The 53778-nt window shown below is 61.0% G+C and carries 48 protein-coding genes and 1 tRNA gene; 26 read left to right on the top strand and 23 right to left on the bottom strand.

Annotation, left to right across the window (positions count from 1 at the left end; translation table 11 throughout):
• Positions 1-321: 321 nt before the first annotated feature.
• From PGW49_RS06920 to PGW49_RS06910, 3 genes are all read left to right on the top strand, one after another.
• Positions 322-951, top strand: a complete 630-nt coding sequence (locus PGW49_RS06920) for a class I SAM-dependent methyltransferase (protein ID WP_270226035.1) — start codon at positions 322-324, stop codon at positions 949-951.
• Positions 938-1543, top strand: a complete 606-nt coding sequence (locus tag PGW49_RS06915) for a class I SAM-dependent methyltransferase (RefSeq protein WP_270226034.1) — start codon at positions 938-940, stop codon at positions 1541-1543. Before PGW49_RS06920 ends, PGW49_RS06915 begins: the two co-directional genes overlap by 14 nt.
• A gap of 115 nt (positions 1544-1658) precedes the next feature.
• Positions 1659-2489, top strand: coding sequence for a class I SAM-dependent methyltransferase (locus PGW49_RS06910; RefSeq protein WP_270226033.1), 831 nt, complete (start codon positions 1659-1661; stop codon positions 2487-2489).
• A gap of 95 nt (positions 2490-2584) precedes the next feature.
• Here the strand turns inward: PGW49_RS06910 and PGW49_RS06905 are convergent, their stop codons facing one another.
• The 7 genes from PGW49_RS06905 to PGW49_RS06875 form a co-directional block, all read right to left on the bottom strand.
• A complete protein-coding gene (locus PGW49_RS06905) occupies positions 2585-3469 on the bottom strand; it encodes an ROK family protein (protein ID WP_270226032.1) in 885 nt (294 codons plus the stop codon).
• 79 nt (positions 3470-3548) lie between these two features.
• Entirely contained in the window at positions 3549-4673 is a 1125-nt protein-coding gene (locus PGW49_RS06900) for a glycoside hydrolase family 172 protein (RefSeq protein WP_172676343.1), read from the bottom strand.
• A 12-nt stretch (positions 4674-4685) separates the two neighbouring features.
• Positions 4686-5084, bottom strand: coding sequence for a PTS sugar transporter subunit IIA (locus PGW49_RS06895; RefSeq protein WP_055287011.1), 399 nt, complete (start codon positions 5082-5084; stop codon positions 4686-4688).
• Positions 5085-5110: 26 nt separating this feature from the next.
• Positions 5111-5944 (bottom strand): PTS system mannose/fructose/sorbose family transporter subunit IID, encoded by an 834-nt coding sequence (locus tag PGW49_RS06890; protein WP_270226031.1) that lies wholly within the window; start codon positions 5942-5944, stop codon positions 5111-5113.
• Positions 5945-5946: 2 nt separating this feature from the next.
• Positions 5947-6732 carry a PTS mannose/fructose/sorbose/N-acetylgalactosamine transporter subunit IIC gene (locus PGW49_RS06885; protein WP_055287014.1) on the bottom strand — a complete coding sequence of 262 codons (786 nt, stop codon included), beginning with the start codon at positions 6730-6732 and terminating at the stop codon, positions 5947-5949.
• A gap of 9 nt (positions 6733-6741) precedes the next feature.
• Positions 6742-7215 carry a PTS sugar transporter subunit IIB gene (locus PGW49_RS06880; RefSeq protein ID WP_055287016.1) on the bottom strand — a complete coding sequence of 158 codons (474 nt, stop codon included), beginning with the start codon at positions 7213-7215 and terminating at the stop codon, positions 6742-6744.
• Positions 7216-7338: 123 nt separating this feature from the next.
• Entirely contained in the window at positions 7339-10080 is a 2742-nt protein-coding gene (locus tag PGW49_RS06875) for a PRD domain-containing protein (RefSeq protein WP_270226029.1), read from the bottom strand.
• Positions 10081-10139: 59 nt separating this feature from the next.
• Between PGW49_RS06875 and PGW49_RS06870 the strand changes: the two genes are divergently transcribed.
• Positions 10140-10565 (top strand): YciI family protein, encoded by a 426-nt coding sequence (locus tag PGW49_RS06870; RefSeq protein WP_270226028.1) that lies wholly within the window; start codon positions 10140-10142, stop codon positions 10563-10565.
• A gap of 388 nt (positions 10566-10953) precedes the next feature.
• Here PGW49_RS06870 and PGW49_RS06865 read toward each other — a convergent pair whose 3' ends face one another.
• The gene (locus PGW49_RS06865) at positions 10954-11538 is read right to left on the bottom strand and encodes a helix-turn-helix domain-containing protein (protein WP_270226027.1); all 585 of its coding nucleotides are present in this window, start codon (positions 11536-11538) and stop codon (positions 10954-10956) included.
• Positions 11539-11712: 174 nt separating this feature from the next.
• Between PGW49_RS06865 and PGW49_RS06860 the strand changes: the two genes are divergently transcribed.
• The 9 genes from PGW49_RS06860 to PGW49_RS06820 all read left to right on the top strand — a co-directional run bounded on the left by PGW49_RS06860 (position 11713) and on the right by PGW49_RS06820 (position 19294).
• Complete coding sequence (locus PGW49_RS06860) at positions 11713-11922, top strand: hypothetical protein (protein ID WP_270226025.1); 210 nt, start codon at positions 11713-11715, stop codon at positions 11920-11922.
• Entirely contained in the window at positions 11912-12976 is a 1065-nt protein-coding gene (locus tag PGW49_RS06855) for a site-specific integrase (RefSeq protein ID WP_270226023.1), read from the top strand. Before PGW49_RS06860 ends, PGW49_RS06855 begins: the two co-directional genes overlap by 11 nt.
• A complete protein-coding gene (locus PGW49_RS06850) occupies positions 12969-13418 on the top strand; it encodes a plasmid mobilization protein (protein WP_270226022.1) in 450 nt (149 codons plus the stop codon). Before PGW49_RS06855 ends, PGW49_RS06850 begins: the two co-directional genes overlap by 8 nt.
• Complete coding sequence (locus PGW49_RS06845; RefSeq protein WP_270226021.1) at positions 13408-13608, top strand: hypothetical protein; 201 nt, start codon at positions 13408-13410, stop codon at positions 13606-13608. The genes PGW49_RS06850 and PGW49_RS06845 overlap by 11 nt, the downstream gene beginning before the upstream one ends.
• Positions 13608-14837: a virulence-associated E family protein gene (locus tag PGW49_RS06840; protein WP_270226019.1), complete on the top strand. Its 1230-nt coding sequence runs from the start codon at positions 13608-13610 to the stop codon at positions 14835-14837. The genes PGW49_RS06845 and PGW49_RS06840 overlap by 1 nt, the downstream gene beginning before the upstream one ends.
• A gap of 223 nt (positions 14838-15060) precedes the next feature.
• Complete coding sequence (locus PGW49_RS06835) at positions 15061-15546, top strand: hypothetical protein (RefSeq protein ID WP_270226018.1); 486 nt, start codon at positions 15061-15063, stop codon at positions 15544-15546.
• Between the two features lies 1 nt (position 15547).
• Complete coding sequence (locus tag PGW49_RS06830; protein WP_270226017.1) at positions 15548-16012, top strand: hypothetical protein; 465 nt, start codon at positions 15548-15550, stop codon at positions 16010-16012.
• Positions 15999-17357 carry a hypothetical protein gene (locus tag PGW49_RS06825; protein ID WP_270226016.1) on the top strand — a complete coding sequence of 453 codons (1359 nt, stop codon included), beginning with the start codon at positions 15999-16001 and terminating at the stop codon, positions 17355-17357. Before PGW49_RS06830 ends, PGW49_RS06825 begins: the two co-directional genes overlap by 14 nt.
• Positions 17354-19294, top strand: a complete 1941-nt coding sequence (locus PGW49_RS06820) for a type IV secretory system conjugative DNA transfer family protein (protein ID WP_270226015.1) — start codon at positions 17354-17356, stop codon at positions 19292-19294. The genes PGW49_RS06825 and PGW49_RS06820 overlap by 4 nt, the downstream gene beginning before the upstream one ends.
• A 291-nt stretch (positions 19295-19585) precedes the next feature.
• On the opposite strand, the gene PGW49_RS06815 is transcribed toward PGW49_RS06820, so the two are convergent.
• Positions 19586-19816 (bottom strand): helix-turn-helix domain-containing protein, encoded by a 231-nt coding sequence (locus PGW49_RS06815; RefSeq protein ID WP_270226014.1) that lies wholly within the window; start codon positions 19814-19816, stop codon positions 19586-19588.
• Between the two features lie 154 nt (positions 19817-19970).
• Here PGW49_RS06815 and PGW49_RS06810 point away from each other — a divergent pair, with 154 nt between their 5' ends.
• Both PGW49_RS06810 and PGW49_RS06805 read left to right on the top strand, forming a co-directional pair.
• Positions 19971-20777: a hypothetical protein gene (locus tag PGW49_RS06810; RefSeq protein ID WP_270226013.1), complete on the top strand. Its 807-nt coding sequence runs from the start codon at positions 19971-19973 to the stop codon at positions 20775-20777.
• Complete coding sequence (locus PGW49_RS06805) at positions 20767-22044, top strand: hypothetical protein (RefSeq protein ID WP_270226012.1); 1278 nt, start codon at positions 20767-20769, stop codon at positions 22042-22044. The genes PGW49_RS06810 and PGW49_RS06805 overlap by 11 nt, the downstream gene beginning before the upstream one ends.
• A 225-nt stretch (positions 22045-22269) precedes the next feature.
• Here PGW49_RS06805 and PGW49_RS06800 read toward each other — a convergent pair whose 3' ends face one another.
• The 6 genes from PGW49_RS06800 to guaA all read right to left on the bottom strand — a co-directional run bounded on the left by PGW49_RS06800 (position 22270) and on the right by guaA (position 30577).
• A complete protein-coding gene (locus PGW49_RS06800; RefSeq protein ID WP_270226011.1) occupies positions 22270-22563 on the bottom strand; it encodes a hypothetical protein in 294 nt (97 codons plus the stop codon).
• Positions 22564-22567: 4 nt separating this feature from the next.
• A complete protein-coding gene (locus tag PGW49_RS06795; RefSeq protein ID WP_270226010.1) occupies positions 22568-22867 on the bottom strand; it encodes a DUF2958 domain-containing protein in 300 nt (99 codons plus the stop codon).
• 390 nt (positions 22868-23257) lie between these two features.
• Positions 23258-26167: a DEAD/DEAH box helicase family protein gene (locus PGW49_RS06790; RefSeq protein WP_270226008.1), complete on the bottom strand. Its 2910-nt coding sequence runs from the start codon at positions 26165-26167 to the stop codon at positions 23258-23260.
• A 2-nt stretch (positions 26168-26169) separates the two neighbouring features.
• A complete protein-coding gene (locus PGW49_RS06785; RefSeq protein WP_270226007.1) occupies positions 26170-28353 on the bottom strand; it encodes a site-specific DNA-methyltransferase in 2184 nt (727 codons plus the stop codon).
• The gene (locus tag PGW49_RS06780) at positions 28353-28520 is read right to left on the bottom strand and encodes a hypothetical protein (protein ID WP_270226006.1); all 168 of its coding nucleotides are present in this window, start codon (positions 28518-28520) and stop codon (positions 28353-28355) included. The genes PGW49_RS06785 and PGW49_RS06780 overlap by 1 nt, the downstream gene beginning before the upstream one ends.
• A gap of 458 nt (positions 28521-28978) precedes the next feature.
• Complete coding sequence (gene guaA, locus PGW49_RS06775; RefSeq protein WP_270226005.1) at positions 28979-30577, bottom strand: glutamine-hydrolyzing GMP synthase; 1599 nt, start codon at positions 30575-30577, stop codon at positions 28979-28981.
• A 268-nt stretch (positions 30578-30845) separates the two neighbouring features.
• Here guaA and PGW49_RS06770 point away from each other — a divergent pair, with 268 nt between their 5' ends.
• Positions 30846-31859, top strand: a complete 1014-nt coding sequence (locus tag PGW49_RS06770) for an asparaginase (RefSeq protein ID WP_195568504.1) — start codon at positions 30846-30848, stop codon at positions 31857-31859.
• A 22-nt stretch (positions 31860-31881) separates the two neighbouring features.
• Here the strand turns inward: PGW49_RS06770 and PGW49_RS06765 are convergent, their stop codons facing one another.
• A complete protein-coding gene (locus PGW49_RS06765; protein WP_035136926.1) occupies positions 31882-32100 on the bottom strand; it encodes a helix-turn-helix domain-containing protein in 219 nt (72 codons plus the stop codon).
• A gap of 76 nt (positions 32101-32176) precedes the next feature.
• On the opposite strand from PGW49_RS06765, the gene PGW49_RS06760 reads away from it, so the two are divergent.
• A complete protein-coding gene (locus PGW49_RS06760; RefSeq protein ID WP_138111664.1) occupies positions 32177-32566 on the top strand; it encodes a hypothetical protein in 390 nt (129 codons plus the stop codon).
• Between the two features lie 9 nt (positions 32567-32575).
• Here the strand turns inward: PGW49_RS06760 and PGW49_RS06755 are convergent, their stop codons facing one another.
• From PGW49_RS06755 to PGW49_RS06730, 6 genes are all read right to left on the bottom strand, one after another.
• Entirely contained in the window at positions 32576-32959 is a 384-nt protein-coding gene (locus tag PGW49_RS06755) for a DUF1648 domain-containing protein (RefSeq protein ID WP_089572786.1), read from the bottom strand.
• Positions 32960-32970: 11 nt separating this feature from the next.
• A complete protein-coding gene (ychF, locus tag PGW49_RS06750; protein WP_035136922.1) occupies positions 32971-34047 on the bottom strand; it encodes a redox-regulated ATPase YchF in 1077 nt (358 codons plus the stop codon).
• A 114-nt stretch (positions 34048-34161) separates the two neighbouring features.
• On the bottom strand, positions 34162-35415 hold the full coding sequence (locus PGW49_RS06745) for a 4Fe-4S binding protein (RefSeq protein WP_195568502.1): 1254 nt from the start codon (positions 35413-35415) through the stop codon (positions 34162-34164).
• 151 nt (positions 35416-35566) lie between these two features.
• On the bottom strand, positions 35567-36634 hold the full coding sequence (locus tag PGW49_RS06740) for a glycerol dehydrogenase (protein WP_195568500.1): 1068 nt from the start codon (positions 36632-36634) through the stop codon (positions 35567-35569).
• A gap of 113 nt (positions 36635-36747) precedes the next feature.
• The gene (locus tag PGW49_RS06735; protein WP_138111652.1) at positions 36748-37848 is read right to left on the bottom strand and encodes a glycerol dehydrogenase; all 1101 of its coding nucleotides are present in this window, start codon (positions 37846-37848) and stop codon (positions 36748-36750) included.
• A gap of 83 nt (positions 37849-37931) precedes the next feature.
• Positions 37932-39155, bottom strand: a complete 1224-nt coding sequence (locus PGW49_RS06730) for an iron-containing alcohol dehydrogenase (RefSeq protein ID WP_035136916.1) — start codon at positions 39153-39155, stop codon at positions 37932-37934.
• 500 nt (positions 39156-39655) lie between these two features.
• Between PGW49_RS06730 and PGW49_RS06725 the strand changes: the two genes are divergently transcribed.
• The 4 genes from PGW49_RS06725 (at position 39656) to PGW49_RS06710 (ending at position 44175) form a co-directional block, all read left to right on the top strand.
• Positions 39656-40732, top strand: a complete 1077-nt coding sequence (locus PGW49_RS06725) for a tetratricopeptide repeat protein (protein ID WP_035136915.1) — start codon at positions 39656-39658, stop codon at positions 40730-40732.
• The gene (locus tag PGW49_RS06720) at positions 40732-41775 is read left to right on the top strand and encodes a hypothetical protein (RefSeq protein WP_138111650.1); all 1044 of its coding nucleotides are present in this window, start codon (positions 40732-40734) and stop codon (positions 41773-41775) included. Before PGW49_RS06725 ends, PGW49_RS06720 begins: the two co-directional genes overlap by 1 nt.
• Positions 41776-41820: 45 nt before the next feature.
• Positions 41821-43998 carry a MurT ligase domain-containing protein gene (locus tag PGW49_RS06715; protein ID WP_229066804.1) on the top strand — a complete coding sequence of 726 codons (2178 nt, stop codon included), beginning with the start codon at positions 41821-41823 and terminating at the stop codon, positions 43996-43998.
• A gap of 100 nt (positions 43999-44098) precedes the next feature.
• A tRNA-Glu gene (locus PGW49_RS06710) sits at positions 44099-44175 on the top strand.
• Between the two features lie 634 nt (positions 44176-44809).
• Here PGW49_RS06710 and PGW49_RS06705 read toward each other — a convergent pair.
• Complete coding sequence (locus PGW49_RS06705) at positions 44810-46897, bottom strand: glutamine synthetase III family protein (protein ID WP_138111648.1); 2088 nt, start codon at positions 46895-46897, stop codon at positions 44810-44812.
• A gap of 426 nt (positions 46898-47323) precedes the next feature.
• Here PGW49_RS06705 and PGW49_RS06700 point away from each other — a divergent pair, with 426 nt between their 5' ends.
• The 5 genes from PGW49_RS06700 (at position 47324) to PGW49_RS06680 (ending at position 53730) form a co-directional block, all read left to right on the top strand.
• Positions 47324-48196: a methylenetetrahydrofolate reductase gene (locus PGW49_RS06700; RefSeq protein WP_138111646.1), complete on the top strand. Its 873-nt coding sequence runs from the start codon at positions 47324-47326 to the stop codon at positions 48194-48196.
• On the top strand, positions 48196-48984 hold the full coding sequence (locus tag PGW49_RS06695; RefSeq protein WP_138111643.1) for a hypothetical protein: 789 nt from the start codon (positions 48196-48198) through the stop codon (positions 48982-48984). The genes PGW49_RS06700 and PGW49_RS06695 overlap by 1 nt, the downstream gene beginning before the upstream one ends.
• Positions 48985-48993: 9 nt before the next feature.
• Entirely contained in the window at positions 48994-51552 is a 2559-nt protein-coding gene (locus PGW49_RS06690) for a homocysteine S-methyltransferase family protein (RefSeq protein WP_270225999.1), read from the top strand.
• Between the two features lie 108 nt (positions 51553-51660).
• On the top strand, positions 51661-53025 hold the full coding sequence (locus tag PGW49_RS06685; protein WP_195363791.1) for a PFL family protein: 1365 nt from the start codon (positions 51661-51663) through the stop codon (positions 53023-53025).
• 318 nt (positions 53026-53343) lie between these two features.
• A complete protein-coding gene (locus tag PGW49_RS06680) occupies positions 53344-53730 on the top strand; it encodes a class I SAM-dependent methyltransferase (RefSeq protein WP_270225995.1) in 387 nt (128 codons plus the stop codon).
• The last annotated feature ends 48 nt before the right edge of the window (positions 53731-53778 follow it).

Here is a 53778-nt window from a genome sequence, read left to right as displayed (position 1 = left end):
GGAGTCAGCAGGTCAATTCATATAGTTATGGGGGTGTATCCTAAAGGGAATCAAATTTATACCCCCATAACTAAGGAATTTTCTATTCCCACTCAATGGCTAGAGCCCTGGTGTAATTGACTGGATCACCGTTCCGGGAACCGGTATCGACCTACCTGTCCGCCAAACTCCTTCTTCAGCTCCAGCCTAGTATCTGACTCGCGCTGTTATAAGCGAAAACCGAAGAGATGCATCTTTGCCAAGAAAATAAGGTTAGCCTTATTTTACTGCATGATTCGTGTGTTATGGTTAGATGGCTCTAACTTTTTGGGGGCGATAGCCATGCACGAACGCAAGGACTTCTGGGACAAGAATGCCGGTCGGTACGACCGCTTCATGCGAAACGACCGGGCGGCGTATGAGAAGATGTATGGGCTGATCCGGCCGGTGGTGAAAGCAAAAACCGTGCTGGAGGTTGCCACCGGCACGGGGCTTATCGCAAAGAGCATCGTGAATGCGGCGGCGCACATCGAGGCTACGGACGCTTCTGCAAAGATGATCCTTGAAGCAAAACGGGACAATCAATCCGCAAAGCTGCACTTTTCCGTACAAGATATGTTCCGCCTGCCCTATGCACAGAAGTCCTTCGAAGTGGTGATCGTGTCCAACGCGCTTCACATAGTGCCGCATCCGGAAAAGGCCCTGCAAGAAATCAGGCGGGTGCTGAAGGACGACGGCGTGCTCATCGCGCCAACCTTCACCCACGCGGGGAACTCGGTTTCCGGCAAAGCAAAAGCCCTTTTCATGAGCATGGCGGGATTCCCCCTCCACAGCAGGTGGACAAGCGAGGAATATCTGCGTTTCCTGCGTCAAAACGGCTGGGCGGTGCAGAAAAGCGCGGTGCTGAAGGCCTCGTTCCAGTTGACCTATACGGAATGCACGAAATCGGAGGGGCCAGATGTCGTTCTTTGAAAACACCCGCAAGCCCGTGGGCCTCGGCGGAAAACTTATGGTTGCCATGATGAATCTGGGCCACGGCCCTGTGGCGCGGTGGGGACTTCGATTTCTACGACTTGCGCCAAACGCCAAGGTGCTAGATTGCGGCTGCGGCGGCGGGGCAAACATAAAACGACTGCTGAAAAAATGCCCGCATGGCGTCGTCAAGGGCATCGACTATTCGCCCGTCAGCGTGGAGAAGGCTAGAAAGCTCAACCGAACTGCAATTCAGGAGGGGCGTTGCGCCGTTCTGCAAGGCAGTGTGGCGGATATGGCGTTTGAGAATAGCTGTTTCGATGCTGCCGCGGCCTTTGAGACCGTCTATTTCTGGCCTGATTTGCCCCGATGTTTCCGTGAGGTTTGGCGGACGCTGAAGCCAGGCGCGACAGTTCTTATCTGCAACGAGAGCAATGGCGATACGGACAAGGACGAGAGGTGGACGCAGATCATCGGCGGCATGACCATCTACAAGGACATTGAATTAAAGGCGTGTCTGGAGCAGGCGGGTTTTCACGAGGTGCAGATACGCAAAAAGAAAAGGTGGCTCTGCGTCACGGCACGGAAGTAAGGGTAACAAGCACGGGCATTTTTGCATCCATCCTGCACATGGCGATAGGCATGACGGTCATAGCGGCTGTGCTGGCGGCAATTATGACAGTTCTTATTCACTGAGGAAGAAACCTATGAAATGTAAAATTGAGAAAAACACCGTGCAGGAGACGCTGATCCTCCCGCTGTATTCCCGGAAGCTGTGTACGGAGCTGTACCCGAACCTTTACAGGGATGAAACAGCGGTTCGCCTGCTCGACCAGATCGACTGCGACTTTTCAGAGGCAGAGAAAAACTCCCGCAGCCTGATGCAGCGCTTTGGTGCGCTGGAGGTGGCCATGCGGCAGGGTGATCTTGCTTTCGAGGTGCGGGATTACCTGAAAGGCCACCCCAATGCGGCGGTGGTCAATCTGGGCTGTGGGCTGGACAACACCGGCAGAACCTGCGACAACGGTAGATGCAAGATCTACAATCTGGACTTCCCGGATGTGATTGCCTTGCGGCAGCAGCTGCTGCCCGCCGAGGATCGAGAACAAAATATCCCCTGCGATCTGAAAGACACCGCATGGTTTGGCAAAATCGATGCCTCCGGCGGGGCGGTGTTCTTTGCCTCCGGGGTGTTCTATTACTTTCTGACCCAGCAGGTCCGGGAACTGGTGCGGGAGATGGCGGACGCTTTCCCCGGCGGTGTGCTGGTCTTTGATGCTGCCAATCGGATGGCAGTAAAGATGATCGCAAAAACATGGCTTAAGACTGCAAAAATCAAGGATGTGGGGGCATATTTTGCGGTTTCGGATGCCGCCAAGGAAATCGGCACGTGGGACAGCCGTCTGCAGGTCACAAGTCGCGGCTATATGCTGGGTTACAACGATTTGAGAGACCCTTCTGTCAGCGGCTTTTTCCGGTTTCTCGCAAGGGTCGGTGACAATGGGATGAAAATGCAAATCGTGAAAATAAGATTTTGAGAGGCAAAAATGCAAAAGACGAGCGCTTCTTGCCGCCCAATTGGCAAGAAGCGCTCGTCTTTCCTTAACGCGTTGTATGGCGGAGAGAGCGCAAGTTACGCGAGCGCCCTTCTTGCCAGCTCGGCCGCGCCAAGGATTCCTTGGTCGCCGCCGCAGCCCGGGGCGCAGATGTAGCTCTCTATGTCCTTAAGCTCGGCGGTCTGGATGTAGCCACCCAGATATTCGAGGGTCTTCTTGCGGACGATGCCGTAGAGCTGCTCCTGGTGCATCACGCCGCCGCCGAGGACGATACGGCGAGGCGAGTACATGAGCACGAGGTTCGCGCACATCTGCCCCAGATAATCCCCCTCGAGCGCCCACACCTCAGCGTTGTCCGCGAGCTCGGCCGCGGGCTTTCCCCAGCGCGCGGCGATGGCGGGGCCGGAGGCGAGGCCCTCGAGACAGCTCGCGTGGCTCGGGCAGACGCAGCGTCCCTCCTCGGCGGGACGGGTCCTTACCAGCATGTGGCCGGCCTCGGGGTGCAGCATGCCGTGAAGGAGCCTGCCCGCGCACATGACGCCCGCGCCCACGCCGGTGCCGATGGTCACGTAGACGGCATCCTCGAGCCCCTTGCAGCAGCCGAAGACTACTTCGCCGAGGCAGGCAACGTTCACGTCCGTGTCGTAGGTCACCGGAATCCCGAGGGTGTCGGCGAACGCGGCGCGAAGACCATAGCCTCGCCACGCGAGCTTGGGCGTCTGGAGGATGGAACCGTAGCGCTCATCGTTGGGGTCGACGCAGGTCGGGCCGAAGGCGCCGATGCCCAACGCGTTCACATCGCGGGCGGTGAACCACTCGACCATTTGTGGGACGGTCTCGGCGGGCGTAAGCGTCGGGGTCTCCATACGGTCGAGGACCTCGCCGTCGCCGGACACCACGGCACAGACCATCTTGGTCCCGCCGGCCTCGAGGGCGCCGAGCCTCATTTGCTTTTCGCTCATGTGATCCTCCTTACAAAGGGACGCCCGCAGTCATGGTCAACCGCGGGCGCCCATAACGTTGGCTTGTTTCGAGGCGACCCTACCTGGGCACGCGGTCCTGCCTTGCGGCAAACGGGGCGAGCACGGCGTGCGGCTCGCTTTGGTACCAGTAGGCGACGGTGGAGATGTCGTCCTCGCGCTCGTAGAGCTTGATGTCGTCGTTGCCGAGGTCCTGGAACGTCACGCGCAGGTCCTCCTTGAACGAGATCGGGTCGGGAAGGTGCCACCTGTAGAGGCCGTGCCTGGGCAGCGCGTCGTCGTTGGTCGCGAGCATCGGGTTCGGGTTCGGCTTGCCCGCGCTGAAGCGGTCGCGCGTGGCGTCGCGCGTCGAGCGGTACGGGTAGCCGGCGAACAGCGTGTTGAAGCACTGCGCCTCGGGCAGCGCGTGGGGCGGCCTGTCGAGGAAGGCCCAGGCACCGCCGAAGTAGTCCTCGGCTCCCGTCGAGGTGACCGTGGGGAACTCCTCGTCGCCGTCGAGGAAGAACTTCATCTCGCCCTCGCCCCACCAATAGCGCTCCAGGGCGCACAGGGCCATGTAGGTGCCGACGTAGTAGCCCTTGCCGCGCACGCCGTCGAGCACGGTGTAGTCGACGCCCCTGCGAGTGCTGCGCTCGCGGTTAAAGCGGGCGTGGAAGTACATGGCGTCGTCCGGCACGTCGGTGAGCGCGTAGTTGAACGTGTAGAAGATGTACTTAATGAACCCGGGGTGCTCGCTCGTAAGCGTGACCTTGGCGTGCTTCCTGAAGGGCATCTCGAAGTAGCAGTTCATGCCGCCCGTCGGGTTCACGCAGATGGGCATCGAGTTGACGATGGCGCGCTCACCGAAGCCGTTGCAGAAGAAGTCGCCGACAGGGCACTCGACCGAGGGGGTCTCCTCGTCGTCCCAGTAGAAGCGCAGCACGAGGTCGCGCATGACGAAGCTGCCGGCGGCGGTCTTGTCGGGGACGGTCATCCAGATGTGGCGGATGATGCCGGGGCCCTCGATGTCCGCGAGCGTGATGGTCTCGCCGGACTCAAGGGGCACGCAGCACGAACCCTTGCGGCCGACGCCGAGGTGGCTGGCCGACATGGCGGCGCGGCCCTTCTCGCCCGTGATGTTCTCGGGGGTGATGGCGCGGCTTTCCTCACCGCCGTGCATCCACACGTCTTTAAGGAACTCTCTCATCGTCGACCTCCTCTATTCGTCGTCTTCGCACTCGGCGGAACTGGCACCGTTCACGTAGACGATCTGCTGGCGCGCCTCGTCGACGAGGGCGTCGAAGTCGAGTTTCTCGTCGGGGCGCGCGAGCGCGACCGTCATGGCGAGCGGGAGGTTGACACCCGCGATCACGTGGATCCGGTCGGAGGCGAAGCGGGAGAAGCGCTGGTTCACGCTGCCGCCGAGCGCGTCGGTGAGGACGACGACCTCGTCAGTGCCCGAAAGAGCCGCCTCGACCGCCGCGTCGAGCCCCTCGCCGTTGTCGTTCACGTAGGCGCACACGGCGTTGACGGCGTCGCTCTTACCCGTAAGGAACTCGAGGGTGTCCTTGAAGCCCTGGGCGAGAAGGGAATGGCTCGCCACAACTATCTTTCTCATTGATTCACCAATCTCTTGGGTCGAAGCTAGGCGAGGATGCCAACGGCGGAGGCGACCATCGCGAGGACGATCACCACGAGGATGAGGGCCGTCATGCTCGCGTTCTTCTTGGTAAGAAGGTAATACGCGCTTCCCGTGATGGCGGCGGGGATCATGGCAGGCAGGATCTTGTCGAGCAGCGGCTGAATCTCCATCGAGACGTCGCCGAAGCTGAAGCTAATCGGGCAGGTGACGCCGATGACCGAGGCGATGAGGCAGCCGACCACGGTGAGGCCGAGCACGGAGGCGGCGGCAGTGAGGTTGGGAAGCTTCTCGCTGAAGTCGGTGACGAGCTTCACGCCCTGCTTGTAGCCGAACTCGAGGGCGTGCATGCGGACCCAGAAGATGGCCAGGATGAGCGCGAACCAGATGCCGGCTCCCACGGGGTTGCCCTCGATGGCCATGTAGGCGGCGATGGAGCCCATGATGGTCGGGATCATGGTCATGAGCAGGGAGTCGCCGACGCCGGCGAGCGGTCCCATGGTGCCGATCTTCAGGTCTTGGACGGCGTCCGCCGCCGCTAGGCCGTCGCGTTCCTCCATGGCCACGCAGGCGCCAAGGATGATGGCGGCGAGCCAAGGCTGGGTATTGTAGTAGCGGAAGTGGTTGTTGAGCGCTTGCTTATAGTCCTCGTCGTTCGTGTAGATCTTCCTCAGGACCGGCGAGAGGGCGTAGGCGACTGAGGCGCCCTGCTGGGTCTGGTAGTTGAAGGTGCACACGCTCATGAGCCAGCGCCAGTTCGCGTTGCGCAGATCCTTCTTGGTGACCTTGTAGCCGGAGGGCTTGCCCTCGGCGACGGCGGTGATGTTCTCGTTTTCCATGGTTACTCATCCTCTCCGATGAAGGCGTCTGCGGAAGCGTGGGCGGCGAGCTCGGTGTCCCTCTCGGCACGCTGGTAGAACGCGATCGCGAGGGCAACGCCGACGATGGCGGCGCCGATGATGGGCACGTTCAGGAAGGCCGAGAGGAAGAAGCCGACGAGCAGGTACTGGAAGTACTTGCCGGTGGGCATGTAGCGGAGCAGCATGGCGATACCGATGGCCGGGAGCATCTTGCCGGCGAGGGTGAGACCGGAGAGGAACCACTGAGGCATGACCTCGAGGAGCCAGTTGACGGCGGGCTGGCCGAGCGTCACGGAGACAAAGACGGGCAGGGCGGCGCACAGGCCGAAGAGCGCGGGGCAGACCCACAGGATGGCGTTCATCTGATTGAACTTACCCTCGTTGCAGAACTTCTGGGACTTCTCGACGACGAAGCCGTTGAGGATCTTGACGATGACGTCGAGCTGGATGCCGAGCATGCCGACCGGCAGGCCGATGGCGAGGCCCGTGTCCGCGCCCAGGGTCACGCCGTAGGCGGTGGCGATGATGGCCATCGTGCCGTAGTCGGGAATCGACGAGCCGCCGAAGCCCGCGACGCCGAGCTGCATGAGCTGGATGGTGCCGCCGATGACAAGGCCGGTCTGCCAGTCGCCCATGACGACGCCGGTGATAAGGCCCCAGAAGACGGCATAGTTGACGAAGATCATCGGGATGCCGTAGTAGTCCACGTGCTTGATGAAGGCCAGCAGGGTCAAAAGGACGACCTGCAGGATAGTGAAGTTGACCATGATCCCTCCTTAGATGAGGTCGGCGACGGAGACGGGCTTGTCGGCGGGCACGAACTGTGCCGTCACCTTGACGCCGCGGGCGATGAGCGCCTTGTAGCTCTGGACGTTCTCGGCGGAGGCATAGGCGCGCTGGGTGAGCTGGACGCCGCCCTCCTTGACAAGAGAGCCGCCGACGATCAGCGACGGGAGCTCGATGCCCGACTCGACCAGGTGAAGAATCGTCTCGGGCTCCTTGGCGATGACAAAGACCTTCTCGCGGTCGTACTTGCCCGCCGCGAAGTTCTTGAGCGCGGTCTGCTCGGAGATGATCGAGACGGCCATGCCCGCGGGGCGCGCCATCCTCATAGTGGACTTCAGGACCTCGTCGCCGGCGACCTTGTCGTCGATGACCATGACTCGGGTCGCGCCCGACACCGGGGCCCACTGCGTCACGATGATGCCGTGAAGCAGGCGATTGTCGATTCGTGCCATAACAACACTCATGTTTGCTCCTATCAAATGAAGTTTTACGTTCGGTACTGCCTCGGCGCTATCCGGATTCGCGCCGGGCAAGGGGTTATCGGATTATTGAGGACGCGCAGTCAGCTTGCGGCGGCGCGGGGAAGGTCACTCGTCGAGCAGGAGGTCCGAGGAGCCGAGGCGCTCTTCTCGCGCCGGGGCGGCGCTCACGCTTATGTAGTCGAAGACATATGCGATCTCGCTTACGGGAACCTCTACGCGATAGCGCGTCGAGATGCTCGAGAAGCTCTGCCTGAAGGACTCGATGAAATCGGCACGCTCCTCCTCGAAGCGGTCCTGGCCAACGTAGGTCTCAATGGGGTTTCTGGTAACAAGGCGCTCGACGAGACAGCAGAGGTGGACGTAGAGCCCAATGATGGCGTTGCTGCCGATCTTCTCGCCTGTCCTGCGCTGAAGCTCGTGCACGGCGCTCTCGATCTCGTGGAATAGCCGCTCCGGGTCGAGGATGGTGATGGAGCGGATGACGTTCTGCAGCGTCATGTTCGAGAGCAGCTTCTCGTGGAAAGAAGAGAGCTCGGAAGCGTCAAGCCACCTGCCGAACACGGCATCAACCTTAGAGGCGGACGCCGTCGACATGATGTCCTCGAGGGCGACGAAGGGGACGGAGGCGACCCCGGGGTCTCCCGTGCCGATGACGGCGCAGACGCGGTGCTCGGAGAAAACGGCGTCATTCGACCCGTTCGCGACGAGCTGCTTGAAGGGCCTCGTGAGCAGGCGCGCGCCTATGGTGCGCGGGAGGCTCTGCGAGACGAGCTGGCGTATCCTCTCCGCGGCGTCGACCCCGGACTCGGAGCAGAAGACGATGGCGTCCTCACGGTTGACGCGCTCGATCACCTTGCAGTGCGTCACGCACGCGGCGGTCGCATCGCCAAGAACCTCGGCGATGGACTTGCCGCCGAGCAGCCCGACCCCGATCTCGAGCGCAAGACCGGTAGAGACGTTGTTCACCACGCCGATAGTGGAGTCGGTAACGTTCTCGAGGGCCTTATAGGCCTCCTCCAAGGAGCCCATGTCGACGAGGAACACGACCCCGGTGCAGTAGGAATGGCGGTCGACGAGGCGCTGGAGCGGACCGACGATGTCCTTCAGCTGCTGGTCGTAGGGCATGTCGACAGCCTCGTACACATGCATGCCGAGCATACGGTTCGCCGCGTCGGCGATGCTCGTCGCCGTTGAGTAGCCGTGGGACAAGATGACGCAGAGCGTTCGAAGGGCCTTCGCATCGCGAGACTCCGATGCGACGCACAGCGTCAGAAGCGTCTTCGTGAAGTGATCGAGCGAGATTCCCAGCGCCCCTTCCACGTCTGCGGCGACCTGATCGGAGACGCTCGAGGCAAACGGTAATTCGGAGGTCACGGCACCGAGGAGATGGGAGATTTGCTCCGCACAGGCAGACTTTCGCTTAGCCAGGCCGATGCCCGGCCACAACTGCAGGCAAATCTCCTGGGCCAGCAGAAAAGCGACCTTCCTCGAAAGCTCGATGCCATAAGAAGAGCCTGCGTCGGCAAGGACCGCGCCCACGATGCGCTCGAAGGCGCGCGACCTCGAGGAGGTAACGCCGCGGCCGAAGATCAAGTGATCCTCAACGCCGCGCACAGCGGAGACAGCTTGCGAGACGAGCTCGGAGACAGAGAGCTCCCCGGCGCAGAATCGCTCATCGAGAGAGCACAGGGCATCGAGCGCCTGCTCGACCGGCCCTGTGCTCTCGGCGGCATCCAGGGACGCGTCGATCAGAACGCCATCGTCGGGCTGTTGATCGATATGCGCGGAGGAGAGGAGCCCGCTGGGAAGAAGATACGGGCGAACGACGACGTAGTCGCCCTCGCGATTGAGGAACGCTTTGGCGCAGCAGTTCGTCACGCAGGCGCGCAAGCCGGCGATGTTATCGGAAAAGTCCGCGTTCACGAGGCAACGGTATGCGCCGCGGCTGATCTTCACATCAGAACCGATTCGGCACCCCTCGCTGCGCAGGAAGCTCAAGATGAGATCCTCGCGCTCCTCGGGGGTCCGCTCCTTGAGTGAGGGGACGCGGGCACAGATGGGCATTTTGCTGTAGGCCGAGGAAACCTTCAGGTCATCGGCGGAAAGCGTCGTCGAAAGAACGAGGCGAGCGCGCGGCGCATCCTGGGAGGCATCGAGCCCGAGGGCCGTCGCAAGGCAGTGCTCCATCGCAGAGGGAGAGAGTGCCTCGATGCCGTTGACAAAAACCACACCCCCGCGCGATTTCGCGATCGACTCGTCAAGAAGCCCGTTGAACGAGGCGGCGTCCGGGACCCCGGCGCAGTCGATGCGCACATAGGAGGAGTCGCGGGACAGCAAGCCCTGGTTCTTGCCGTACTCGTACACAAGGCGAGAAAGGAAAGACTTGCCGACACCCACGCCGCCGCTCAAGAGGATGGGTAGGCCGAACGGAGGGTACTGAACCGCAGCCTTGCACTGCTCGACAACGGAGCTGAGGCTCAGGTCGAAGCCCACGGCACGCGCGAAGTCGCGGTGATCGGCGATTCCCGTCGCCTGGATGAGGTCGGCGAGCGAGGCGTACTCGCTTGCAGAGAGCTTTACCTGAAAACGCTTCTGGAACGCGCGGCGATGAAAATAACGGACAGGCCTGCCCGCCACCTTAACCACAAGGCCGGCGCGAACAAGGTCGTTGAGGTACTGGCTCGCCAGGCTCCTGGAGATGATGAGCGTCTCGGCGATGTCGGAGGTGGACAGACGGGCAAGGTCGTCGAGCGAGACGGCAGAGGTGAGGGCCTCGAGATGCTCGAGAATCCTGTCCCTCATGTCGACGGGTTTCTTTGCCAAGCTGTCCTGTGCGGTCTTGTCCATGACTTCTTACCTCCTTGTACAAGGAGTATAAGGGGAACACAGAGAACGGAAGGGGGCGCGTGGGGGAATCAACAGCCCCGAGGAGAAGTTCACCACTTGAGGGGCAGAAAACAACGGCCATTGAACATTCAGGGCCGACGCTCAACACTTCGGCTCGACACTTCGCTTTGGCAAGGGCCCTGCGCGATGGTGCAGCCCTCCATCTCGCAGCACAGGTCGCCGAAGGTCGCGAGGATGCGCTCCTTCTGTTCCGTGGGCGAGACGGCTCGGTGGGCAAGGTCCTCTCAAAAGGGGTCGTCCGACGCCGCAAGACCTCGATGACCGACTACCGCCTCGAGCAAGTGGCGGATTACCTCTGCACCATCGAACTTGCCTTGGTCAAGTGCGAGGCCAAGGAGAACGGTGAGACGTACAACAAGTTCTTCGGAGGTATAGGCTCTTTCAAGAGGAACTGGCTCAAGCAAGCCCGCAACAAGCGGATATAGCTGGTCTCGCGGTTTCGCAAGGAACGGTCAGCTCTCCTCTGGCGAGGAATCCCGGGCGACGTGCTTCGAGCAGCGGAAGCTGAAGCGCAAGCAGAAGCAGCGCGGGCATTGATCGGTGCCGACATGGGCCCAGACGTGAACAGTGCTACGTCCCCTGTTCACGGGGCGCGAAACCGCAAAGGTTGCACAGAGGTTGCAAAATAAGAAGCCCCCGACCTGTTTTCGCAGGTCAGAGGCTTGAAATCAACGAATATCGTTTACTCCCACTCGATAACGAGCGCCGCAGGTAAATAAGGTGCTCGTTTTGCCTCAGCCAACTCAATCAGGCATTTTCCCGTTGCCGTTTGATACTCATTTGATCCTCACGAGAACAAAAACGAGGCGAAGGCTATATCTTTCCTGCTCGATGAGCACGGGTCAATTCATCCTGAAGTGATTCCGGCATCATCTCTACGGCATGTACGGCACCTTCCCGCTCTTCACCCGCAAGGGTCTTTCCCGTATAGGGATCAGGAATCTCCTCGCCCAGCCAGTTATTCAGGATCGTGGGGTTATAAGTATCCTTCCAGTCTTCGTATTCTTCGCGCGAAATCTCGCCTTTTTCAAGTTGCGCGAGCTTCCTTCCCCAATCCATAAGCGCTTTCGGCACCATTCCGTACCCATAAGCGCGCAAGCTGGGAGAACCTTCTCTATTCGGCTCTAATTCGAATGCTTGCTCAAAGTTAAACAGCATGTGAATGAATTGGAGCTCGTTTTCGATTCCATAGACTTCAAATGCCTCCGGACGTACTTTAAGCGCTTTTGCCAACGATTCGAGATGTTTCTCCTTCGGATAGCGCGCGCCCAGCTCATAGCTTCTAAGAGCCGATTCCCCTAGACCCGCGGCCTTCGCCAACTCTTTCTGAGTCATCCCCCGTCGTTCACGTAACGCTCGGATTTTCATCCCCATACGTAGTTTGTCTGAATCACGCATCTCAGTTTCTCCTGTGGTCGGTCTCTCACCGTCTATCAGGTTAATCGACGTACGTCACATTTTCGTGATGATAATTCATTTTTTGACTTGACCTCTCGTTTTTGTGAGCTATTCTAATTTTCGAAGCACCTCTCATATTCGTGAGGTATAAACCGACTGAAAGGAGCATTCCAAATGTCCAATCAATTCATGAGCGCCGAGGAGGTTGCACGGGCCACGGGCATGAGCAAGTCTTATTCGTTCAAGCTCATCAGGACTTTGAATGCAGAGCTTGCAGCTCAGGGGATCATGACTATCCCCGGAAAGGTCCAGCGCTCGTATTTCGAGGCACGCCTTCTCTCCGCTCCTTCTAAGCAGAAGGCGGCGATGCCTAATGTCGGTTAGCCGCGACAAGAAGCGCGGGACCTGGACGGTCGAGGCTTGGTACCGCAACTCCATGGGAGAGCGCCACAAGAAAACGAAGCGCGGGTTCGTCTCCAAGAAGGAGGCTGTGGCTTGGGAGCGCGACTTCCTCGCGTCTTGCAACGAGCGCGTCGAGGTCACCGTCGAGACTTTCGTTAAGACTATGTACGCCCGTGACGTATATCCTCGGCTGCGAGTCGGCACCAAGCTCACCAAGGATGCCATTATCGACAAGTACATCCTTCCGTTCTTCGGCAAGATGCGCCTCTGCGACGTCAAGGCCGCAGACGTGGTGCGCTGGGAAAACTGGCTTTTGGAACAGGGGCTCTCTCAGAGCTACCTCCACACCATATGCAACCAGTTCTCAGCCATTTTCAACCATGCAGTTCGTTTCTACCGCCTGCCTCAGAACCCCATGCTGGCGGCGGGAAAGGTCGGCTCCAAGCGCCCCGAGAAGGAAATGCTCTACTGGACCCCTGCCGAGTTCAAGCTCTTCTCCCAGGCCATCGAGGAAAAACCGCTCATCTACCTTGCGTTTCTCACGCTCTACCTCTCGGGCTGCCGCGAGGGCGAGCTCCTCGCCCTTCGTCCGGAGGATATCGACTTCGACCTCAACGTCATCCGCATCCGTCGTTCCTACGCCCGCATCAAGGGCGAGGACGTTATCGGCCCGCCCAAGACGCGAGCCTCAAAGCGTGACATCGTCATGCCGAGCCTCCTCCGTGAGGAGTTGGGCGATTATCTGGCAACGCATCCCGAGATCGCTCCTACCGACCGGCTCTTCCCCATCACGAAGCATGCCCTGTCCCATGAGATGAAGCGGGGCTGCGAAATCTCGGGCGTCAAGCGCATCCGCATCCACGACATCCGCCACTCGCACGTCAGCGCGCTCATCAACAGCGGCTACTCGCCCACGGCGATCGCCGACCGCATGGGGCACGAGACCGCAGAGGTCACGGAGATGTACTCGCATCTCTTTCCCTCGACCCAGCACGATCTCGTGGAGGCGCTGGACGAGGTGATGACGGATGTCTAGGCCGATTGTGGACGCCAAGGGACGCCGCCGCTGCAAGACCATCGCCTTCCGCATGTCGCCCGCAGAGGCGGAGCAGCTCGACCTCCGCGTCGCTTTGAGCGGCCTGTCGAAGCAGGACTACATCACGGGCTGCTTGCTTGAGGGCACCTTCACCGTGGTCGCGACCAGCCGCATGCGCAAGGCGGTCAAGGAGCGCGTGGGGCCTGTCGTAGCGGAACTTCGGCGCATCCGGCGCGCAGGGGACATGGACGACGAGCTCGTCGAGTCGCTTGAGGCACTCGCTGCCTTCGCCGGGTCGTTCGCGCCCGAGCGCTCCCCCGTGGAGCTTGAAGACGCCCTTATCGCAAACCTTGGAATGGACGACGGCCTCCCCTACCAAAGCTCGGCCGTCGCCCAAAAACATGAGCCCACACATAAGGAGGACCCTGTCGATGAATCTTAGCATGATGAATTCCGCCCGACGCCGCGCCGTCTTGCGCGACCACGGCCTCGACCATCCACTGTCAGAGGAAGAGCTGGTCGAGCTCCTTATCGATACGGAGCTTCGCCTCAGCCGGCTCGAAGCGCTTGTCTCCGGCAAAACCTGCCCCGTCAATGGCCCTCACCGCCTCCAGTCTCGCGGGGTGGCCTGATGGACACGCAGAAGCGCGACGACGCTCCCAACCCCCAGCCCCCGGAGCGCCGCTCTCCGCCGACGGTCAACGAGATCGTCGAGGAGCTCAAGTCCCTCCCCCTGAACGTCGGCTATAACCGGCTCGCGAATGAACTCTTCAAGACCGGTCCTCTGCCCTGGGACACGAATGTGAGGGAACGCCGGTGGCGCGACTCCGACGACGCCCGGCTCTTCGCCCTACTCCAGCAGACCATCTCCCTCCAGAAGGAGAAGTTCATGCTGCTCGCATTGACCATCGTCGGCGAGGACAACGCCTATGACCCGCTCGTCACCATGCTCGAAGCCACTGCCTGGGACGGAATCCCGCGCGTGGGTACGCTTCTCAACGCCTATCTCGGCGCGGAGATGAGTGCATACGTCTCGGAAGTCGAGCGCATCCTGTTCTGCGAGGGCATCGCCCGCGTCTACCACCCGGGCTGCAAGGCCGACTACATGCCCATCCTGTGCGGTGCCGGGGGCATCGGCAAGTCCTCCTTCGTCAGGGGCCTCGCCATGCGAGACGAGTACTTCAGCGACTCCGTGATCAACCTCGGCGATGTCAAGCTCACAGGCGAGCAGAACCGAGGCAAGTGGATTGTCGAGATCCCCGAGCTCAACGGCATGTCCGAGCGCTCCGTCGAGAGCGTGAAGGCCGGGATCACACGTCAGGTAGATGAGTTCCGGGGAGCCTACCGTCGACGGACGGAAGCTTTCCCCCGGCGCGTCGTCTTCGTCGGCACCACGAACGAGGCCGACTTCATCCGCGAGCGGACGAGCGGCGCAAGGCGCTTCCTCCCGGTGCTCTGCGGCATCGAGTGCACGGAGAAGTCCGTCTTCGACGAGGGCTTTCCTACCGCCATCCGGCAGGCATGGACAGAGGCCCGCACGTGGATGAAGACGGGCGACCCCCGTTTCTCGACCGTCCTCACGCCCGAAATGGAGGTCGAGGCGGCCGCACAGCGCGGACGTTTTGTCGAGGAGGACCCCTGTGTGCAGAAGGTCCTCGCATATCTTCCCGGCAACACCGACCGTCCCATATGCACGTTCGAAATCCTCGACAAGGCCCTCCACCTTGAGAAGACCAAGGCCAACTGCAAGATGGTCAGCCGCATCCTCTCGTCGCAGTGCCCCGGATGGGTTCCGGGCAACAAGCGTCTCTGCCCTCCATACGGCAAGCAGCGCTGTTGGGTGTTCCGGGAAACGGATTAGGGCCGATTGGGTGCCGCAGCATGTCGCAGCGGCACCCTGTCCACCGCCCTTCACCTGCAAGACCCGGCAGACGGTGCCGAAGGTGCCATGGATTCCAAAACTCTTGGCCGCTCCTCGGCACCTTCGGCACCACGCAGTCTCTCCGCAGCTAGAACCATCGCTAACCAAGACATTTAAGCGAGTTGCCGGCACCCGTGCGGCACCGGCAGAAAGGAAACACACGATGAAACTGATTGAGAAAATGAAATCGCGCCTCGCCGACCTCCTCGGGACAATCCCCGAGCACAAGGGCGACGCTGTCGGCTCCGTGCTCTCCCATCTGCTGGAATCCGATCCCGGCCTGAACTTCACGCGAGCAGCGCGGGTCAACGAGCGTCCGGGTTTCACGCGCGTCGTTCGCGCCGGAATCGCCTACTACGCGAAGCCGGAGTGCAAGGTCTTGAACCCGTTCAAGGAAGGCGGGAACGGCGTCTATTTCGTCAAGGGCTGCAACGACGACCCCACCGGCATCTTCTTCACCGACACTTTCAACGTCAACGACGTAGAGTACAGCGATGCCATCGCGGCCTATCTCTTCGCCTACGGAATCCCCCGCGACGATCTCGTCATGGTACCCATCACCTTCTGGCCCAAGACCTACGAGCGCACGCCCGAGAGCATCGCCGCCCTCCGTGCCGTCGGCGCACCCCTCCCGAACGAAGGGGTCTAAGATGACCACCGGCAAAGACAAGTCGAAAGTCATGAGCCTTCGCCTCCCCGACAAGACCTATCGCCGCCTCCACGCCTACGGGGTTTCCAAGGGGCTCAGCGACAGCGCCGCCGCACGTGAGCTCATCGCTGCCGGGCTCGCCTCCGACGGCCTGGCGCTCTACTCCACCGAGCTCGGAACCTATCTGCGCGGCGTCATGCAGCCGTTGTTGGAGCAGCTCGACCGCACGCTCGGCGAGCGCAACGCGGAACAGGAGGACCGCATCGCACGCGTCGTCCACCGCGCCACCCGTGCCTCTATCGTCGCGGCCATCGCGGCGGTCGAGATCGAGAAGGGCACGTTCGATGGCCTGGACGGCGTGAGCGCATCGGACATCTACGCCGCCTACGACAAGCAGGCCAGGCTCATGCAGAGCGGCATGAGCCTCGCCGAGGCCCGGGAGCGCCTAGCCGATGGCAAGTCGTAGCAGCCTCGTCGTGAACGCCCGCGTGCACCTCCCCGGTTCGCGCGGGCGTTCCGCCGTCATCACCAACAACATCGAATACGTCGCCACGCGCGAGGGGGCCGACAAGTCAGCCACCGTCGACGACCTCAGACGCTCCGAGCTCGCAGAGAGGATGGGGCTCGTCGGCTACTGCGCCGAGAGGCCCGGATCGACCGCGCTCTTCGACCAGAACGGGGCCGTCCAGCTCCGCACGGCCCGCAGGGAGCTCGAAAAGGCCGACGGCGCGATTGTTACCGTTGTGCTCAGCGTCCGCAGGGACGAGGCGTGCGAGCTCGACCTCGCGTGCAAGGAGGATTGGCAACGCTTCTGCCGACGAAACCTCTCGCCGGCACTTGCCGAGGCAATGGGCATCCCCGAGTCAAGCGTCCGCTGGGTAGCTGCCGAGCACGAGAACCACCCGAGCTCCAAGCACGTGCACGTCATAGCGTGGTCGTCGGACGGCTCATTCGATTCGCTCATGGCCCGCAACGCGCTTGACCGGGCAAGGAACGACCTCACCGATGCGGCGTTGGCCCCGGCGCTCGCGGTTGAACACGAGGCCCGCGACCTTGCGAGGTCACGAACGGTCGACGCCGTCCGTGGCGTCCCCGTGAATGAGACAAACGTCACGCTGCCCCCGGACGGTCGTATCTCCTACGCGCACCTCCGTCGCTGGCACCCGGAAGTAGCAAAAGAGGTTGACTCCGCCGTCGCGAGGGCCGAATCGGCCCATCCCGAAATCAAGGCGACCGTTGTCGCCTATCGCGAGTCCGTAGAGCGATGCGCCGATCTCAGGGGCCTCAAAGGAGTGGAGAGGGACCGTTACGTGAGCGATGCCATGAGGGAACTGCGGGCACGCCAGTGCAACGCCGTACTCAGAATCATCGCGCCCGACCGAACGGCGATCCCCACGCAAGACCTTGAAAGGACTAGGAGACCGGAGCGCGGCCCCGCGACGGAACGTAGGTATATGAGGGCGCTCGCGGGTGAGGTCCGCGCCTGCGTCTCCCCTGAGAACCTAGACGCGGCGTGCAGGGCGGTGCGCGAACATCGTCCGATCCCGAAGCGATGCCTCCAAGGTTGTCCGTCCTACACACTCTCCATGGCCAAGGCCCCGATTGCCGCCGGAAAGGCCCTTGCTAGGGTCCTCGCATCCGCAACGGAATCCCGGAAAGGCAGAAGAGACCTATCGGACGATGTCGGCCAGCAAGCCGAACGCGTGCTCGCTAGGGCTCTCGCGGCCGCCGCATCGGCCGCGATCAGGGGCGATGCGGTGGGCATCGCGCTCGCACCAGCAAAATCCATAGTGAAGGGAATGATTCTGTGAGCAAGCAGAAGAGCTTCAACGCCGACGAGGGCGCGCATCTCAGGCGCTGCGTCGCCACCGGCGCGGCAGCCGGGGCCGCGATCGCACTCGTTCTGCTGCCGGCGATATGGCGCTGGCTGGATGCATGGGTCATCGGCATCGCCATAACGCTCAGAAGCTTCGGGACGGCCGCAGCACCCGAGCTTCCCGGGACCGTGTTCCAAAACCCACTCGAAGTCCTACCGGAGCTGGTCCAGGACGATGCCTTCCTCGCGGGATGCGCGGCGGTCCTCGCCATCTCCACGATAGCAGGCGTCTGGAGCCACTTCGACTGGTCGCGCTGGCTCCACGACGGGACCTGGGTCGGCGGGCGCCGCGCGCCCGGCGCGCCCATCCACGGCGACGCGAGGCTCATCTCGGCACACGGCGAGCTTAAGCGCCGGAGCGAATCGTGGCAGAAGGGCGACAAGCCCTCGGGCGGCACACTGGTCGTGGGCGAGATCGGGAAGAGCGTCAGGCTCATCGACTCTGTCCACGCCTGCATCCTTGCCGAGAGTGGCGAGGGCAAAAGCCGTCGAGTCGCCATTTTGTCAGCCTTGGCAAACTTCGAGCAAGGCCGCTCCCTCATCATCAACGACATCAAGGGCGAGCTCAGGGCCTTCCTTGAGCCTGTGTTCGAGGAGACGGGCACTCATCGCATCGTCGACGTGATGTTCGACGCGCCCGTATCCTCGGTTCGATTCGATCCGCTCGAGAGGGCAAAGGAGGCCTTTAAGGCGGAGGGGGCCGGCGGCTGCGCACGGGAGCTGCGTGAGCTCGCGCGCTGCGTCGTGCCCGCGCCGTCGAAAGGCCAGCCGTTCTTCTACGACGGCGCTCGGAACCTCTTCGTCGGCATCTCCCTCGCCCTCATCGAGGATGCGTCCATCCCGGAAGACAAGAAGACCGTCATGTCCGTCGCTGCCGCGATCTCGCCGTCAGGCGACCAGGGCCCGCTTGACCGCATCGCCGCCCTGGCGGCATCTCTGTCCGCAGGAGACCCCGCCCTCCCCTTCCTCGGCGGACTCAACGGTGAGCACGGAGGCGGGCCTGGCATCGTCTCGACTCTGAGCAACTGCCTCACCGAGTACGTCGACGGCAACGTTGCCCGGATGCTTCACGACGACGAGTGCGGCCTCGGGGACATCGGCGAGGAGCCCACGGCGGTCTTCATCTCATCGTCCTCGGCAACGGGCAACTACAAGAGACTCGTCCAGACGTTCGTTTCCCAAGCGCTCTCGGCGCTGCGTTCCTGCGCCGCAGGCCATGCCGGGCGCTGCCCCGTCGAAACCATCCTCCTCCTCGATGAGGCGGCGTCCCTCGGCCGCAACGAAAGGATCGTCCAGGACCTGGGAGAGATGCGCTCAGAAGGCGTCCATGTTCTCTGGTTCTGTCAGTCGCTCCTCCAGCTCCAGTCCGTCTCCGGCTACAGCCGAGAAGAAGCCGAGACGATACTCGACCTCCTCAAGGACAAGGTCGTTCTCTCCTGCTCCAACCTCGACACCGCGCGCAAGCTCTCGGAGTCGATGGGCTCCTACACGGCGGTCGCTCAGTCCACGAACCGAACGAGGGGAACGAACACCGGCTCGACGGGCACGAGCGAGGGACTCGTCCGCAGGCCGCTCATCACGCCCGACGAGCTCCAGCGTTGGACTGGCCGCGAGACGGGAGCCCTCGTGATCCACGACGGCGTACCTATGGCCTTCCCCAGCAGGGACGTCACCGAGACCTTCGTCGGGCCCATGCTCGGGATGACATCCCCCGAGGCCGAACGGGCACTTATGGAGCAATCGACCGCTCGCCGCGAGATCAGGAACGAGACGGTACCGAAGATTTGGCAGGGCCCGACCGACCCCGGCGGCGCGGCGACAGCACCGACGAAGCCGAAAACGGCGGCAGGATACGTTCCCGAGGGCTTCTAGCCGCGTAATCGCCCATATCCAGCGGAAACGCCTCGATCAACTACGCACCCGCACCCGCGTACTACACGCGGGTGCGGGTGTTTTTCGTTTTAGGTGCAGGCATCTACCTGCGCTTTCGAACTCGGCGCGCCGAGTTGCGCCGTTTGCCTCCGGCGAAACGTAGTGGAGCCTTATCCTGCACCGCCGATTCTCGGCGGAAATAGAAGTCAACAGGTCTCGCGATATTCGAATAGCATAAAAAGAAGCAGCGCCGCGCATCCACAGATATTTTTCCAGCAATCCGTCACCGAGTCATCCCGTAAACAGGTCGGAATCGAAAAACTCCCTTAGAGAAACACCAAGGCCCCTTGCTATGCGCTCTATGTTCTCGATCGAGATGTTCCGTTTCCCGGTTTCGACCTCGGCAAAATAGGTTCGAGACATCTCTATCGAGAACGCAAGGGCTTCCTGGCTGTATCCAAGAGCGTTTCTCAGTTCCTTAATGCGAAGTCCGACTTTCATTTTTGCATCTAGCTGAGTCATTGGTACCTCCCGACTGGTGGTGCCAATGATTTGAGGCGGACCTATATAAGTCACACCTATATGAGTGACAATTTGCAATACAATGCTCACGTGGCCCTTTTCCCGGTTGAAGGGATCGCCGTAAGTACCATCTATGAATCAAAGGAGAACTGCCATGGCGATGAATGTATCCCGGCGCGGCTTTTTGGGCGCTGTCGGACTGATGTCGATTGCCGGATTGAGCGGCTTGAGCGGATGCGGGATGACGGGAGTGAAGGGAATGACGCTCTATTACGTATCGGTCTGCGACAACGTCGCCCTCGGGAAGATGACGAATAACAAGCTGGGTTCCGAGACGACGATAACCTTCGACGACGGGGACGGCTGGCATTACGCAGGGTCGTTCGAGTCCTCGGGAACGTGGAGGCAGGAAGACGAGAACATCGTATTGAGCTCAAGCGAGCTCGGGACCCTGACGCTCAAGAAGGCCGACGATGCGGATGCCTATATCCCCTCTGGCGACGAGGAGTACGGCGAGCGCTATTTCCTTAACGAGGACGATGCGAAGAAGTACTACGAGGACTACACCGGCAAGGCGGTCGCCCGCGTCAAAGAGCTGCTTGAATCGCAGGAATGGGAACGCTCGAACCGGCCGGAGTCCATGGCGAGCCCCGAGGAGATCAACTTCGACAGCGGAAAGATCGCATTCAAGAAGGCCTCGTATAACCAAAAGGGCTATCTGTTCACCCAGGGTCCCAGTGATGACGAATGGGCCGCATCGGACCATTCGGGAAAGTACAGCCTCACGGTCAAAGACCAGAGGGCGAAGGATACCGACTCTACACCGCGCCCGCTCGTTTACAAGGGCGAGCTGACGGCCGATGGGGCGTCGGTGGCCTACACCCTCGAGAAACGTAGCGACAGCCTGGTTCTGAAGCTGGGAGAGACAATGTATGATCCGGTGTTCACGAATGGAAAATAGCGGTCGAATCAAGCTCTTCGGGCGCGAGTTCTCCCGCAAGCAGGTTTGCGCGGCTGGTGCGGGAATCCTCTGCGCGGCGCTTCTCATCGGCTGCGGGGCTTACGCTATCTCACATGCCAGTTGGACGGGAGATTCCAATGCCCCTGCGGTGTCGCAGTCGAAGGACGATGAGAAGCAGAACATGGTACTTACCCTTGAAGTGAAGGCTGACGGCTGGGATGCGGACACCTCCACGCCCGTCATCGCCCATATTGAGGATGAGGACGGGAAAGTAGACTTCTACACCGCCATCGCCGCGAACAAGCAGGTGACCGTGAAGGTCGGTGAGTCCGGTACCTATACCGTCACATTCATCTCACCGGTGAACGCCGACGGCTCCATCTATAAGGTGCCATCGAAGAAGGTTACCGCCGGAAAAGCCGACAAGACAGTTGCCACAGGCGTGACTTTCGATAAGGTAGATGCGGACAAGGTAACGAAGGATGACCTGACAGCCATTGCCAAGGACGTTGCGGAAGCCGTGAAGAAGGGCGATTCCACCCTGACCGGGGACAAGGGCGCTGAGGTCGTGAAGAAGTTCGAGGACAACATCAAGAAGAACCCGAACGCCGATACCGATGCCGTCGAGAAGGAGACCGAGAAGGCTCAGGAGACCGCCAAGGAAGAGAAGTCCGACGCGAAGACCCCGGAAACTTCCGACAGCAAGAAGAGCGATTCAGGCTCATCCAACGGCTCCAAGAAGGATAATGGGAAGACCACAGGCAGCTCCGATAATTCTGGAAACAAGAGCAATTCATCCTCCAAGAAAGACGAAGGAAAATCCGATAGCAAGCCGAGTGGCGGCAACAGCAGCAACTCCAGCTCAAACTCCAATTCAGGCAGTTCATCGAAAAAGGATGACACCCCGGCGCATCAGCACAACTGGGTTGCCCAGACAAAAACCGTCCATCACGACGCTCAGTACAAGACCGTCCACCACGATGCGGTGACGCATCAGGTGTGGCATGACCCGGTGACGGAGGAGCACTATATCTGCAATCAGTGTGGTGCGGATATCACGTCTGACCCTTGGGGACACATTGACAACTCCCTTCTGAACGGCGGCAACTGCGGTGGTTATCATTCTTCCTATGTGACTGTGAAGCAGGGTTACTATGAAACCGTAACCGACAAGGCGGCATATGACGAGCAGGTGCAGCTGAGCGCGGCATGGAACGAGACCGTGACCACCGGGTATAAGTGCTCGGGCTGCGGTGCCACGAAGTAGCGGAAGCCGCCGAATTCTAGGCCGTAGCAGTCAAGCATCAGGTTGAGATCTATTGATGCCGCCGGGTGCATGGGTCTCAGTATCCTCCATGTTCCCGAGTCGCCTTGGCCAAGGCTCCAAGGGGCGCCGCCCCTTGGCGTGCAGAGGTTCGGGGATGGCACGAGGCATCCCCGAAAAAGCTGGCGCGGGCACGCCGATGGCATACCCGCGTTCTCTGTATGCGCCTCACCCCTCTCCGGCAACGTACGCGGTCCGGCCGCTCCCGCAGTCGATGCTCTCCACGTCGCCGAATCCGATGCGGACGGCAGCCCATCCGCCCCCGTCCTCCACCAAGGCGTCGGCCTCGTCGCGTGCTTCCGAGACGAGTCGCCCGAGTTCTGGCGACCCCTCCGGAGCGGTGCCTATCTCGAACGCCCCGCCCTCGCCGCGCGACTCGAACTCGACGACGACAGTCAGCCCGACGGCTCCGCCCGGGGACTTGCCGAATCTGCCCGCGGCGTCAAACTCGTCCATCTCCATGGAGCTACCTCCCCCTGACGGCGCTAAGCAACTTCGGCTCGAAGTGCTCGTCGCGTTCGATGGCGGCGAACCCCATCTGGCGGTTCAGCTCGGCCATCTCCTTGATGCTGAAGTAGCCGAGCTCGTCGTCGTAGCCCTCGACGAGGCCGAACGCCTCGTCCGTCCCATCGAACTCGAGCAGCCACCAGTCCCATCCGTTCACGCACGAGAAGTAGTGGACGTAGACCGAGGGGTCCTCCGCCCCGTCCTGCTCGTAGAGCCTCGGTAGCCCCTCCGCAATCTCCCTCGTCATCAGCTCCTGCATGTCTTCCTCCGTTTCCGGGCACGCTGCCCTGATCATCTCGCCCTTGCGGGCAAAGCCGAATGGCGACGCCGCGCGTCGTCGTCGGCTTTGCTCCCTGCAAAGCCGCACCGGAGCGAAGGCGGGTCAAGGGAGGTCCATGACGACCTCCACCAACCGGAGCGGAGCGGAGGTTTGTGCGGGGTCTCATGGGCCCCTTGACGCGGCGTAGCGGAGGTGCCACCCACGTAACGGATACAAGGTCATGACCGGCGAATGCCGCCGAAACGTTGGAAATCATGGGTCAAGCCTGAAGAGAGGCGGCCGCCCCTAACGGACGGCCGCCTTAGCAAGCCTTACTAATTCGGTTCTGGTATATGATCCGAGATGCCCGCTGGGCAAATCCCGACGATACTAGTGATAGTCGTTTGCGAAGGAGCCGTAGAAGAGCGCCTTACAGTCGACATCGCTATAGGACATGATGGCATCCTGGACCTCGGGGCGCAGGAGGTTGAGCACCTTGTACTCACCGTTTCCCATATCCCCCACAAAGAGCACCTGTTTGAAGACATCAGGGTACTCGCGCAAGTAGGTCACGTAACCTCTGAGCTTTGCCAGTGTGTCGCCGAGGAACTCGCCGTGGGGGTCGACGATGGACGGCCTGATGACGCCCTCTGCATCCTTCACGAAGAAGAGGAAATCTGGATGCAGGGCTTTGCGTCCCACCGAAGACATGTACGGGATCGAAAACGCCTTGGCAGACATGCTGCCCGACGGATTGCGATAGAAGGCAACCGTGCGATTCTTTGCCAATTCGTTCCTAACGATATAGTCTTCCGCCGGGCTCAGGTCGAGCGGGCAGAAGCCGTCCTCTTTCTGCACGATATGGCACGGATACTTAGCGAAGTCGTCCGACGTGCTGGTAGACGTGGGCCACTCTATCTTTGTGAGACGCTTGCCCTCGGTTTCACGGGCCAGCTCGTCGTAGCGTTGCTTTGCCGCGTCGTTAAGGTAGTCATAATCGCCAGATCCATCGACCTTATCGAAGTATCCCTTTCGGCATTGAGCCGCCCAGCCCTCGAGCGCATCAACGATGGCCTGCGTGCGAACCGCTGCGGCAAGGCGCAGGTCGCACTCGGGCCGCCCAAGCTCCTTGAAGTTGGCGCGACGATACTCATTCGCAAACTCCTTAGTGAAATGCATGTCGGCGTCGCGGGCGGCCTTCCTGAGGCCCTCGGCGTCCGTGCGAGCCTCCTCCTGCTCCTGGTCCTCGGTCTCGTTGAGCTTGTCGAGCGTGATCTTGACGGTCTCGGCAACCTCTACGTCGTGTTTGGCTTCGCGGTACTCGTCCTCGTTAGCAACGATGTATCCCTTGAGCTTCTGGACGAACTGTTTTTTCACGTCGGCTGCGGCATTGACATCGAGGCCGGTCTCGACAAGCAGAGTCGCCGTCTTAACCAGACTCTGGAATTCGTTTCTGGCCTTCTTCGGAATGCGCTGGACGGGGATGGAATCGAAGGCTGTGCGGATGCCCTGCCACTCCTGGTGCGTGAAAGACTGCTCGCGCTTGGTGGGCGGCTTGGGCTTTGCCATGGGCACGGGTTTTACGACCGAGACGGGCTGGGTCGGCTCGGTCTGTGTGGAACTTGGCTCAGGGGTCGCAGGTTGCTGCGGGGCAGGCGCTGCAACGTAGTTGCCCGTTGCGGGCTGAGGCGCCGGCTCCGCTTCTGGCGCCGGGACGTCGACGGGCCCGACCGCCGAGGCAAGCGAGGGCTGCGTTCCCTGCATGTCCAACGGCTCCTGAATCGCGATGCCGGCAAGCGGCGCCTGGTAGCCGGGTTGTGCCTGCCGCGCCGCCTCGATGGCCTTCTCGTTCTCCTCGTACGCCTTGAGCTCCTGTTGGTAGTCGGCTTCGGACTTGGGCGCAGCCGCCGTGATGGTCACGGGGTTGAGAACGATGTTCTGCTTGCCGATGGAGCTCTCACCCATGTCGTCCTTGCGACCCATGAGGTAGTCGACCACGTCCTGAGTGCTCTCGGGATTGAACTGGGGCAGGTAGCAGGCGACGGAGTTCAAAAGATCATCGGATTCGATGCGCCGCGCAAGCGGGGTGCGTACCATACGTCCCACGAGCTGTGCGATATAGGTCGAGTCCGAACGCCTGCGCTGCGAGAAGATAACCTCCGCTCGCGGGCAGTCCCATCCGTTGGAGACAGCTTCCTTGGCGAAGAGCACGCGAATGCGCGAGGTGTCCTGAACGAACTCGGGCTCGACATAGGGAATGAGGTATTTTCCCGCCGCGATGTCCTTATGCTCGCCGAAGACGTTGGCGAACGACATCGCCTCAGAAAGGCCGGGGACCAGGCCCGTGATCTGGTCGCACATCTCAGCCAGGGCCGAGTTGCTCACGTTGTCCGCCGCTTGGATGAGCAGCAGCGGGTTGACGGGACTCTCGCCCTCACGGGCACAGTACTCGCCCCACTCGCGGCAGGCCAGGGCATAGCGCTCGCACGCCATAGTGAGGTACTGGTGCTCGACTGGGTCGTCCTTCTCTGGCACGCGCAACTCGATGATGTCCTTGAGCAGACCTGACTCCTGGACCTCGCGAGGGGTCACAGCGACCTTTGGCATACGCACGCGATCGGCGCGCTGGTCCATGGCCGCCTCGAACCTCTGCGGCGTAGCAGAGACCCCGACGACGACGGGCATCGCCGCGCGGCCGTCCAGGCCGTCGATGAGGTTAGCATAGATCGTCGCGGTGCCGCGCTCACTTGATGCATTGGCCCCCAGGCCGCGGTGGGCCTCGTCTATGAACAGATAGAGGTTACGCTCCGGGTCCCTGATGGTGCGGTCAAGGATATCCCAGAACACGCGGCCGGAGTTGGCCTCACCACCCTTGGTGAGCAGGCCATTCTTGCTAAGCAGGTCCTTGCTGAGGAAATAGACATGGCGCGGTTCGAGAATGTCGTGCGCGGCTCCGAAGTCGTTGGTAATCGTGACCAGATGGCGCCTGTCGAGGATGCTGTCTGCCAGCTTGTCCGCCACGTTGGAAAAACGCACGCTCGTCTGCTCGTTCAGGCTCGGGGAATCCGAGAGCCAAAGAACAACGGCATTCTCGTCGGGCATGAGGCCCAGATCATCGTCTCCGAAGAAGAGTGCTTCGATCGTCGCCGCGCACATGACCGTCTTGCCCGAGCCCGTGGGAGATGCGAGGCACACCGAAGACAGTTCGCCGTCCTGCTCATAGCGTCGGCGCATCGACTGCAACTTGTTTGCCAGGGTCGCGACTGCCCCGGCTTGGAAATCCTTAAGTTCGACTCTCATGCTTACCTCACCGCATCCTCGGCGGCAATCTTGAACGATTGCAGGTAGTTCTCGTACAGGCGGACGACGTCGACCCCGGGCAGCTGTGCCTTGACGGAGGCGTATCGAGCCGTGTCGTCCGTGATCACATAAGCGCACCCTATGCTGGCATTCTGCTTGACGGCGTCTATGAAAGCGCCGACCGAAGCAAAGTCGAAAAGGACGGCGTAGGCGTCGACCATGGCAAAGCCCGGCTGCTCGTGCTTGATGATGCTGCCACGCGAACCAGCGCGCAGCCAGAGCAGGGGCGCGATCTCCTCGAAGGCCACGCCCAGCTCGACGGCGTCTGGGTCTGCGTAGGTGAGGTCAAAGAAGACGGCGTTTTCCTCGAAGCCGTCGGCCATGGGAAACTCGTCGGTGAACTTGTAGTCACCCTTGATGGGATCGCCCTCGGGCGTCTTGCCCGTGATGGCCGCCGTGACGCGAGGTTTGGTAACGTACTGGCAGATGCCCAGTGCCTCCCATTCGGGGTCGCCCTGGCGAAGACCGCGCTTGGTGAGCTTTTTGGATTCGTCCTCGGAGACCTCGTTGTTCGTTACGCTGATGGAACGCCTGCGCCCGCCGTCCTGATGGTTCAGACGCATGACGGCGTGCGCCGTGGTGCCCGACCCTGAGAAGAAGTCGACTATAAGGGCATCGGGCTTGTCGGCGACAACGGAAGCGATTGAGAGCTCGGTCGCATATAGGGACTTTGGAAATGTGAAGCGCCTATCGCCGATAAACTTTTTGATATATCGGCTCCCGTATTCACCGGCAGAGAACTGCGTGCCACTCCAAACGGTTGTTGGAATGGCAGAGCGTTCTCCCTGCTCTTCGAGAAGCAGGGACCCATCCTCAGCCTTGCCGATGAGTTTAATTTCTCCATTCTTGAGACGCTCCTCTTGGGAATCTCCTAGGTAAAGGAGGGAGTACCGATCACTCTTTTTGTTGTACTCACCTACTTTTGCGCACCCGCGATCAAGCTTGGCCTGTAGAGCATTCTGGGAGATCCTCCAAGTCGCCTCTCGGCCATCGGTCCTAATAGGCCAAACTGCCCTGAGACCCGTTTTTGTCGGTATCTTTGTCCAGTCTTGTTCAAGGGGGAGAGAAGCGCCGAGCTCCTTAATTGTCGCGGTCTCCTCATCGATATAGATGGGATAAAAGAGGTTCGGCCTTGCGGTGCGAGCGGCATTGGGACCGCCCCTCAGCAGCCACTCCCAACGTACCTTACGTTGGGAGCGGCTGCTCGACGCGTCATCAGCCACTTTTTCCTCAAGTTCTCCGAACTCAACGGAATAGAGTCTGCGGTCCACTTGGCACGGCGCGGCGGTACCAAAAAAGCAAAAGACAGCGTACTCGTCAGCTCTCTTGAACTGGTTGCCGCGGGCAACCCCGTTCTTGTTTATGGTGATTGAAACCGTCTGGATACCGGTCGCGTTGGGAAAAACGCTCTCTAAAAGAAGCTCAAGCCTTGCATACTCCTTCTCGTCGATCGTCACGATGAGCACGGAATCGTTGGGGTTGAGCAGCTGCTTGGCAAGCTTGAGGCGGCGCTCCATAAAGGCAAGCCACTTGGAGTGGCGATAAGCGTCGGAGCCGTCGACGTAATCGTTGTTATATTTCCAGTCGCGGGCGCCAGTGTTATAGGGCGGGTCAATATATATGCAGTCCACTTTGCCTGCATAGGCAAAGGCCAAGGTTTCAAGAGCATGGTAGTTTTCGCCGTTAATGACTACTTGATAGGGCTTATCGCCACCGCGCTCGACACGCCCAGTCTCTTTGAGGCCAGCATAAATCGGCTGGTCATATTCAGCAACAGGCACGACATCATCGACAGCAACGGAGCGGGGCTCACATTCGTTTTCGTCATATGAGGGCGATTGGTATGGCTTTAGATCAGCAACCCCCCCCCGAACGGTATTTACAAACCATAGCAGTTGGGAGTTAGAATCCTCTTTTTTACCACGCTCGGGAAGCACCTGTACGACATCGCCCTTCATGATAGGTTTGCCATAAAGGCGAAGTCGTTCTGGACGGTTGTGTTCAAATACAAGCCCAAACTGGCGCTGCGCCGCAAAGGCACGGATGTCGGCAGCGAGCTGACGATCGCCCAGCTTGACAGCACGATCAACAAGGTTCTGAACGACTGCTTGCGCCGTCTGAGACATCACTTCTCCCCCTTACACTTCTCGTCAATCCATTCGCGCAGGACCTTAGCCACTGTCTTATCCTGGCGCGCGGCATAGGACTTAAGAGCCCGCTTATCCTCGCGGGTTATCGAGAGCGTGAACTTATCCAGCTCCTTCGCGTTCTCCTTGAGTTGCGCTTCGGACATGCGGGCCTCCTTTGTTCAGTTGAATTGATTTTATACGTAATTACGTAATTACGTAGGCTAATTTGAGCCATGCAGCACTCAATCACTAGTCAGTATTCGTTGACAAGCCGTTGGGGATAACGAATATATCGAGGTAGACAGCCGTTTTTACCGTCTGTGAGTACCAGCAAATCGATACTCAAAACGTCGTGAGTACATTTTGAGTACCAGTCCGAGCGGCCTCTTGCGGGCGGACGCAATCTGCCGGTCAGCATTAATTAGAAATAAATTGATGGCGTTGCTTCGGTAATTGAAAGCACTTTAAAACATACCAGCAAACAATAATCCCAGCTAAACAGCTTGAGAGATTGCGCGGCTGGTTTGTATGTACCACATACACCACAATGCACAAGCACCCATGGCACGCAAATAAAAAACGAGGGAGGCCGTTTCCGACCTCCCTCGCAAAGGGCTATTTACTACTCCCACTCGATGGTCGCGGGCGGCTTGGACGTGATGTCGTAGCACACGCGGTTGGCGCCGGGGACCTCGGCAACGATGCGGCCAGAGATGCGGGCCAGCACGTCGTAGGGCAGCTTGGCCCAGTCGGCGGTCATGGCATCGCTGGACTCAACGGCACGCAGGATGATCGGGCGCTGGTAGGTGCGCTCATCACCCATAACGCCGACGGACTTGATGTCGGGCAGGACCGCAAAGTACTGCCAGCAGCTGTGCTCGGAGTTGCGCTCGCCGGTCCGCTCAAACAGACGCTGGTTGTAGGCGTCGAGCTCCTCGCGCACGATAGCGTCGGCGTTCTTGAGGATCTCGAGCTTCTCCTTGTCGACCGCACCGATGATGCGGATGGCAAGACCCGGGCCCGGGAAAGGCTGACGGAACACGATGTGGCCCGGCAGGCCCAGCGCCAGACCGAGCGCGCGGACCTCGTCCTTAAAGAAGTGGTCGAGCGGCTCGATGAGGTCGAAGTGCACGCCCTCGGGGAACGGGATCAGGTTGTGATGGCTCTTGATGGTGGCCGTCTTGCCGCCCGTCTTGCGAGCGCCGGACTCGATGATGTCGGGGTAGATGGTGCCCTGGGCCAGGTACTTGACCGGCTTGCCGTCGGTCTCGAGCTGCTGCGCCACGGCGAAGAACTCTTTCCAGAACTGCGTACCGATGATGCGGCGCTTCTCCTCGGGCTCGGTCACGCCGGCCAAAAGCTCGGCATAGCGATCCTCGGCGTGGACGTGAATAAAGTCGACGTCAAACTGCTTGGTGAAGACCTCCTCCACCTGCTCGGGCTCGCCCTTGCGCAGCAGGCCGTGGTTGATGAACACGCAGGTCATCTGCTTGCCCACGGCGCGGGCGCCCAGAGCAGCCACGACGGAGGAGTCGACGCCGCCGGACAGGGCCAGAATCACGCGGTCGTTGCCGACCTTCTCGCGGAACTCGGCCGTCATGGTCTCGACCAGGTTGTCCATGCTCCAGTTGGGCTCCAGGCCGCAGATCTCAAACAGGAAGTTGCTCAGCAGCTGCTGACCATACTCGGAGTGCTTGACCTCGGGGTGGAACTGCGTGGTGAAGATCTTGCGCTCGACGCACTCCATGGCGGCAACCGGGCACACGTCGGTGCTGGCGGTAACGGTAAAGCCCTCGGGCACCTCGGAAACGGCGTCGCGATGGCTCATCCACACGGTCTGCTCCATGGGCGTGGAGTTAAAAAGCTTGGCGCCGGCCGTGCGCGTGATGGTAGCGCGGCCGTACTCGCCCACCTCGGAATGGCCGACCTTGCCGCCGAGCGTCACGGCCGTGATCTGATGGCCGTAGCAAAAGCCCAGGACAGGAAGGCCCAAGTCAAAGATGGCAGGATCGATGGACGGAGCGTCCTCGGCATACACAGAAGCCGGGCCGCCGGAAAGGATGAGCGCAGAGGCGTTCATCTCGCGAATCTCGTCGGCCGAGATGTCGCAGGGAACAATCTCGGAATACACGTTGAGGTCGCGGACGCGACGGGCAATGAGCTGACCGTACTGCGCACCAAAGTCGAGTACGAGGACCTTTGCGGAAGCCTTTTGATCCATGGTTTCCCCCTCTTGTTGGCGGGGAGCCGGTGCCCACCCGCGTGAATGAACGAAAATAACCTCCATAGTGTACACGTTATATGGGGTTTCTCGCCCCTCGCAGCCGTCAGCGCACGGCAAACGCACGACCTGGGCCCCTGTTTGACGGCAATTGAAGTGTTTTCAAACGTTACAGATGATGTAATACGTTTGAACATTGGACGCCCTGTGCCACAATACTGCCGAACGACTCCGCCTCTGCGGCGGCAAATACGATAGGAATACCAGCATGAAGCGCATCCTTCTCATCGCCACGGGCGGCACCATCGCATCGACCGAGGACGGCAACGGCCTCTCCCCCGCCCTGACCGGTGAGGAGCTCGCCCAGAGCGTCCCCGAGATCTCGGGCCTCTGCGAGCTCGACGTCGTGCAGCCCATGAACATCGACAGCACCAACATGCGCCCCAGCGACTGGATGTGTATCCGCGACGTCATCGTCAAGGGCTATGCCGACCACGACGGATTCGTGATTCTACACGGCACCGACACCATGAGCTACACCGCGGCGGCGCTTTCCTATCTGATTCAGGACAGCCCTAAGCCTATCGTGCTCACCGGCTCGCAAAAGCCCATGGGCAATCCCTTTACCGACGCCAAGCTCAACCTGTACCAGAGCCTGCTCTATGCGCTCGACGAGCATTCGCACGACGTTTCGATCGTGTTTGGCGGCGTCGCCATTGCTGGCACGCGCGCCCGCAAGCAGCGCACCATGAGCTTTAACGCGTTCATTAGCGTCAACTATCCGCCCATTGCCTACATCCGCAACGACCGCATTGTGCGCAACGGGCTTCACGGCACTCATCAGAATGAGAGCCCGGTGCGTTTCTACGACAGTATCAATCCGCGCGTATTTGTCCTTAAGCTGACGCCCGGCGTGAACCCGGGTATCCTGGACGCCCTAGCCGATAGCTACGATGCTGTAATTCTTGAGACCTTTGGCATTGGCGGTATTCCCGAGTTTGGCGAGTCCGGCGATTCGTTCCAAGAGGCAATTTTCCGCTGGGTCGATTCGGGTCGCACCGTCGTTATGACCACGCAGGTCCCCGAGGAGGGCCTTGACCTGGGTGTTTATGAGGTCGGCCGAGCTTACGCCGATCATCCGGGTATTTTGCGCGGCGACGATATGACCACCGAGACGCTCGTGGCCAAAACCATGTGGGCGCTCGGCCAGTCACGCGATGCCGCCGAGATCCAGCGCCTGTTCTACAGCCAAGTCAACCACGACCGTATCCCGATGGCGTAATTCAGTTGTCGACGGGTATCCCCTATTCGATGCCCTCGAGAAGCTCTGACACCGTCATGCCGAGTGCGGGCGCGATCTTAAATAGAACCTTGAGCGTGAAATTTGCCGTCCCATCTTCGATTCGATCGAGGTAGGGTCGGCTGATTCCTGTCGCCACACAAAAATCAACCTTGGAGATACCAAGGTCCCTGCGTGTCTCTTCGACCCGCCTGCCAAGAATCTGTTTCGCACGTTCGTCCATGCAGCCGAGTTTGAAATGGAGCCGAACATAAACGTAAACTATAGTTTACGTTTTGCCGAATACACAGGAGTTTTCTATGTCGGGTTCTTCGGTCCGCATGTACCGAGCCACGCTTCGCACAAACAGCGCACCGCCCAAGCTCGTCGTCGTTGAAGCAGAAGCCCTTTCGCCCGATGAGCGCACGGCATTTGCATTGCTATCAAGTCGCGTCGCCGCCATTCTGGTCCCTTGCCCGGCGCAAGGTGAACTTGCCATCCAATGCCAAGCGCACAGCTGCTCGCTCAATCAGGCTGCCGTGATCGCAACCAGCCAACGCGGTCTGCCCCTTCTCCTGGAAGCCGGTATCGCACTCGCCCTTCGCGGCGCCGGATACGAAAACGAGGCCGCCGCCGACATGGTCTTTAAACCACGATCGAGCGGCGGCCTCGCAGCAGCCATTGAATATGCGTGCAGGCTCGTTGCCTAAAAGGACAAGCTAGAAACCAAAGCCAAAGCCCGTTCCAGTAATCGCCGAGTACATAAAGTAAACGTTGATCACGTTGAGGAACACACCCGTGATGCAACCGTTGCGCAGGTAGCGCTCGCACACGATGCGCGCCATGGCGGCGGAGTCATCATTATTTTTTGCCTGGCGTCCCGCCGTAAAGTACGTCGCCACGCTCAGCAGCAGATTGAGTACCGGCAGCGCCAACAGCTCGTAGCTCTTGCCCCAGCGCGTCACCTCGCCGGCGGCGTTAAACTTCGTTGCCACCTCGGGGCCAATGTTGGGGATAACACACGCTGCAACCACCAGCGGGATCACCGCAAGTACGAGCAGCGCAATACCCATGTACCCAGCTTTTTTGCCGTATTTAAACATATGCGTCGCCCTTACACGTTAAAGCGGAAGTGCACGACGTCGCCATCGGCCATGACATAGTCCTTGCCCTCAATACGCAGCTTGCCGGCGGCCTTGGCGCCCTGCTCGCCGCCGAGCTCGATGTAGTCGTCGTAGCCAATGACCTCGGCCTTAATAAAGCCGCGCTCAAAGTCGGTATGGATAACACCGGCGGCCTGCGGAGCGGTCGCGCCCTGACGAACCGTCCAGGCCTTGACCTCCATCTCGCCGGCCGTAAAGAACGACTGCAGACCGAGCAGCTTATAGGCCGCCTGCGCGAGCACGTCCAGACCGGGCTGTTCCAGGCCCAGGCTTTCCAGGTAGTCGGCGGCGTCCTCGGGATCGAGCTCGGAAAGCTCGGCCTCGATCTTGGCGCAGATCGGCAGCGGCTTGACGCCGTCGATGGGCGCCAGATCGTCGTTGAGCATATCCTCGTCCACGTTGGCCACATACAGGATGGGCTTCATGGTGAGCAGGAACAGCCCCTTGGCGGCGGCACGCTCCTCGTCGGTCATCTCCATGGATGCGGCGCGCTTGCCCTCGTTGAGCCAGGCAAGCAGGCGCTTGGCAACCTCGAACTTGGGCATGAGCTCCTTGTCGCGCTTGGCCTCCTTCTCGAGCTTAGGCAGCTGCTTCTCGAGCGTGCCCATGTCGGCCAGGATGAGCTCGGTCATGATGGTGTCGGCATCGCCGGCGGGATCGACGAACTCGCCCGTGCGGCCCACCTCACGCATGACGTTGGGGTCCTTAAAGTAGCGCACGACCTCGCAGATGGCGTCGGTCTCGCGAATGTTGGCCAGGAACTGGTTGCCCAGGCCCTCGCCCTCGTTAGCGCCCTTCACCAGACCTGCGATGTCGACGAACTCGACCGTCGCCGGCACAATGCGACCCGGGTTAACGATGTCGGCAAGCTTTTGCAAGCGGCTATCGGGCACGTCGACGATACCCACGTTGGGGTCGATCGTGGCAAACGGGTAGTTGGCGGCAAGGCCGGTCTTTTTGGTAAGCGCGGTGAACAGCGTCGACTTGCCCACGTTGGGCAGGCCCACGATACCGATGGAAAGGGACACGACAGCTCCTTTTGGTACAGGTACTTCAAACCGTATAAGTATAGCGCCGCCGCAGCATCCGGGCGAATCCGGACACCGCGGCGGCGCAAATGAAGCAGAGATAGAGCTCGCTGACTAGTCCGCGAGCTTCTCCACCTGGTCGAGCATCTTGTCCAGCTTGGCCTTTGCCTCGGCCTTGACCTTCTGGGCCTCTTCGTGGGCCTTGGCCTTCTGAGCGGCCTTTTCCTCGGCCTCGGGGTCGACAACGACCAGATTGGACGCATCGTGCTCGACCAGCTTGAGCGCATGCTCGGGGCACACCTTGACGCAGGCTCCGCAACCTAGGCAATACGTGGACTCCAGTGCAAAGCGACCGCTTCCCACCAAATCGCAGGCAAACGTGGGGCACACGTTGACGCACTCGCCGCATGACGTGCACTTGTCAAAATCGCATTCCGGTGTGCTCACCTGCATATTCTGGGCAAGCTCGGGGTGGTTCTGCAGCGTCGAGAGCACCAGCTGCCGCCCGTGCGTGAGCGAACGGCGACGCTTGGTCGTCGTGGTGCCGCACATGGTGTTGAGCGTACGCTCGAGCTGGGTAATCTGATGGCGATGAGCCTTGAGCTTTTGCGTCACCGAGGCCAGCGCCGCCGTCGCCGGATTGAGCTTGGTCACCGTTAGGCCCGTGGTGCGGGCAATCTTTTCCATGTACTCCTTGCGCTCGTACTCGCGGCGCTTATGGCACTTGAGGCTCTTGGGGTCGACCTCTAGGCCCATACCCGTGCCAGACCACTCTTCGGCCTTCGCAATCGCCTCGCCAAGAATGTCCTCACCGCCGGTGTTGCGGCATTTATCGCACACGCCCAACGGCAGGTACACACTCACGTTGGGATAGTCGGCCAGTACCGAGAACCAGGTCTCCGCCGTAATATCGCCCACGCAGGCAACGACGACTTCGTTTTCGCGCGGCATGCGCTTAAGGGCACGCGTGCAGGTAACGTAGGCGGTCTCGTGGCTCGTAGCCGCCGAGACAATGTCGTCGTAGACGTTTTTGGGTGCAAGGCGCGGAGAGATGATCGCCTCCGTCGGGCAAGTAGCGGCGCACAGGCCGCACTTGCGACAGGAGTCGAGGATCTCGATGGAGTCTTCCTCGACCTCGATAGCGTTGACCGGGCACACGTCCATGCACGCGGTGCAGCCGCTCTTTTCGTTTTTGCAGGTCAAGCACGGAATGGTGTTGCCGCGCGGGCGCTCCTTGTAGTCGGCAGGATTCCACTGCGGCGCCGATGGATCGAGTGCATCGGTCACGCCGCCAAGCGGGTTTTTAAGAAAGTCGAAACCCTTGCTGATCTCGATAATGTCATCAAACAGATCGTGTTCCTGCGCCATGCGCGGCCCCTCCCTGAGCAGTGCAAACAAGCAAGAGATAATGATACGCTATCGGCCCACGCCTCGGGCAAATTACACGCGGAGCATCTTTGCGGCAAATAGCCCATGGCCTATCGCCGCCTCGATTGCACAAGGTCAATCAAGTGCCAAGCTATGCCTCGCACATGAGCTGCACGAGCTTTTGTCTGGTCACCTTGGCCTGCTCGTTGGCCATATTGCGCTCGTTTCTAAAGACCGCATCCGCAACGCTCATCAGGTCGGTATCGGAAATCTCGCCAAGTCCCAGCTCCGCGAGCGTCGTCGGTAGACCAACGCGCTGGCAAAACTCGAGCACCTGATCAAGCTCGGGCGCACGCTCCAGGCGCAGCTGCACCACCAGGCCAAATGCCACGGCCTCACCATGCATGGCCTTGCACTCGGGCAGAATCGTCAGGCCGTTGGCTATGGCATGGGCAAGCGCTAAGCCACCACTCTCAAAGCCAACACCCGAGAGCAGAATATTGCACTCGATCAGGCGCTCAACCGCTGGCGATGTACGGCCCTTTTTGAGATCGCGCTTGGCAGCGACGCCGCACTCCATGAGTGTGTCATAGCAGGCACGAGCCGCAACCAAGGCCAAGTGTCCCGGCGCGCCACCGTGCTCGTTGGCGCCGTGCGCCGCGGCGCACGAACGCGCCTCGAAATACGTTGCCAGCGCATCGCCCATACCAGCGACCGTCATACGCAGCGGGGCCGCCGCGACCACGTTGGTATCGACCACGACCAAGTCTGGATTCTTCTCGAGCATCAGGTAGCGGTCGAACGACCCATCCTCGTGATACAGCACCGAAATCGCGCTGCACGGACCGTCCATCGACGCCGCCGTGGGACATACACACAACGGCAACTCGGCATAAAACGCAACGGCCTTGGCGATATCGAGCATCTTGCCGCCGCCAATGCCCACCACCATGTCGCAATACTCGGCCCGGGCTTCCTTGGCCATTTCGACAACGGCATCTTCCGTACACGGACCGTTGTAAATCTTAAAGAACGGCTCGCTTAGATCTTCATCCAGAAATCCATCGACGATCTGCCTGCACAGCCGATCCTCGGTGCCCTGGTCAAACAAGACATAGGCAGCGCAGCCCAACCATGACAAATACCTGCCCTGGCGCGAAAGCTCCCCCGGTCCCTGAACATACCGACCGGGGCCGCCATAAACCATAGGAAGCGCCATACGAGAATCCACCCTTCATCAAACAACGATGGGTGCAAAGTACCCTGACCCCTTTGCACCATAGCAAAAAGGGGCAAAGCCATCTGTTGGCTTTGCCCCTTCCTTAGCTTGATTTACTCATCCATGAGATAGTAGTGGCCCAGTGCGTCGGCACCCAGGATGGCGTTTGCGACCATCTCGGGCGTCACCTCAAACGGCATATTGCACATGGTGTCCTCGGGCGCGCACGCGGCCTCGGCAACAATCATGGCCTGCTCGCGCGTAAGCTCGGCAACGCCAAGTTCCTTCATCGTGACCGGCAGGCCCAGCTCAATGCAGAAGCCCAAGACTTCCTCGAGCTTCTCGGTCGGGGCATCCTCGAGTACCAGCTGGACGATAGTGCCGAAGGCGACCTTCTCGCCGTGATACATGCTGTGGCACTCGGGCAGCATCGTCAGGCCATTGTGGATGGCATGAGCGGCAGCAAGGCCCGAGCTCTCAAAGCCAATGCCCGAAAGCAGCGTATTGGCCTCGATGATGTGCTCGACGGCAGGCGTGAGCGCACCCTTCTCCAGCGCAACCTTGGCCTTGACGCCATCGGCCATAAGCGTCTCGTAGCAGAGCTTGGCGAGCGCCAGACCAGCCATGCTGCCCTTGCCGCCAGCGCAGGTGCCGCCGTCGGCATCGTGCGTCGCCTGGGCCTCGAAGTAGGTTGCGAGCGCATCGCCCATACCGGAAACCGTCAGGCGCACCGGGCTCGCCGCGATAACCGTCGTATCCATCAGGACGATATTGGGGTTTGCCTTAAGGAAGAGGTACTTATCGAACTGGCCGTCATCGGTGTAAAGCACCGAAAGCGCCGAGCACGGTGCATCGGTCGAGGCAATGGTGGGGCAAATGATAACCGGGGACTCCAGGTAATAGGCGACGGCCTTCGCGGTGTCGAGGATCTTGCCGCCACCGACGCCGACGATGATGTCGCAACCGTTGTCGCGAGCGAGCGCAACCAGGCGATCGACCTCGCCCTTGGAGCACTCGCCGTTAAAGTCCTCAAACAGCAGCTCGGCCTTGGCCTCGGCAAAGCCGCCCTCGATCTTGGCACCGACGCGCTTCTTGCCCGAAGGCGTCACGATGACGAGGGCCTTAGCGCCGAGCGGCTCGACATAGGAGCCGAGCTTGGCGAGCTCGTCCGGACCCTGGATGTACTTGCTGGGGCTATTGAAAATTGCAGCCATAACTATCCCATTCTCTAAAAGAAAAAAGAAAGGGGCTCCGTACAGATACGTGCGGAGCCCCTCGTTACGATAACAAGAGTCGATTAGAAATCGATGTCGGTGTCGTAGTAGCAGGCCTTGAGGATCTTCTCGAAGTCGGCAGCCTTGGTCTCACGCGGGTTCTCGGGCGTGCAAGCGTCCTGCTCGGCGTTCGCGGCGATCTCGGGCAGCTTGGCGAGGAACTCCTCCTCGGAAACCATCTGCGGGTTCTCGGCGTCGACCTTCACGCCACCATTCGCGTAATCCTTGATGGACTGCGGAATGTTGAGCTGGTCGTTGAGGTCGCGAATCTTCTGGACGAGTGCAGCGATGAGCTCCTCGTTGGTCTCGCCGGGAAGGTGCAGGATCTCCTTGGCCACGTAAGCGTAACGCTCGGCAGCACGGGGATCCTTGGAGTTCCACTGGATGACCTTGCCCAGGTACATGGCGTTAGCAGCACCGTGGATGATGTGGCCGTTCTCGAAGGCAGCACCGGTCTTGTGAGCCATGGAGTGAACGATGCCGAGCAGGCCCGAGGAGAAGGCGATACCGGCGATGCACTGAGCCTCGTGCATGTGCTGACGGGCCTCATGGTCGCCAGCATAGGACTTGGGCAGCCACTCGACGATCTCGCGGATGCCGTGCAGAGCGTTGGCATCGGTGAACATAGAGGCGCAGGTGGAAACGTAGGCCTCCATGCAGTGGGTCAGAGCGTCCATGCCGGTGTGAGCGCACAGCTTGGCGGGCATGGTGTAGGTGAGCTCGGGGTCGACGATGGCGACATCAGGGGTGATGTTGAAGTCGGCCAGCGGGTACTTGATGCCCTTGGCGTAGTCGGTGATGACGGAGAAGGCAGTGACCTCGGTAGCGGTACCGGAGGTAGAGGAGATGGCGCAGAAGTGAGCCTTCTGACGCAGCTCGGGGAAGCTGAACGGCTGGATGATGTTATCGAAGGACTCCTCGGGATACTCGTAGAAGACCCACATGGCCTTAGCGGCATCGATGGGCGAGCCGCCGCCGATGGCGATAATCCAGTCGGGCTCGAACTCGCGCATGGCCTCGGCGCCCTTCATGACCGTCTCGATGGACGGATCGGACTCGACGCCCTCGAACAGCTTGACCTCGAAGCCGCCCTCTTTGAGGTCGGCCTCGACGTCCTGCAGGAACCCGCCGCGACGCATAGAGCTGCCGCCAGAAACGATGATGGCCTTCTTGCCCTTGAGGTTCTTCACCTCGTGGCGAGCGCCCTCACCAAAGTACAGATCGCGAGGATTGGTAAAACGTCCCATACTGTGCCTCCTAAACAAGCCCCTCTTAGACTTGCGTATATAACGGAGCACCCAATTGGCTCCGTTAGGACCGGTTTGCGCGTTGCCGGCGATGACAATGCGCGATGTCTAAACGTCTCAACGCTCAGACAAACACTATTTTACCGTTCTGGTTGGTCAGTTATTCACCTAAAGCCGCCAATGATGAAACGTTTTTTCTATCCCTGAAGACCCTTGTGCGGCATTCATACTCCCAAGCTGGGCAAACGTTTTATCAAGGTTGACTACATATCCTGGGCAGGACGGTGCCCCTCCAAAATATGCACCGTTCGCCGCCAAAAATCGACCGTTTGCGGCACCGTGATACCACTCGGTCGTCCAAGGTGCCGACATTTGTGCGACATCCGTCTTCGTGGTGCAAAGGTGCAAGTCCAAGTGCGGCACCCCCGGTGTGCCACATGCGGGTAAACTAGAACCTTATATAGAAACATTTGAACCCTAACCGCAGCAAAGGAGGCCCCATGGCATTCGATCCCATTCAAGAGGATTGCCATCGCCTCGTTCTTGAGGCCTTGCGCCGCGACAATATCCCGCTCACCGACGCTGCCGCCGTAGAGCGTCTGATGGAACAATTCACCCGCAACCCCGCACCGCTCATCGTGCACGACCGCGACCGCGCCGGGCACCTCATTGCCAAGGTGGTCGAGGCTGTCGACTACCGCATTCCCTTTATCCCTGACGATACCCAGGCAGAGCAAGAAGAGACAGCTGCCGAGAACATGCTCCGCGAGGCGGCCGCACTCGATCCGGCCAACTGGGACGCTCAGCGCATGCTGACCGCCCTCACCGCCGAATCCAACGAGGAATACGTACAGTACCTGGTGTCCAAGTGCGATGAGGTCGAGCACGACCTAGCGCTCAAAATCGCCTCGGCCCAGGACCCCTACGAGCGCGAGGCCGCAGGCGACCTTACGCGCCGCCCCTATCTGCGCTGGCTTGCCGCCTTGGCATCGCGCGCCCTCATTAGCGGCCGCTATCGCATGTCGCTCGAAGCCGCGAATCGCAGCTTGGACTTTGCGCCCAACGACCCCGCTGGTGTCCGCCACACCGCGATGCTCGCCATGGCAAAGCTCGAATACCCCGCCGAGGAGCTCAAGCGCTTTCGCTCCGCACACTCCGTGCCGTACCTCGCGAATACCCCACTGCGCCGCCGCCCCAAAGATGCGGAGCGCGACTTGGACCCGTGGACGCTCATCGCGCTGATGAGCACGGCTTGGCGCGAACTGGACTACGAGGGCGCCGAGCACTACCTGCGTATCCTTGTGCGCTCGTGTCCGCACGCAGCCGAGGCACTCTACTTCCAAACCGAGTTTCCCGATGGCGTCTATGCCCGCGTCAACGTAGGCGTAGGCTCCACCGACGAGCTTGTCCTCGCGCTGTCCGAGGCGACGCCGGTGCTGCAGGAGGGCCTGGGCGCCCCCGACAACGCCAGCTTTGCCGCCTGGGTCGCCACCAACGATATCGTGCGTTCCCAGATCGACGAGCGCATCCTGCGCGCAGCCGAGCAGGGACTTCCATTTAAGGGAGGGGACCTCTAATGGATCCGAGCGTCTACATCCCCGCCTACCTGGAGCGCACCTATCTGGCGTCGCACCCCGAGCTCACCGATGCAGCACGCGAGCTTGTCCATAACGACATTAGCGCGAATCCTCAAAAGTATGCGCAGTCCGAGCATGCCCAAGCGCTGCTGTCCTATGCCGGTGTTCATCGCCACCTGCTCGACGAGCTCCATCGCATCGAGGACATGGGCAGCGACGAGGAGTTTGAGCAGACGCGCAACCGCCTGTTCGACGATATGCGTGATGAACTGCTCAAGATCGTCCGCGTCGATGCGCATGTCCTCGATGCCCAGCTGCTCGCCATCATCCTGGCCGACATGCCCGTTGACGCCTGCCTGGGCGACCTGATGAAGCTCGAGGCGACCACGGCCGATTACCTGCAGCAAAGCGTGCCCGGGTTCGACATGGAAGCCCCGCACTACTGGGCCAACAAAGTGCTGACAGACAGCGTGACGGCGGCCGATCTCACCGTGAGCGAGCCGGCTCTTATCGGGTGGCTTCATACGCTCGAGGCCATCTCGCAGCTGTGCATGGCGAGCGCCCGCTACCGCGCTGCCGCCAACTACGCCCGCCGCGTCCTTAAGGCAGAAGGCTATCCCACCCGAGCCGCAGGCACCGTGTTGCTCGCCCTCGCTCGTCTGGAAGATCAGGACGGCTTTTTTGCCCTAGCCCACCAGCTCGAGGAAGAGATCGGGGCAGACGCACTCGAGAACTCTCCTTGGTATCTGCTCGCCCGCACGATTCTGCTGTTCAAAACGAACAAGATGCGCCCGGCGACACGCGCGCTGCGCGAGTTTGCTAACCGCTGCGAGGGCGGCGCGTTCTTCTTGCTGAACCCCATGTACCAGACGCCGTACCTTCCCTGCCGGCCCGAGCCACGCGATCCCTGGGATCTTTCGCACCAGGCCGTTTGGGAAGCGGACGGCATTATCTCGGATACCCCCGACTTTGCCCCCTGGGCCAATGCCTGCGAAGACGTATCGCAGCTTGCCCAGGAATTTGCGCGCCGCTACGGCTTTTAGCGACGCGATCGCCCCGACCATGTCATCTATGTTAGGAACGGCTTCATGAACTTCCGCTCATCTCTTGCCTGCACCTCGAGCGATATCGCTCGCTGGGGACTGCGCTCTGTCCTCAAACGCCAGGGTGGCGTGCTTCCCGGCCGCATCGCCATGAAAATCGACCCCGAGCTGCTAAGCGACCTCGCGAGCCTGGTCGACCGCAGCGTGGTGATCACCGGCACTAATGGCAAGACCACCACCTCCAACCTCATCGCCGATGCCGTTGCTGCCAGCGGTGCTACCGTGGTGTGCAACCGTGCCGGCAACAATATGGAACCTGGTGTGGTGGGTGCTCTGCTCGAGGCCCGCGGCGGCCTTAGGCACACCAGCAGCGGCAAGCGCGTGGGCGTTTTTGAGTGTGACGAGCTCTACACCGTACGCGTTCTGCCCAAGCTCAAGCCGACGTACTTTGTGCTACTCAACCTGTTCCGCGACCAGCTAGACCGCTACGGCGAGATCGATCACACCCAGGAGGTCATCGCCCATGCGTTGGAGCTCTCGCCGACAACAACGCTTATCTACAACGCCGACGACCCGCTGTGCGCCTCGATTGCCGCGCGCGTCCCTAACACGAGCATCGCCTTTGGCATCGACGGCGCCACGGGCACCGAGTCCGATCGCATTAGCGACTCGCGTTTTTGCTCGCAGTGCAACGCGCCGTTGGAGTACGACTATGTGCAGTATGGTCAACTCGGCGCCTACCATTGCCCCTCGTGCGGTTGGGCACGCCCCGCACTGGTCCGCCGTGTGACGGGCGTGGAGCTCGGCTGCGACGGCTACGGCTTTGACCTGGTCTTTGGATCTGCGTCCGACGCAGCTGCCGTACACATCGCCACGCGCTACAACGGCCTGTACATGGTCTACAACGTTGCCGCCGCCTTCTTTGCGGCGCGCGAGCTGGGCGTAGACGCGGCGCATCTGCAGCCCACGCTCGATGCCTATGTCCCCGCCGGCGGACGCATGGGCCGCTGGGAGATCGCCGGCCGTACCGTCGAGGCAAACCTGGCCAAAAATCCCGTAGGCTTCGATCGACAAATCCAGTCCATCAAGACGGCAGGCGGCAGACTCTGCGCTTTCTTCCTCAACGACAACGACGCCGACGGCCACGATGTATCGTGGATCTACGACGTCGACTTTGAGCGCATCGCCGACACGCCGGGTCTTGTCGCCTTTGCCGGAGGCACGCGCGCGCACGACATGCAGGTGCGCCTCAAGTACGCCGGCATCGATGCCGCGATTATCTCGGACGTCGCGCAGGCAATTGGCGCCGTGGCAGACGAGGCCGCCGATGACACCTTCTACGCCGTCGCCAACTACACGGCCTTCCCGCCGCTGGTCAAGGAGCTCGACGGGCTGAAAGGCGCCACCGCCGACGCTGTTGCTGGGCGCGCCGTAGCCCGTGCCGACGGCAGCGCTCTTCCTGTCGGTATCGCGCCAGTCGAGCTTTCGCGCCCGCTGCGCATCGTCTACCTGTACCCCGATGCCCTCAACCTCTACGGCGACGGCGGCAACGTTATCGCCCTCGAGCGTCGCTGCGCCTGGCGCGGCATCCCCGTTCGCGTGGACGAGGTCCGTATGGGCGAGTCACTCGATCTCACCGATGCCGATATCGTCATGATGGGTGGCGGCTCCGACCGCGACCAGCTAGCCGTGGCACACGAGCTGCTCGCCCAAAAAGACAAGGTCGCATCCTATGTTGAGGATGGCGGCTCGCTGCTCGCCATCTGTGGCAGCTATCAGCTGCTCGGCCGTTCGTACTATATGGGCGAGGATCGCATTGAGGGTCTGGGGGTCATTGCCGCCGAAACCGTACGCGGCTCCGACCGCCTGATCGGCAACGTAGCCGTCAAAACCGACCTGGCACCTGAGCCCTTTGTGGGATTCGAGAACCATGGCGGCTGCACGCTTTTGGACGCCGATGCCACGCCGCTCGGAACGTCCGTCGTCACGGGCACCGGCAACAACGGCGACGATGGCTTTGAGGGCCTGATCTACAAGGGCGTCATCGGCACGTACCTGCATGGCCCGGCGCTGCCCAAGAACCCCGAGCTCGCCGACTGGTTGATCGCCCATGCCCTCGAGCGCCGTGGCGATGCACAGGCTGCCGCCCTGCTGCCGCTCAAGCCCCTCGACGACACCTACGAGCACGCCGCCCACGACGCCGCCATGAAGCTCCTCCCCTAGCACCTCACCACCACAAAGGGGACAGGCACCTTTGTGGTGGTTTTTCAGTTTGCCAACGATATGTGAACGGCTAAAAAAGTCTGCTATACTCTTTCCCGCTGTCCCCATCGTCTAGCGGCCAAGGACGCCACCCTTTCAAGGTGGATATCGCGGGTTCGAATCCCGCTGGGGGCACCATTTGAATTGAAGAGCCCGTTACCCTCGCGGTAGCGGGCTTTTTGCTACCCATGCGCCGGGATTCGAACCCGACAGGGTGCGGAGCTGAGGAAACGCGAAGCGTTTTCCAGCGCAGCACGCAAGGAGCGAAGCGACGCAGCGAAAGCGGGCGGCGCCAGCCGCACGCGGACATCCCGCTGGGGGCACCATTTGAGATGTGAAGCCCGTTACCAATTCGGTAGCGGGCTTTTTGCTACCGATATGCCGGGATTCGAACCCGGCAGGGTGCGGAGCCCGGCATCATCGCAAGGCCCGTGGGCAAAAAATGGCAAATATGAGTACTGCTACCATTTTAGTTACAGCGATTTCATGCCATCAGAAGGCGATTTAGACGCCAGGGGTCCTACGGCGGAAAAATTGCAGACGTTTATCGGCTAAGTACTTGGACATATGTTGCGTAACACTGCATATTTTGCAAATAAATAATGCTACAGGACTTGTGACAGTACTCATATTTGACGTTTTTTGCCCACAACCCTTTATACCTAGGCGAATCGGCGGCAAAACGGGCTTCAAAGCGCCCTTCGCAAACAAAAACCGGGGCCAGCATGATGCGGACCCCGGCTCAATACCGTGACGATATGTCAGTTACGCTCTATACGTAGAACAGGATGTCGTCGTAGGTCGGGACCGGCCAGTAGTCGGCGGCCACGATCTCCTCCATTGCGTCCACGGCAGCACGCAGCGCATCCATAGCGGGAACGACCTCGTGCGCGTACACGTTGGCCTGCTCCTGACCATCGAGGCCCTCGGCCTTCTGATGCACGGCGTCGAGCGCCTTGATGGAGTCGTTGATGGTGGTGATACCGTTGCAGAGCTTGTTGAGCGTGTTCTGCTCGCACTGCATGGCGGCCTCAGCACCGGCGGCACGTATAGTCTCAAGGCCCTTAGCGACCTTGGTGGCATAGGCGGTAATGACCGGGCGATAGGTACGACGCGCCTCGCGAACCATCGTGGTGGCCTCGATGTTCATGAGCTTGTTGTACTTCTCGAGCTTGCAGTCGTAGCGGCACTGAGCCTCGGCCTTGGTCAGGACACCCGTCTCCTCAAAGAGCGCAATGGCCTTATCGGAAACAAAGGCGGGCAGGGCGTCGGCCGTGGTCTTGTTGTTGGCAAGACCACGCTTCTCGGCCTCAACGGGCCACTCGTCGGAGTAGCCGTCACCGGAGAACAGGATGCGCTGGTGGTCGGTCAGGACCTTCTTGCAGTACTCGAGCGCAGCGTCCTGGAACTCATCCTCGGGCGTACCCTCAAGCGCGTCGGCGAAGGACTTGAGCGACTTGGCCACGGCGGCATCCAGCACCAGGTTGGAGTCGGAGACGTTCTGCTCGGAGCCGCAGGCACGGAACTCGAACTTATTGCCGGTGAAGGCAAACGGGGAGGTGCGGTTGCGGTCGGTGTTGTCCTGCATCAGCTTGGGCAGGGTATCGGCGCCCAGGTCGAGCACGCCGCGCGTGGCATGGACGGAAGCCTTGCCATCGATGATCTTCTCGACGACCTCGGTAAGCTGGTCGCCCAGGAAGATGGACATAATCGCCGGAGGAGCCTCGTTGGCGCCCAGACGATGGTCGTTGCCGGCCGAGGCAACGGAGGCACGCAGGAGCTCCTGATAGTTATCGACGGCCTCGATCACCGCGGTGAGGAAGACGATGAACTGCAGGTTGTCGAGCGGGGTGTCGCCCGGATCGAGCAGATTCTCGGACTCGGTGCCAAGCGACCAGTTGTTGTGCTTGCCCGAACCGTTGATGCCCTCGAAGGGTTTCTCGTGCAGCAGGCAAACCAAGTCGTGGCGGGAGGCGATGAGCTTCATTTTCTCCATCATGACCAGGTTCTGGTCGATGGCCTCGTTGACTTCGCCATAGACGGGGGCGAGCTCATGCTGGCAGGGAGCAACCTCGTTGTGCTTGGTCTTGGCGGGAATGCCGAGCGCCCACAGCTCATCGTCCAAGTCCTTCATGTAGGCCGAGACGGTGGGGCGGATAGCGCCAAAGTAGTGCTCCTCGAGCTCCTGACCCTTGCATGGAGCAGCACCAAAGAGGGTGCGGCCGGTAATGACCAGGTCCTTGCGCTTGCGGTAGGCGTCCTTCTTGATCAGGAAGTACTCCTGCTCGTCGCCCACGGAAGGAACGACCTTCTTGGGGGTCTTACCGAACAGCGCCAAAACGCGCTTAGACTCACGCGAGAGCGCGGTCATGGAACGCAGCAGCGGGGTCTTCTTGTCCAGGGCCTCGCCCGTGTAGGAGCAGAAAGCCGTGGGGATGCACAGGACATCGTCCTTGATAAAGGCGGGGCTAGTGGGATCCCAAGCGGTGTAGCCACGGGCCTCGAAGGTGGCGCGCAGGCCGCCGTTGGGGAAGCTGGAGGCATCGGGCTCGCCCTGGATGAGGTTCTTGCCCGTAAACTTGGTAATGGCGGTGCCGTCGTGGTTGGGCTCCAGGAAGCTGTCGTGCTTCTCGGAAGTAATGCCCGAAAGCGGCTGGAACCAGTGCGCGTAGTGCGTCGCGCCCTTGGAGATGGCCCAGACCTTCATGGCATGGGCAACGGCGTTGGCCACATCCAGGTCGAGCGGCTCACCGCCCTCGAGGGTTGCAGCAAGGCGCTTCCAAATGTCCTTGGGGAGGTAGTCCTTCATGACTTCCTCAGAGAACACCATGGTCCCGAAGCGGTCAGTAAGTTCGGCCATACGGAACTCCCTTCGTATCGGCACCGCGTGAGAAGCGGTGTTGATTACTAACGAACGAGTCATAGCTTAGACTCGCCGTGTTTCCGCGACATTACCGTTATGTTGCTGTCGCGAAACCAATCAATGAGGTTACCCTATCGAGGCGGCGTTGCCACCCTCAACAGCCAATCAACTGCATAAATTGCAGACCTCTCCCCATGGTTTAAGGGTAGTCAATTTGGGATGGAGCTCTATTAACTGGTATTTTGCATCAGATACCAGTCTTTATAGTCCGTGCCTAGATTAGCCGCTCTGTTATAGAGAAAGCCGATAGCAAGGCATCTTTGATTGGTATCCCCGAATAACGAGTGAAACTCCACCGTGACACAGTGGTGCTGTAGAATCCTTACAACACATCACACTATTACGTATCTAGAGGAGCACGATATGCGCGTCGACGAGGTTTTTAAGCAGGCAGCATCCCAGGGCACCGCGCCCGTTTCGTTTGAGATGTTCCCGCCCAAGGGCGAGCTCACCCTCGACACGGCTCGCGAAGTGGCAGGCAATCTGTGCAAGCTTTCGCCGAGCTTTGTCTCGGTCACCTGCTCGGCCGGCGGCTCGGGCAACGGTGCCACCACCGCCCCCATCGCGCATATGATTTCGAGCGAATTCGACACGCCCTCGGTGGCACACCTCACCTGCGTGGGCCGCACCCACGCCGACATCGCCGCCAAGATCGACGAGTATCGCACCGCCGGCGTTGAAAACATTCTGGCCCTGCGTGGCGATCTCCCTGCCGGCGCGACCGAGGACGACAAGCCCGCCTCCGACTACGCCTACGCCCGCGACCTCATCCCCGAGCTCGTCGACGCCGGCTTTTGCGTGGGCGCCGCAGCCTACCCCGAGGGCCACATTGCCTGTGAGGATCTCAACCTCTCGGTCGAACACCTCAAGCAAAAACAGGACGCCGGCGCAAGCTTCTTTGTGACGCAGCTCTTCTTTGATAACGAGTGCTTCTACCGCTTCCGCGAGCTTGCCGACAAGGTCGGCATCACCGTGCCCATTACCGCGGGCATCATGCCGTTTATGGGCAAGTCCCAGATCAGCCGCATGGTCTTTATGTGCGGCGCGTCGCTGCCCTCCCCCGTCATCAAGATTCTCGCCAAGTACGAGAACGACCCCGAGAGCCTGCAGGCAGCCGGTGTAGATTATGCCGCCCGCCAACTTTGCGACCTCAAGGAGCACGGCGCCGACGGCCTGCACCTGTACACTATGAACCGTCCTGCGATCGCCGCGACCATTATGGAGCGCCTGGGGTAATGGAAAAACCGCACATCGATACAACCGCTGTCGAAGTGCCGGCCGACCTTGCGTCGCCGGCGCTTTACCGTGTCGATGCCGCGCACCATCCCCGTGTCGACCGTGCCGAGATGCTGCGGTATCTGGGTTACGGCGGCCAGCAGATTGAGCCCGAACTGTCACGACGTATTGAGCTTGTCGTTGAACGTCTGGAACTGGACATTGAGCCCCGTGGCGTGCGCCGCGTGTTTGCCGTCGATGCCACGGGCGTGGACGAACAAAGTGAGCCTTGCATTCGCTTGGTCGGCACCAACGTTGAGCTGCGCGGTCGCGATATCTATCGCCACCTCAAAGACGCCCGCTTTGCCGCACTCATGGCATGCACCCTCGGCATGGACGCCGAGCGTCGTCTGCGCACCACGGGAGCCCAGCAGCCCCTGGAGGGAGCCGTGCTCGACGCCGCGTGCTCTGCCTATGTAGAAGCCGCCGTTGAGCAGATGGACCAGCAGGCCAAGGCTGCGGCCGCCGCACACGGGCTCGCCGGCAACTGGCGCTTTAGCCCCGGCTACGGCGACTGCCCGCTCTCGGCCCAGCGCTCGATCGTCGATGCGCTCAACGCCACGCGGCTCATCGGCCTTACCGTCACGCCCACCAGCCTGCTCATGCCCACCAAGAGCGTGACCGCGGTGATCGGTCTGTTCGACGGCAAAGTCCACGACGCCCAGAGTCGCCCCACCTGCAATATCTGCCGCATGCGCGAGCACTGCCGCTTCCGCGCCGCCCACACCACCTGCTATTCCAGCCACTAGGAGCCCCCGATGTTCACCCCGCTTATTACTCATAATTCGGATGGTGCCGCGCTGGCGGCGCCCGTCAATGCCGCACGCTGCAACGGCGCTGTGTACAAGCCACGCACGATCGACGACCTGCGCATTAAGGACGATCGCCTGCGCGCCGCCATCGAGGGCACGGGGCACCTGCTGTTTGACGGCGGCATGGGCACCATGCTGCAGGCTGCCGGCATGAAGGCCGGCGCCCTGCCCGAGCTGCTCAACTTTGAGGAGCCCGAGGTTATCACCGATATCCAGCGTCAGTATGTCGAGGCCGGCTGCGACGTGATCACCGCCAACACCTTTGGCGCCAACGCCCACAAGCTCGACGGCGCCGCCACCGTGGCAGATGTCTTTGCCGCCGCTGTCGCCTGCGCCCGCGCGGCCGGCGCCCACTACGTCGCCGGCGATATTGGCCCCATCGGCGCGCTGCTTCGCCCCCTGGGTACCCTGAGCTTCGACGAGGCCTACGATCTCTTTGCCGAGGAAGCGCGCTCTGGCGTCGCCGCGGGTGTGGACCTCTTTATTATCGAGACCATGACCGACCTGGCCGAGATCAAGGCGGCGGTCCTCGCCTGCCGCGAGAACTCCAACCTGCCCGTCTTTGCCACCATGACTTTTGAGGAAGACGGTCGCACCTTCCTGGGCACGAGTCCCGAGGTTGCCGCCATCACGCTCGATGCCATCGGCGCCGACGTTTTGGGCATCAACTGCAGCCAGGGACCGGCCGAGCTCCGAGGGCTCGCCGCTCGCATGCTCACCGTAACGGACAAGCCCGTTATGGTGCAGGCCAATGCGGGACTCCCCCACGTGGACGACGACGGTAACACCGTCTTTGACATCCAGGCCCCCGAATACGCCGAGGCCGTCGCCGGCATGATCGCCGACGGCGTGAGCGTCGTGGGCGGTTGCTGCGGTACCACGCCCACGCACATGGCAGCGCTGCGCACGCTTATCGATAACCACACGCCCAGTCCGCGCCACCGCAAGCCCAGCATGTCGGTCACAAGCGCCCAGACCGTGGTGGACCTCCCCTGCGACGGCCACAAAATCGCCGTCATCGGCGAGCGCATCAACCCCACCGGTAAAAAACGCCTGCAGCAGGCCCTGCGCGACGGCGATCTGGACTACGTCGTAAGCCAGGGCATCAGCCAGCAAGAACAGGGCGCCGATATCTTGGACGTCAACGTGGGCCTGCCCGAGATCGACGAGGTCAAGGTCATCCAGCAAGCGACCGAGCAGCTCCAAGGCTCCACGCTGCTGCCGCTGCAGATCGACTCCACCGACCCCGCAGCCGTCGAGGCCGCCGTACGTCGCTACGCCGGCAAGCCCATCATCAACTCGGTCAATGGCAAGCAGCAGATCATGGATGAGATCTTTCCGCTGGTCGCCCACTATGGAACCAACGTCGTCGGCCTTACGCTCGACGAAGGCGGCATCCCCGATACCGCCGAGGCCCGCTTTGCCATCGCCGAACGCATCGTGGCCGAGGCCGCCCGCTACGGCATCGGCCCGGACCGTATCCTCATCGACTGCCTGGTCATGACCGCCTCGACCAATCAACGCCAGGCCGAGCAGATCCTACGCGCCATGTCCCTGTGCAAGGAGCGTCTGGGCGTCAAATGCGCGCTCGGCGTGTCGAACATCAGCTTTGGCCTGCCCGCTCGCCCGCTGCTGGGTTCGGTCTTTTTGGCCGCCGCCTTTGGCGCGGGTCTGGACGCCCCCATCATGAACCCGGGCTCCAAGCGCTTTATGGACACCGTCTACAGCTATCGTGTCCTGAGCGTTGAGGACGAGGGCTCGACCGGATACATCGAGCGCTATGCCGGCTGGACCGATCCGTACAAGATCGCCGCCAACCCGGCAGCGGCTCAGGCCGCATCGAGTGATGCCGCGCCTGCTGCTGGCACCGCCGGCACTGACGGCAACGACGACCCGATTCGTCGAATGGTCGTCTCGGGCCGCAAAGGCGAGATCGCTGCCGAGACCGAGCGTCTGCTGACAGACCACGACGCTATGGACCTCATCAACAATCACTTTATCCCCGCTCTCGACGAGGTTGGCGTCCTCTTTGACCAGGGAAAGTTCTTCTTGCCGCAGCTCATGGCCTCGGCCGAAGCCGCACGCGTGGGCTTCGACACCATCAAGCGCCTGATGCCCGCCGGCGAGATCGCCGACAAGGGCAAGATCTGCGTGGCCACCGTCAAGGGCGACATTCACGATATTGGCAAGAACATCGTCAAAATGTTGCTCGACAACTACGGCTACACCGTCTTTGACCTGGGCCGCGACGTCGATCCGCAGGAGGTACTCAAGACCGTCAAGGAGCGCGATATCAAACTCGTCGGCCTCTCGGCGCTTATGACCACCACGGTCGTCGCCATGGAGGAGACCATCAAGCTGCTCCATGCCGAGGTGCCAGGCGTCAAGATCATCGTAGGTGGCGCCGTGCTCACCCCCGAATACGCCAAGCAGATTGGCGCGGACTACTACGCCAAGGATGCCGCCGAAAGCGCGCGCATCGCCGAAGAGGTCTTTGGGCAGTAACACAACGGAAACAACCGTGCACCAAAACGTGCCGCATGCGCCACTTGGCACGTGCGGCACGTTAGAATAGAAAAGACTATGCTCGTTTTGGCAGATAGGAGCGCAAGGATGGCGATCACGCCCGCAGAAATCGCGGAAACCCGCGGCATGGTTGAGGAGCAGAACCTCGACATCAGGACCATCACCATGGGTGTTTCGCTCATGGGTTGCGGTGACGAAAACCTCGACCGCATGTGCACGAAGATCTACGACCACGTGACGCACACGGCTGAGCATCTGGTCGAGACCGCCGAGAACCTCGAGCGCGAGTACGGTATCCCCATCGTCAACAAGCGCGTTTCCGTCACCCCGGTGGCCCAGATCGCCGCGTGCTGCAAGGATGAGGACCTCACCCCCATCGCGCACGCCCTCGACCGCGCGGCCGAGACGCTCGGCATCGATTACCTGGGCGGCTTCTCCGCGCTCGTCCAGAAGGGCATCGGCGATGCCGACCGCCGCGTCATCCAGTCCATCCCCCAGGCGCTTGCCACCACCAGCCGCGTCTGCTCCAGTGTCAACGTCGCCAGCCTGCGCGCCGGCATCAACATGGATGCCGTGCTCATGGCCGCCCAGACCATCATCGACGCCGCCAAGCTCACGGCCGACCAGGATTCCGTCGGCGCTTCCAAGTTTGTCTGCTTTGCCAACATGGTCGAGGACTCCCCGTTTATGGCGGGCGCCGTCCACGGCGGTGGCGAGGCCGACGCCGTCATCAACGTAGGCGTCTCGGGCCCCGGCGTTATGGCCGCAGCCCTGGAGACGCTGCCCGATTCCGCATCGATGATGGAGGTCGCCGAGAAGATTAAGCAGACCGCCTTTAAGATCACCCGCGCCGGCGAGCTCATGAGCCGCGAGGCCGCCCATCGTCTGGGTGTCGAGAAGGGCATCGTCGACCTGTCGCTGGCACCTACGCCCGCCATCGGCGACTCCGTCGCCCGCATCCTCGAGATCATCGGCGTTGGCACCTGCGGTGGCCCGGGCACGACCTGCGCACTCGCCATGCTCAACGATGCCGTCAAGAAGGGTGGCGTCATGGCTAGCTCCAGCGTCGGCGGTCTCTCGGGCGCCTTCATCCCCGTGTCCGAGGACGCCGGCATGATCGCCGCCGTCGAGGCCGGTGCGCTTTCGCTCGAGAAGCTCGAGGCCATGACCTGCGTGTGCTCCGTCGGCCTGGACATGATCGCCATCCCCGGTGACACCCCGGTCGAGGCCATCGCCGGCATCATCGCCGACGAGATGGCTATCGGCGTCATCAACAACAAGACCACGGCCGTCCGCGTGATTCCCGCCATTGGCAAGGGCGTGGGCGACTGCGTCGAGTACGGCGGCCTGTTCGGCCGTGCGCCCATCATGCCGGTGAACCCCAACGCCGGCACCGTGCTTGCCCACCGTGGTGGACGCTTCCCGGCACCGCTGAACTCGCTGAAGAACTAGCTGAGGGGTTCGGGCGAGGAGCCCCGGGGGAGGGCAAATATATAAGGTCGCCTGCTCGGACAGTCCTGACTCGCACGGAGAGCACATTAAGTGCTCTCCGGCTCGTGCGGAACTCGCGATCGACCTTATATATTTGCCCTCCCCCGGGGCTCCCGCACAACGGGACCTCGGTTGGGTTCTATCCCTTTGGCAGTCGCTTCGCTTCTGCCCTACTTTGCTGGTATGGCGATTTGGCGTTGGATCGGTTCTTTCTGATATATGCTGGTTGCGGCTCTTCTTTTGGGAGGAGTCGCTTTTTTGTTGTGAGGGGGATGGCCCGTGGCTGATGATTTGATTCGTTCTGAGCTGCTTTCTGCGGATTGGAATGGCGAGTGGATGCGTCTGCAAGCTGATCGGCGACGGGCTGATGATTCTTTTGAGTGGGATAAGCGGGCTCGGCATTTTCGGCCGCTTGAGACTGCTCCGTATGCCCGGGACTTTATGAAGCTGCTGGCGTTAAAGCCTGGTGAATCCGTGCTTGATATGGGGTGTGGGGCTGGGTCGATTGCTATTCCGCTTGCTCAGGCTGGGCATCCTGTAATTGCGGCTGACTTCTCGCCTGCCATGTTGGGCACGCTTGATGCTGGTATTGAGTACTATGGGCTCGAGGATCGCATTACGCCGCTTGAGCTTGCTTGGGATGATGATTGGGATTGGCTCTGTTAGACCAGAATTGACATTCTGCCTCAATCATCTTTTTGAAATTGCAAAGCT

The organism is Collinsella aerofaciens, assembly GCF_027679495.1.
In the GTDB taxonomy this organism is placed as follows: domain Bacteria; phylum Actinomycetota; class Coriobacteriia; order Coriobacteriales; family Coriobacteriaceae; genus Collinsella; species Collinsella aerofaciens_AK.
Note: the sequence above shows the minus strand (reverse complement) of the source record. Positions and strands in the feature narration are given on the sequence as shown.

Coding starts and splice junctions, on each gene's coding strand:
- PGW49_RS06920 (WP_270226035.1), top strand. CDS start 322: ATGCACGAACGCAAGGACTTCTGGGACAAGAATGCCGGTCGGTACGAC.
- PGW49_RS06915 (WP_270226034.1), top strand. CDS start 938: ATGTCGTTCTTTGAAAACACCCGCAAGCCCGTGGGCCTCGGCGGAAAA.
- PGW49_RS06910 (WP_270226033.1), top strand. CDS start 1,659: ATGAAATGTAAAATTGAGAAAAACACCGTGCAGGAGACGCTGATCCTC.
- PGW49_RS06905 (WP_270226032.1), bottom strand. CDS start 3,469: ATGAGCGAAAAGCAAATGAGGCTCGGCGCCCTCGAGGCCGGCGGGACC.
- PGW49_RS06900 (WP_172676343.1), bottom strand. CDS start 4,673: ATGAGAGAGTTCCTTAAAGACGTGTGGATGCACGGCGGTGAGGAAAGC.
- PGW49_RS06895 (WP_055287011.1), bottom strand. CDS start 5,084: ATGAGAAAGATAGTTGTGGCGAGCCATTCCCTTCTCGCCCAGGGCTTC.
- PGW49_RS06890 (WP_270226031.1), bottom strand. CDS start 5,944: ATGGAAAACGAGAACATCACCGCCGTCGCCGAGGGCAAGCCCTCCGGC.
- PGW49_RS06885 (WP_055287014.1), bottom strand. CDS start 6,732: ATGGTCAACTTCACTATCCTGCAGGTCGTCCTTTTGACCCTGCTGGCC.
- PGW49_RS06880 (WP_055287016.1), bottom strand. CDS start 7,215: ATGAGTGTTGTTATGGCACGAATCGACAATCGCCTGCTTCACGGCATC.
- PGW49_RS06875 (WP_270226029.1), bottom strand. CDS start 10,080: ATGGACAAGACCGCACAGGACAGCTTGGCAAAGAAACCCGTCGACATG.
- PGW49_RS06865 (WP_270226027.1), bottom strand. CDS start 11,538: ATGCGTGATTCAGACAAACTACGTATGGGGATGAAAATCCGAGCGTTA.
- PGW49_RS06860 (WP_270226025.1), top strand. CDS start 11,713: ATGTCCAATCAATTCATGAGCGCCGAGGAGGTTGCACGGGCCACGGGC.
- PGW49_RS06855 (WP_270226023.1), top strand. CDS start 11,912: ATGTCGGTTAGCCGCGACAAGAAGCGCGGGACCTGGACGGTCGAGGCT.
- PGW49_RS06850 (WP_270226022.1), top strand. CDS start 12,969: ATGTCTAGGCCGATTGTGGACGCCAAGGGACGCCGCCGCTGCAAGACC.
- PGW49_RS06845 (WP_270226021.1), top strand. CDS start 13,408: ATGAATCTTAGCATGATGAATTCCGCCCGACGCCGCGCCGTCTTGCGC.
- PGW49_RS06840 (WP_270226019.1), top strand. CDS start 13,608: ATGGACACGCAGAAGCGCGACGACGCTCCCAACCCCCAGCCCCCGGAG.
- PGW49_RS06835 (WP_270226018.1), top strand. CDS start 15,061: ATGAAACTGATTGAGAAAATGAAATCGCGCCTCGCCGACCTCCTCGGG.
- PGW49_RS06830 (WP_270226017.1), top strand. CDS start 15,548: ATGACCACCGGCAAAGACAAGTCGAAAGTCATGAGCCTTCGCCTCCCC.
- PGW49_RS06825 (WP_270226016.1), top strand. CDS start 15,999: ATGGCAAGTCGTAGCAGCCTCGTCGTGAACGCCCGCGTGCACCTCCCC.
- PGW49_RS06815 (WP_270226014.1), bottom strand. CDS start 19,816: ATGACTCAGCTAGATGCAAAAATGAAAGTCGGACTTCGCATTAAGGAA.
- PGW49_RS06810 (WP_270226013.1), top strand. CDS start 19,971: ATGGCGATGAATGTATCCCGGCGCGGCTTTTTGGGCGCTGTCGGACTG.
- PGW49_RS06805 (WP_270226012.1), top strand. CDS start 20,767: ATGGAAAATAGCGGTCGAATCAAGCTCTTCGGGCGCGAGTTCTCCCGC.
- PGW49_RS06800 (WP_270226011.1), bottom strand. CDS start 22,563: ATGGAGATGGACGAGTTTGACGCCGCGGGCAGATTCGGCAAGTCCCCG.
- PGW49_RS06795 (WP_270226010.1), bottom strand. CDS start 22,867: ATGCAGGAGCTGATGACGAGGGAGATTGCGGAGGGGCTACCGAGGCTC.
- PGW49_RS06790 (WP_270226008.1), bottom strand. CDS start 26,167: ATGAGAGTCGAACTTAAGGATTTCCAAGCCGGGGCAGTCGCGACCCTG.
- PGW49_RS06785 (WP_270226007.1), bottom strand. CDS start 28,353: ATGTCTCAGACGGCGCAAGCAGTCGTTCAGAACCTTGTTGATCGTGCT.
- PGW49_RS06780 (WP_270226006.1), bottom strand. CDS start 28,520: ATGTCCGAAGCGCAACTCAAGGAGAACGCGAAGGAGCTGGATAAGTTC.
- guaA (WP_270226005.1), bottom strand. CDS start 30,577: ATGGATCAAAAGGCTTCCGCAAAGGTCCTCGTACTCGACTTTGGTGCG.
- PGW49_RS06770 (WP_195568504.1), top strand. CDS start 30,846: ATGAAGCGCATCCTTCTCATCGCCACGGGCGGCACCATCGCATCGACC.
- PGW49_RS06765 (WP_035136926.1), bottom strand. CDS start 32,100: ATGGACGAACGTGCGAAACAGATTCTTGGCAGGCGGGTCGAAGAGACA.
- PGW49_RS06760 (WP_138111664.1), top strand. CDS start 32,177: ATGTCGGGTTCTTCGGTCCGCATGTACCGAGCCACGCTTCGCACAAAC.
- PGW49_RS06755 (WP_089572786.1), bottom strand. CDS start 32,959: ATGTTTAAATACGGCAAAAAAGCTGGGTACATGGGTATTGCGCTGCTC.
- PGW49_RS06745 (WP_195568502.1), bottom strand. CDS start 35,415: ATGGCGCAGGAACACGATCTGTTTGATGACATTATCGAGATCAGCAAG.
- PGW49_RS06740 (WP_195568500.1), bottom strand. CDS start 36,634: ATGGCGCTTCCTATGGTTTATGGCGGCCCCGGTCGGTATGTTCAGGGA.
- PGW49_RS06735 (WP_138111652.1), bottom strand. CDS start 37,848: ATGGCTGCAATTTTCAATAGCCCCAGCAAGTACATCCAGGGTCCGGAC.
- PGW49_RS06730 (WP_035136916.1), bottom strand. CDS start 39,155: ATGGGACGTTTTACCAATCCTCGCGATCTGTACTTTGGTGAGGGCGCT.
- PGW49_RS06725 (WP_035136915.1), top strand. CDS start 39,656: ATGGCATTCGATCCCATTCAAGAGGATTGCCATCGCCTCGTTCTTGAG.
- PGW49_RS06720 (WP_138111650.1), top strand. CDS start 40,732: ATGGATCCGAGCGTCTACATCCCCGCCTACCTGGAGCGCACCTATCTG.
- PGW49_RS06715 (WP_229066804.1), top strand. CDS start 41,821: ATGAACTTCCGCTCATCTCTTGCCTGCACCTCGAGCGATATCGCTCGC.
- PGW49_RS06705 (WP_138111648.1), bottom strand. CDS start 46,897: ATGGCCGAACTTACTGACCGCTTCGGGACCATGGTGTTCTCTGAGGAA.
- PGW49_RS06700 (WP_138111646.1), top strand. CDS start 47,324: ATGCGCGTCGACGAGGTTTTTAAGCAGGCAGCATCCCAGGGCACCGCG.
- PGW49_RS06695 (WP_138111643.1), top strand. CDS start 48,196: ATGGAAAAACCGCACATCGATACAACCGCTGTCGAAGTGCCGGCCGAC.
- PGW49_RS06690 (WP_270225999.1), top strand. CDS start 48,994: ATGTTCACCCCGCTTATTACTCATAATTCGGATGGTGCCGCGCTGGCG.
- PGW49_RS06685 (WP_195363791.1), top strand. CDS start 51,661: ATGGCGATCACGCCCGCAGAAATCGCGGAAACCCGCGGCATGGTTGAG.